Origin of the sequence: Amphibacillus marinus (genome assembly GCF_900110345.1) — a bacterium.
GTDB lineage: Bacteria > Bacillota > Bacilli > Bacillales > Amphibacillaceae > Amphibacillus_D > Amphibacillus_D marinus.
Genome location: NZ_FODJ01000005.1, coordinates 1 through 57671 on the forward strand (window position 1 = coordinate 1; position 57671 = coordinate 57671).

Here is a 57671-nt window from a genome sequence, read left to right on the forward strand (position 1 = left end):
AGTGACCGTGGATTCCAATATACCTCTAAAGGCTTCAAACGTAAGCTAGATGCGGCAAAGATGACACAAAGCATGTCACGAGTGGGTCGTTGTATTGATAATGGACCCATGGAGTCCTTTTTTGGGACACTGAAATGTGAGAAGTATTATTTACATAAATATAAGACATTTGAGGAACTTACTACCGCGATAGATGCGTACATCCATTTTTATAATCATGAAAGATACCAAAAAAGATTAAACGGCCTTAGCCCTATGGAATATAGAGCGATGGCCGCATAAATCTTTTTTATTATTTCCACTGTCTACTTGACAGGGGGCAGTTCACTACTTTTAAGTGAGGTTCTTAATATGTTAGAATGCACTTACACGCAACTCCTTTTGTTTTAGTGGTTTAAAACAAGTCTAACAAATTTAGGAGTTTGCGTGTCTTCTTTTTGTTTGATTTTTTTCTCTACCCCAACCTATATTTTAGAGCCAAAAAACCAAGCCCAGCCAATTTGGATCAGCTGTGCTTGGTTTTTGGTTCGAATTTATTGTACAGTTGCTTCTTTAACCTCTTGCTGCATCGCTTGTAAAGCGACTTCATTCAAATAGTTTACTGGCTTATTAAAGTGCGGTTGGAAGAAGAAATCGGTTAATGCTAATTGCTCGATCGTCATATCGTTAGCAATTGCGACACTGACTGTATTGACAACCTGGGTTAAATCGGTATCAGAGATAACTTGAGCGCCAACAACTCGATGGCTTTCTACTTCATAAACAAGCTTTAATTTAATCACATTGTTTTCTGGCATAAAGTCAGGACGGTATGTTTCTTCTAAATATGCAGAGCGTACAGTAATGCCATTAATTTCGGCTGCTGATTCGGTTAACCCAGTTGAACCAATGTAATGATTATAGATTTTTAAACCAGATGTTCCTTGTGTACCTGGATGTGGAATCTTAGCTTCAACAAGGTTTTGAGCAACGAGTGTGCCCATTCTAACTGCGTTTGTCGCTAATGGAATGTAAGCTGCTTGCTTCGTCGGGTTATAAGGAACGGCACAGCAATCGCCAGCTGCATAAACATCAGTAGCACTAGTGCGCATATACTCATCAACGACAATTGCGCCATTAGGAAGCATGTCAACCTGACCTTTAATTAACTCAGTGTTAGGACGGAAGCCAATACACATTACGACTAAATCTGCTTTAACTTCGCTTTTGTTGGTAATGACCTTTTCGACCTTGCCGTTACCCTCAAAGCCAGATACCATTTCGTTTAATAACAGGCTAACGCCTTTTTCCCGGAATGACGCTTCGACAGGATCAGTAAAGGTTTTATCTAAATAGCGGTTAAGAATTCGTGATTCAGCATCGATTAACGTAACATTCTTACCGTTTTCCTCAAATGCCTCAACAAGCTCAACACCAATATAGCCACCACCAACAACGGCAACATTATTAACATGTTCTGAGCGACGAATGATGTCTTTGGCATGGTCATAGTTTTTACATAATACGACATTTTCTAGATTCGAGCCAGGAATTGGTGGTGTAATTGGCCAAGAGCCAGTCGTGATAATTAGTTTATCATAAGCGTGTTCTGAAATTTCATCACTATTTAAGTCTTTGGCAGATAATTGTTTCTTGTTAATATCAACATTTAATACTTCATGCTGCATGTGCATTTTAATGCCTTGCTCTTGAAAACCTTCTACTGAAGCATAAAAAAGTGATTCAGCTTCTTCGACAACCCCACCAACATAAAGGGCAATTCCACAAGATAGGAACGAAACCGTATCATTACGTTCAAACACCTCAATTTGTGCATCGGGATAAAGAGCGAGCGTATTTTTAATTGCTGAAGTACCTGCGTGTGTACATCCAATAACAGCGACTTTCATAATTAAATCATCCTCCGTTTTTTAGGTTCATTATTTCACATTTCTCTCTAAACATACATCAATCATCTTGCAAAACTTATTATACTCTTAAGTTTTTAAAGTAGCAACGACTTTGTACTATATTTCACAAACTTTTTTATTCATTGCTATGATGTCGGGATTTGTCGACAGCCACGTTAAAAAATTCACAAAGTTGTCACATGTTAATGGCCATGAATTATTTATAAATTTGTATTAATTAAATTTTTTCTTGAATTTTTATCCCATTTTACTAGTCTGTTGGATAAAAAAAAAGCCCCAATTGGGGCTTTTCGCGTTTTCATATTACGCATACCGACTTGCAATATCTGCTTGTAAAGCTTTGTCACTGACATATTCATCGTAGCTCATTTCTTTATCAATCAATCCGTTTGGTGTAATTTCAATTAAACGGTTAGCGACACTGTTAATAAACTGATGGTCGTGAGAGGTGAACAGGAGTGACCCTTTAAAGTTAATTAGACCATTGTTGACAGATGTAATGGATTCAAGGTCTAAGTGGTTAGTCGGTTCATCCATTACCAATACATTAGCGCTTGAGAGCATCATTTTTGATAGCATACATCGCACTTTTTCACCACCGGACAACACCTTAGCTTTTTTCAATGCTTCCTCACCAGAGAAGAGCATTCTTCCTAAGAATCCGCGTAGAAAGGTTTCCGTTTGATCCTCTAGCGGAGCATACTGACGGAGCCATTCAACAAGCGTTAACTCATTGTTCTCAAAAAATTCGCTATTGTCTTTAGGGAAATACGATTGAGACGTGGTAACGCCCCACGAGAATTCACCCTCATCCGGTTTCATCTCGCCCATTAAAATATCAAATAGAACGGTCTTCGCTTGCTCATCACGACCGACAAAGGCTACCTTATCAGCACGGTTAAGCGTAAAGCTAACCTTGTCTAATACCTTTACACCATCAATTGTTTTGCTAATACCGTCAACACGTAGTAAATCATTTCCAATTTCACGTCCAGCTTTGAACGCCACATAAGGATAACGGCGAGAAGATGGCTTAATATCATCTAGCGTAATATTATCAAGCATTTTTTTACGAGATGTTGCCTGTCTTGACTTTGATGCATTTGCACTAAAGCGAGCAATAAAGTTTTGTAGCTCTTTCATTTTCTCTTCTTTCTTCTTGTTCTGATCTTGAGCCATCTGTAAAGCAAGCTGGCTTGATTCATACCAGAAATCGTAGTTCCCAACATACAATTCGATCTTGCCATAATCAACATCAGCAATATGGGTACATACTTTGTTTAGAAAATGTCTATCGTGTGAGACAACAATAACGGTGTTGTCGAAATTAATTAAGAATTCCTCTAGCCATTGAATTGCCTGAATATCCAAGTGGTTGGTTGGCTCATCAAGTAAGAGAATATCAGGAGAACCAAATAATGCTTGGGCAAGTAATACCTTTACTTTTTCAGAACCACTAAGCTCAGCCATTTTCTTGTCATGCAAAGTTTCTTCAATCCCTAACCCTTTTAGCAAGATAGCGGCATCAGATTCTGCTTCCCAGCCATTTAATTCAGCGAATTCACCCTCTAGCTCAGCGGCACGCATGCCATCTTCTTCAGTAAATTCAGCTTTGGCATAAACCTCATCTTTTTCCTTCATGACTTGATGAAGGCGTTCATGGCCAAGAATAACGGTTTCAAGAACGTGAAAGTCCTCGTAAGCAAAGTGATCCTGTTTTAAGACAGCTAATCGCTCATCCTTTCCTAGTGAAACATGCCCTGATTGTGCATCAATCTCACCAGACAATACTTTGAGAAACGTTGACTTTCCAGCCCCATTTGCTCCGATAAGGCCGTAGCAATTCCCAGGTGTGAATTTTATATTAACATCTTCAAATAACTTCTTATCTCCAAATCGTAAACTTACATTTGTTGCTTGTAGCATCGTTATCGCAATCCTCCATAAAAAAAGACATAATTAAAGCTTAGCTTAAGCTAAAAATAAGGATAAGTCAATGCTACATGCGCTTATTTAATCATTAGTTGATAAATTAAGTTTGAAATATTTTTTTTCGGGTAAAGTATCCATTAGACGTAAATATCATTTCAAAGTCGAGATGAAACACTTGAATAAACTAGGAGGCGTTAACGTGGCTAAGGATTTTTTAAAAGCAGTAGAGGATCGTCGGTCTATTTATGTGATTAGTAATGAAAAGGTTGTTCCAGAGGAGCGAATTGAAGAGGTAGTAAAATTTGCAGTTAAGCATACACCGTATTCGTTTAACGCAACAAGCGGACGAGTGGTTGTGCTATTTGGTGAAGAACACAACAAGCTGTGGGAGCTCGCTAAGGATGAGCTACGGAAAATTGTTCCTGTCGAAAACTTTGCAGACACTGAAGGCAGAATAGATGGCTTCAAGGCGGGCTATGGAACAGTCCTGTTTTTTGAAGACCAAGAAGTCGTAAAAGGTCTTCAGGAACAAATGGCACTATACAAAGATAATTTCCCAATTTGGTCAGAGCAGGCATCAGGAATGCTTCAATTTGTTGTGTGGACAGCTCTTGAAAATGAGGGATTAGGTGCTACCTTGCAGCACTATAATCCATTAATTGATGAAGGTGTTAAACAACATTGGCACACACCAGACAGCTGGGTGTTACGTGCACAAATGCCGTTTGGTAAGCCGGAAATTAAAGCTGGTGAAAAAGAATTCCAACCGCTTGAAGAACGTGTGAAGGTTTTTAAATAAGTGCCCCAACCAGAGTCCGCCTTAACATAGGGCGGACTCTCACAAATTAACCCAATCAGGTATTTCCATCGTGCAGAGCATCGCGAGTTCTTTTTCACGGTCATGTGTATAAGAGCTAATGTCGATTAATGCTTGATCGACGATGCCAGGGTGAACCATAACCTCAACAGATTCAGCCTTAATCCTCTTTAATTGTGAAAAAAGATCTAACTCAAGCTCATCTTTATAAAATTTCAGCCAAATATTGTCTGTAAATAGAATATCGGTCTGGTCTTTTAATGAAGGGACATAACGAACAGGAACTTGATAGTCTTTTGCTAACTTAATCATCAGTGTTTTAAGTTGTGGCCAGCCATGTACATGGTGATGACTATCAATATGATCTAGCTTTAAGCCAGTTGCTAGAAACTGCTCAATTTGAGCGCGGAACTCTGTTTCAATATCACTAAGCTCATACTCATTAATTGAGATAGCTGATTTAGCAAATTTAAAGTGACCACTTTGATTAACTAAGTTTGGAACATCTTGAGCTATTGGTTTACCATGTGTTAAAACCAGGTGAATGCCAACCGCTAATGTCGGATTCTCCTTAGCTAAAGCGATTGCATAATTAACTGCCTGACCATTCATCATCAATGTGGTTGATCTAACTACACCTTCTTTATGGCTCTTAATAATCCCATCTGTTATCCCTTTTGTTAGCCCGTAATCGTCAGCATTAAAAATAATTTTCATTTTTTAAACTCCTTTATTCATTTGATAAGGGTTACTGTTCAATCTTCTTTTTCATTATATGAAGACAAACGTATTCAATGCGACATGACGTAAGTTTGGGTTATGATTTGGACGATCCTTTGACCTCGTTAGTTATTAATAGCAAGTTGCTCAAGCAGTTGCTCGATGAATGGTTCAACGGCTTTAGGTGACTGCAATCTGACTAGCATGACGTGGCGGTCTCGTTTTGCTAAATGTGCTTCTGTTTGCCCTAGCTGTTGACGCCTAAATAGTAGGACATATTTGAAAAAATCCCAATTTAACCGTTCGTTACAGCCCTCCGCCATATCTGGGCGTGTTTTGTTACGGTAGGTAAAATAACGTTTTATAACACCCCATAAACAACGCCAGGTTGGATAATCTAACAGTACAACTAGCTCAGCATGTGCCAACCTGAGCGGTAGCGTTCGGTTGTAATTACCATCAATGATCCATTCTTCTGTCTGTAAAATGTGAACAAGCTGTTGCTCAAACTCTTCTCTAGGCGTTTCTTGCCAAGCTGCACGCCAAAATAGCTTGTCTAGGTGATGGAGAGTGATGGAAAGCTTTGTTGAAATTTTATTAGCTAGCGTTGATTTACCAGATCCAGGACTTCCGAGTATAATAATACGTTTCACTGTTATCCTCCTAACCTATAGACCAGCATCCAGGTCATACAAATGCTGAAGCCTTCTTGTCACTAGCCCCGGTACACCACTTCCAATTTGGTCACCATCGATTTGAACGACTGGCAATACCTCTATCCCGCTACTCGTTAGAAAGACCTCATCAGCAGTTAGCATTTCCTCAAGGGTAAAAGCGCGTTCTTCAATAACCAGACCATCTGTTCTTGCTAAATTCAACAATTGTGTCCTGACACAGCCATGTAAAATCCGTTCTGTGGCAGGGTGTGTATAAATAACATGATCCTTAATTATATAGACATTAGCCGCTGTTGATTCAGTTACAGTGCCATCACGGTGGAAAATGGCATCGAAGGCTCCCTGCTCCGCTGCCGCTTGCTTAGCAAGCACATTGGGCAAGAGATTTAAGCTTTTAATATAACAATAGTGCCACCGAATATCCTTGTGTGTGATCGCTTTAACACCATTTTTCAAGTTAGCTAATGGACGAGGTAAGGCATCAGTATATGCATAAAAATTAGGCTCACAGTCTGGAAAAAGATGAAGGCGCTTAGCTGACCCACGGGTTACTTGTAAGTAAATTGAGCCGTCGTGATCGACCTCGTTCTGTTCTAGCAACACTAACAATTGTTTATGTAACTGTTCTCTTTCTATAGGCATCCGGAGCTTAATGGCTTCTGCTGATCGATACAGCCGATCTAGGTGTAGTGATATTAAATAGGGCTCTCCTTGATAAACACGAATAACTTCATAAATACCATCGCCAAATTGTAGCCCACGTTCCTGATAAGGATAAAGTACAGTATCCTCTGCAACAATTCCTTGATTTGTTAATAAATAAGCGCCCATGCTAACACTCCATTCCAGTTAAGTAACCCTATTATAACAGGTTTACAACCGTTTATTTAGATGATATGATAAAAATAAATAGAAAAAAATAGAAATAAATTAGTGAATACCCTTGACCTAATTATAAGATTAATCTAAATGTTTAAGACAGCGAATAAGGGAGGGATTATATTGTGTTAGCGGATCAAGTCATTCTTGCAATGGTGCTTGTTTTATTTATTACCAATCGGATAATTGATCGTTACTTCACCAGACGCTATAACTTAATGAGTAAAAAAAGTAATTATATTAACAAACGCCATAGGACGGTTGAGCAAGCTTTACGTTTTACGGCATTGCTTATCTGTGGTGTTTTATACTATATGAGGGAAGAAACGGAGATTACAATTACAATAAGCTACTTGGGGCTCATTGTTTTATTGATGATGTTCTTATTATTAAGCGTACGGGCTTGGTTTTACTGGACGCATTCCGTAGGACCGAAGCGGACCCGTGTTGCTCTAATTAGAATGGTAAATGCTTTTGTTATGCTTATTGTTGCTATTCTTGTTTTTGCTTTTTAAATTTTTCCTGAAGTAAAATGAATATAATATAGAAAGCGAGAGATTATTATAAAATTTTTATTATTAATTCTCATCACTTTGGTTCCTTTTCTGATCATTGAAGTTAAAGTAACAAAACGCATGCATGCTAAGTTCCAGTTAGAACAACAGACTAAGGAAGAGGCCTTGGTTGTTAATCTGTATCACTTTCTAACTAATTGCTTTATTGCCCTAATTTCCCTTGCTGTTTTTTACTTCCTACCGGAGCGTTATGGTTTTTATTTAATACCTTCTTTATTGCTCGTCTTTTACTTAACCCGTGCAGGCTTCGAGTACTTTCGGTCTGATGAACCAAAGCGGGCTTATGTGACGTTGTTCAGTTTTGCTGTTTATCTCAGCGTTATTGCGACAGTAGCGCTTGAGTACATGTTCTTTTACGCAACTTTTGCACACTAAGAATAGTCATGAAGCCTTGCTCGTGTTTGGGAGCGTCGGTCTGCAATACCCACGTTGTGAAGAAATGCGCGCCAAAAGTGTGTGTTCAGCTCATCTTATTTCCGCAGGAGTCTTATGGTGGGAGTGGCTACGCTTCAGCAGGGTAAATACCTAGAGATGCCTTTGGGTTATTAACAATAGCATAATCAGAAGGGGAGACGATCTACTGGTCCTGCCATTGCGAAGACTTAACCCTTCAGCTAGCTTAGCTGACCGTTAATATGATGATGCGAAAGTTGAGTTAGGAAAGGGGCGGCGCATCTAGTTGGCCGCTGGTATTATAATTCTCGTTGTTGCTGTTATCTTTATTTCTATTCATGTTCTATACAAAATATTTAGCAAGCGCTTCAATTCGGTTTTTCTTTACTGCCCTTGTTAGTAGCATCTAGTAAACTACCAGATTCTTCTTTTGAACGCACTTATTACGTTAGTTTTTTTGTACTAGAGGTTATCTTGTTATTAGAATTAGTTAGCGCTTGTTGCCTTGGGAAGTCTGCTAATTATTTTTAGCAATAGTAGTAATAGGAACGCATTTTTATGTGGCAAATTAGTTTCATTGACTAACACGGAGGTAGGTTTTATGGTCTATTTACTCGTTATTAGCTATGCTGTTTTATTTGGTAGCGTTGGCTTTAGGATAAGAAAACATTTGCTTAATAAGTATCTACTAAGTAGTCGTAAAGGTAATGGGGAACACTATCTTCATGAGCATGATCGGCGAAGGATGAGCATCTACCACGTGCTCCTGATAACATTGTATATTATTGCCGTGATGGCCGTTATCGAGCAACAAGCGGTTAGAATACTATTGGGCAGTGTTCCGATTCTAGGCAGTGGCCTCATTCAAATGGGGTTTGAATGGTTTACATCCTCAGAGCGGAAGCAAGCCTATGTGACAGGGGTGGTTACGACCAGCATCCTAGCCTGGTACTTGCTAAGCAGCTTTACAATCATTCAACTCATGCTTTAATATGTAAAATAGTTTTCGGAGGTAAAGCTAAACCCTAGCGAAAAGAAAAGAGACACTCTATGATAAATGTATGCTTAGCGGCAAATACACTTAGAAAGAGGTCCCTTATGGAATCTATTATAACAAATCTATTCAAATTAATAAAGAAATCTGTTAATCTTATTGCGTTTGAAGAAAGCGTCCGCACACCAGTTAGGTCAAGTGTTTACCTTGATGAATCGTGCCATTGTGAAACAAAACAAGCAGAAGGGTGGACAGTCGAGCGTAGTGATGACAGGGCCATGCAATATTTGCGTTTGGCGTCGTTCAGTGTACTCACACCCTTATGCATGATGAGAAAGGTCAATCAAGGTATCCGCTTGATGAATGGGCTGGCTTTAAGAAATATTAGCGAAGAAGCCCCTATGTGGAATTGAAAGTAGCCGAAATGGCAGCAGAAAGTACGTATCAAGAAACGGCACGTGTCTTAAAAGAATGGACGGCAGTGGACATAAGTCATACGATGGTTGGGGCGATCGTGCGGAAAGTGGGCGCTGCGCAAGCTAAAGTAGATGAAGAGCTGATTTTAGAATTAGATGAATTAACTGATCTACCTGAAAGAAAAGCCATTAATTTTCTTTATGCTGAAACTAATGGTGTGTTTGTGCGTGGAACGGAGGAAAAGAAAAGTCACGAAGTCAGTCATGCGATCTTGTATGAGGGCTGGGAGAAAAACGGGAAACGCGTGTCGTTGAGCCAACCGATGGTTAAAGTGAAGCAAGGGAAACTGAATGATACCCCCAGAGAATCCTATCTTAAAGGGCAAAAACGAAGCGTTAGAGAGCAACGCACACAACACGTATGTCTATGTACCTTCGTCAACCAACACGCCCGTCTATTGGGACTAAATCAGGGGCAATTGCGCTGCATGTCCCGCATACATCACCCATTGGAAGATTAGCAAGAAGTTTTAGATAATCATCCTGGCTGTTAGGGGTAGTGTCTTGGGCTTGAAGACCGTATGACCAACGGCTAAGTCACCAAACGATGGCAATCGTGCGGTAGCCAAAACGTGTACAATAATAGAGTGCAAAACCTTTGGGTTAAAAAGGTACCGAGAAAAGTTTGACACAAACGTTAAATATATTAACGCATCTAATATAGACCTATTATGGTAAAATCAAATTAAAAGGTCTTTGTATATTTTAAAGAGACTTATCACTGCTACTGGAAAAGAGTTGTTGATGATGACCACACTAAATGATGTAGCTAAAAAGGCAAACGTTTCAAAAATGACAGTATCACGAGTGATCAACCACCCAGAACAGGTAACAGAAGAATTAAGAGCGTTAGTTCATGCAGCTATGAAAGAATTAAATTATAAGCCTAATGTTATGGCGAAGGCACTAGCTAATAATCGCACGCAGATTATTAAACTATTAATATTAGAGGAGATGGACTATGTTGAACCATACTATATGCAGCTTCTAGTTGGGATTGCAAATGAACTTGATAAGCATGCATATGGTTTACAACTGGTTACGAAACGGAATACACAGATTGGCGATTCCGATGGTTATATTGTATGTGGTATGCGCGAGGCTGATTATGAATGGCTTAATACTTTGGAAAAACCAATCGTATTATTTGGTGAAAATACGCATGGATACAACTTTGTCGACAGTGATAATCAAAAAAGCATTGAAAGAGCAGTTGATTATGCGATTTCACTCGATTATGAAAGGATCATTTTTGTCGGTGTTGATGTTAATGAACCTTTTGCAATCTCAAGAGAGAAAGGCTATTTATCAGCGATGGAAAGGCATAATAAGTATGTATCCATGTTTAGATTGGAGAATCGGTCAAAATATTCTGCGGCATTTGTTCGTGAAAATTGGGAGACCTTTGTTCCGAATACGGCATTCATATGTGCATCAGATCGATTGGCATTAGGGATTATTAGGGAAGTAAAAGAACAAGGAGGATCTATACCAGAAGATTTTGGCGTCATTGGCCATGATGGTGTATTTCTTGACCGAATCGCATATCCCTATTTAACAACACTCAAGCAGTCGGTTGATAAAATGGGAGCGGCGACTGCTCAACTTGTCTTACAAAAGATTAACGCATCTGGATCTGATCAAGGAAATATCCTGTTTGATACTGAATTAAAGTTGGGTGGAACGACTAGATTGAAGAAGAATCAAATACATACTTAAGCAGAGCTGATCATGTATCATGCTCTGCTTTTTTTTGTGGAAAGTATAAATCTCTATTCATACTTTTTCATCTGAATTGATTGCATATTCGTCAACGAAATGTGGAAAAATATAGAATCTGTTGACGAAAGCGTTAGATGTCCACCTTTTTCGTTCAAAGCACTTTTCTGTTATCGGTAACACGAAATATTAGCTTGTTTCTGATGTAGGAGATGCTAGAATAATTTTGAAAGCGTTTTATCGTCTTGGCTTTCATTCACTTTCCAAAAAAAGAACTAAAGATTGCAAGTTGGAAGTGAAAGAGCCCCTAGTTGAAGTTACCCACTACAAGGAGGTGAAAAAAATGTCTAGTCCTGAAAAAAGTGAAATAATCTATCAAATATATCCAAAGAGTTTTCAAGATACAAATGGTGATGGATTGGGTGATCTCCAAGGGATAATTGACCGTCTGGATTATATTAAGTCGCTTGGTGTGACCATGATCTGGTTAAACCCCATTTTTGAATCGCCACATGTAGACAATGGCTATGATGTATCTGATTACTACACGATCGATTCGAAGTATGGAGATGAATTAATCGTAGATAGGTTGATAGAAGCTGCACATGCAAACGGATTAAAAGTCATGTTTGATTTAGTATTAAATCATACTTCCACTAAGCATTGGTGGTTTCAAGAAGCCCTAGAAGGGCCGAATAATCGATATCGTGATTATTACATATGGAAAAAATCCGCCAGGAAAGATCATCCTCCGAATAATTGGGCATCTTTCTTTGGAGGATCTGTTTGGGAACTAATTGATGAAGATAGTATGTATTACTTTCATTTATTTGATAAGGAGATGCCCGATTTGAATTGGCGTAATCCTAATGTTCGGGAAGAGATGATACGTATTGCTCTATATTGGCTTGATAAAGGAGTGGATGGATTTCGGCTTGATGCCTTTATCCATTTGGAGAAAGAACATGGATACCCAGATGTCCCATACGCCGACCCAGGGCAGTGCAGTATTGCGGAAGAATATTATGCAAATCTCCCAAAAGTGGATGACTATATTAAAGAATTTGTCTTAAAAATAAAAAAGCATTATCCCAACGTTTACATACTTGGGGAAGCTGCCTCTGCTGACCCGGACAGAGGTGTTCAATATACGTTGCCAAGAGGGGAAGCATGTAATTCTATCGTCTCATTTAGGTATTTTCCAATGAAAGACCGTTTGAACGATGAACAGTTTTTAATCGATGGTAAACCAGAAATGCTTGATGTTAAGCAATTTAAACAGGTTATGGCTGAATGGCAAAGTAAATTAGGTGAAATAAGTGAACCGACTTTGTATTTAAATAATCATGATATGCCAAGAGCGGTGTCTCGATTGGGTGATGCCAAGAAATTCAGAGAAGATAGTGCCAAGACACTTGCAACGGTGATGTACCTACAAAAAGGTGTGCCAGTCATTTTGAATGGTGAAGAGATTGGAATGAAGAACTTAGAGGTTAAAAGCTGGGAAAATAGCAGATTGAAGAATGGCCAAGAGACCGTTAATTGGCTTATCGAAAAGGGTGTTTCTGAAAAAGTACTTAAGGAATATCTAAGTTCAATCAGTATAAATGCAAGTAGGGGTGCCATGCAATGGACGGATGGAGAATTTGCTGGCTTTTCAACTGAAGAACCGTGGAGTGGTGTAAACCGAGAAAGTCATTACAATGTGGCAGCGCAAGCATCAAACACAACGAGTATATTGTCACATTATAGAATATTACTCAACCTTAAAAAGAGGGCGCTTTTTTCAATCGGTAACTATGAGATGTATGTGGTCAAAAGTCCGATTTTAGCCTATGGACGTCAGTATAAAAGTGAAAAAGCGATTATAATAGCCAACCTGAGTGATGAAACGCAAACAAGCGAAATAAAGCGCTTGAAAAGTTTAAAATATGAGATTCTATTGCAAACAGGAACAGTTCGAGTTTGTGGGGATACCTTGATCGAGTTAGCGCCTTTTGCTTCAATTGTTTTAATCATTAAGGAAAAAAAGGAGAAGAGATAATGAATACAGCAGCTTTATATCATAGACCGGAAAGTGAGTATGCCTATCTATACGAAAAAGGTCATTTCCATATTAGGATGAGAACACAACTTGGTGATGTGACACGAGTAGAATTGCTTAGTGGCGATCCTTATACGCTTCATTCGGATGAATGGTTTAGAGATGGCGTAGCAATGGAGAAAGTATATAGTACCAATCTACACGATTATTGGCTGATCGATACCAATGAACCGACCAATCGCATATCTTATGGTTTTCGTGTCGTTGGTGAAGACGGTGTAGAAGTGTTTTTTTCTGATCAGGGCGTACAACCTTTTGAAGCATCATTACTTCGGGAAGCTAATGCCTATTTCAGAATGCCCTATGTACATGAGATTGATGCTTTTAAAGCACCTACGTGGGTAAGAGACACAATATGGTATCAAATATTTCCTGAACGCTTCTCAAATGGAGATGCTACTTTAAATCCTGAAAATACACTAGCTTGGGAGGAGAAAGCGAATCCTGGGAGAGATGATTTTTATGGTGGTGACTTACAAGGGATCATTAATAATCTTGACTATCTAAAAGAACTAGGAATAAATGGGCTTTACCTATGTCCGATCTTCAAGGCTGCCTCAAATCATAAATATGACACAATTGACTATTATGAAATTGACCCTGCTTTTGGTAATAAAGCTACATTTAAAAAACTCGTTAAAGAAGCGCATGACAGAGGGATTAAAATAATGCTTGATGCTGTTTTTAATCACCTAGGCTGGCATTCTCCACAATGGCAAGATGTTTTGGCTCATCAAGAGCGTTCAGAATATAAGGATTGGTTTCATATTCATGAATTTCCGGTCAAAAATTTAGGCGATCTTACCACTGATGAGATGGAGAATGTCGGCGTAGTCAATTATGAAACATTTGCATTTACAGGACATATGCCGAAGTTAAATACCGCAAATCCAAAGGTGCAGGCTTATCTACTAGACATTGCAACATATTGGATCAAAGAATTTGATATTGATGCATGGCGCTTAGATGTGGCCAACGAGGTCGACCATACATTTTGGAAACAATTTTATAAAGAAACAACGTCAATTAAATCCGACCTTTATATATTAGGTGAGATTTGGCACTCGTCACAAAGCTGGCTAAATGGAGACGAGTTCCACGCTGTGATGAATTATGCTTACACGAATAACATTGAAAATTACTTTTTCAATAACACCCTCACGCCAATGCAAATGGTAGCTGGATTAAATACGCAGCTAATGTTGTATCGCCAACAAACAACAGAAGTGATGTTTAACTTACTAGACTCTCACGATACCGCGAGAATTTTAACAAAGGCTAACGGAAATAAAGCTCGGGTGAAAGCTGCCTTATTCTTTATGTTTACACAAACTGGCACGCCATGCATTTATTATGGAACAGAGATCGGACTTGATGGAGGAAACGATCCTGATTGCAGAAAGTGCATGGTCTGGGACACGGAACGACAGGATCTTGATATGCTCAATTTTACCAAAGATATGATTCGCTTTAGAAAAAGGTATGCAGAAATTCTGACTTACGGAAAAGTCGAATGGCATGATCTAAGAGATGATGAACAGGTAATTGGTTATAAAAGAACTTTGGGAAATGAAACGCTTATTTTCTATTTCAATCAAAGTAAAGAAAAGGTGAAACTTGATCGACTTCTAGAGAATGCAGATATACAGCTATCAATAAACCTCGCTCAAGATGAAGAAGGTCTGACACTGCAAGAGGATGGTTTTGTTGCTTGTTATCATGTTAAGGGAGATAAGAGTGAATAGCTAGCTTGATCAAAAATATTTACTTTGAGAAGCATTAAAATATTGAGTGAAATGAGATTTACAGCGCTACAAATATCAGTATGACCTTGCTTCAAGCAATCAAACAAACTTCGGTTCAACTGATCGTAACGAAGAGGTGCTAAGTTTACTATTCTACTATTTTATTAACATTTTTTCCATAAAAACCCAACTTGAATATTGATACCGGTAACATTGAGAAACCAATTGCAAAACGTTTTGATTAAAATATAATTGATTTTGTAAACGATTACAAGATGCTAAAGGAGGAAGGGTTAAATGAAATTTTATAAATTAATAGGATTAAGTGCAATGGCTTTTGTCATGGTTGCCTGTGGTAACGGTTCAGAAACAGAAACAGGAAACAACACCGAAAATACCGAAAATGGATCAAATGGAGAAGTGAGTGGCTCAATTGAGGTTGGGGTAGGTGAGGATTATGTTGAATTCGTTGAAGCAATCATTCCAGCCTTTGAAGATGAATACGGTGTGGAAGTAACCGTTTCAGAACGGGATATGTTCGATACCCTTGAAGCTGTGCCGTTAGATGGTCCAGCAGGTCTGTCTCCAGATGTTTTACTCTCACCTTATGATCGAATCGGTGGAATGGGCCAGCAAGGACATTTAAGTGAGCTTACTTTACCTGATGATGGGCGTTACGATGAGACGGATGAGCAACAAGTAACGGTAAATGATCAAGTATATGGGGTGCCTTTTGTGATTGAATCATTAGTATTGTTTTATAACAAAGATTTGATTGAAGCACCGCCTATGACCTTTGAAGAATTGGAAGAGCTAGCAGATGAGGAACAATACGCCTTTACTGGTCAGTCTGGTACCAGCACAGCATTCTTGGCTAATTGGGTAGATTTCTATAATTCCTATGGCCTGATCTCCGGATTTGGTGGATACGTTTTTGGGGGTGATGGGGAGGATACTGCAGATATTGGTCTAAATACAGCTGAAGCAATAGAAGGAATAGAATACGCGCAAAAGTGGTTCAATGACATTTGGCCAGAAGGCATGTTAGATGTAACGAGTGCAGGTGACTTCATTGACGACCAATTTATTCAAGGGAATGCGGTAGCGGTCATTAACGGTCCGTGGGGTGCGGCCAACTATCGGGATAGTGGTGTTAATCTAGGTGTTGCGCCAATTCCTACCCTTCCGAACGGTAATCCTTATGAACCTTTCGCTGGTGGAAAAGGGTGGGTTATCCCTTCTTATTCCGAGAATTTCGAAGCGGCAGCTGCATTTGTTGCCTTTGTTACAAATGAAGAAAATATGATGTTACTTTACGAGGACTATACCAATGAGATTCCAGCCAATCAACAGGCAAAAAGTACAATTAGTGATGCAGCAGATGACGAATTAGCTATAGCCGTAATTGATCAATATAACAACGCTGTGCCGATGCCGAACATTCCAGAAATGGCTGAAGTATGGACAGGTGCAGAATCAATGATGTTTGATGCAGGTTATGGAAATAAAACGGCTGAGGAGTCGGCTAATGATGCTGTCCAAACGATATCAGAAAATATTGAGCAAAAATACTAATAACACATATTGAAGATGACGGGGTGATGCGGCAGGGGGATGACTACAGTCCCTGCCGTCTTATTCTTATCTGAATCAGGAGGGTGTGAGAAGCTTGGAAAATGGAGATGTAAACGAGAAAATATTGTCAAGAGAAGAAAGAAAACAGATAAATAAAGTAGCATGTCTTTCAATTATTCCTGGTTTAGGACAATTCTATAATAAACAGATTATTAAAGGTGTTATTTTTATAGCTATTTTCTTTTTATTAGTTTGTGAGATGATCTTCTATGGTTTCGAGGCACTACAAGGATTGGTCTCTTTGGGAAATATACCGCGAGAAGATCATTCCCTTTTTCTTTTAATTGAAGGAACGATTCAAGTTCTTATCATCGTTATATACCTTATTTTTATGGTGGCTGTCATGGTGGATGCTAGGAAGATAGCGAAGAAGAGGATTATTAGCCCGAGTACAGTAACCTATTCAATAAAAGCGACTGCAGTCAGTTTATATGAGAATGGTTTCCCATATTTATTAACGATTCCTGCTTATCTCGTTATGATACTTGCCATTGTCTTCCCAGTACTCGTGACAATTTTTATCGCTTTCACGAACTACAATTTTCATAATATACCGCCTGCTAACTTGGTTGACTGGGTTGGTTTTGAGACGTTTAGTAGTATTTTCACGTTGACCACCTATCGAGATACATTTTTTTCAGTTTTCTCATGGACCATTATTTGGACGGTTGCGGCTACCACCCTTCAATTGATTATTGGTGTATTTACAGCCCTAGTTCTTAATCAACCACATATCAGATTTAATCGTTTTTTCGGTGTAATCATGCTATTACCATGGGCAGTACCGGCATTTATTACGATCTTAACGTTTTCAAATATCTTTAATCCAAGTGTGGGAGCAATAAATACACAGGTCATTCCGTTTTTTAATCAGTTGATTCCTTTTATTGATATCCCGTCTATTTCGTGGAAGGTGGATCCTTTCTGGACGAAGATAGCGATTATTATGATTCAAGGATGGGTTGGCTATCCTTATATTTACGTATTAACATCTGGGATACTGCAGTCTATTCCAAAGGACTGGTATGAAGCTTCAGTTATTGATGGAGCATCGGCCATCCAAAAATTTAGACACATTACAATGCCACACATTTTTGCGGTGGCAGCACCGATCTTTATTACGCAATATACAGGAAATTTCAATAATTTTAATCTTATCTATTTGTTTAATGAAGGGGGTCCTGGAAGTATCGGTAGTGGCGCAGGATCGACTGATATTCTAATTTCTTGGATTTACAAACTAACGACAGGCACGTCACCACAATACAATATTTCAGCGGCGGTCACGTTGATTATCTCAGCAATTGTCATCACGATATCAATGGTTATATTCAGTAAAACGCGCGCTTTTGAGATGGAGGATTGAAAATGAGAAAAAGTAAAAAGATTAGGACACAGAAGCTTGGTCGTTTCTGGAATAAGTTTTTCTCTTATGCGTATTTAATGTTGATGTCCGTTGTAATTATCTATCCGTTGTTGATAACGGTCACTTCTGCGTTCAGAACAGGAAATATTATGGCATTTGATTTAAACCTCAGTGGCCCATGGTCTTTGAATAATTTTACTAGACTGTTTAATGACACCCTTTATGGAACATGGTACTTAAACACGTTAAAAGTTGCAGGCATTACGATGGTTATTCAGGTTGCTGCGATCACTTTAGCTGGTTACGCGTATAGCCGCTATCGGTTCACAGGAAGAAAGCAGAGCATTAAATTCTTCTTAATTATTCAAATGGTTCCAACGACTGCTGCGTTAACTGCTTTTTATGTTATGGGGTTATTAGTAGGCGGATTAAATTCGCATTGGTTTTTAACCTTAATTTATATCGGTGGTGGCATTCCAATGAACACATGGTTAATGAAAGGTTATTTTGATACGGTTCCTCTTGAATTAGATGAATCAGCTAAGCTTGATGGAGCAGGTCACCTTAGAACATTTTGGCAGATTATTCTGCCGCTTGTTAAGCCAATGCTCGCTGTGCAGGCATTATGGGCATTTATGGGGCCATTTGGTGAATACATGTTAGCCAGATTCTTGTTGCGTACACCTGAACTGTATACATTGGCGACAGGCTTACAAACATTTATTAATAATCCTAGAGATCAGCGCGTCACTTTATTTGCTGCCGGTGCTATTCTGATTGCCATTCCCATTTGTTCATTATTTTTCTATCTACAAAAACATTTCGTTTCTGGTTTAACAGCAGGTGGAACGAAGGGGTAAGTATATTTTGAACCTGATATAGGAAGTAGGGATAAATATGACAATAGCTCGCTTTCCGTTTAATTATTTTATAAATATTGTGACACCAACTAGAGCTTTTTTGAACAGGAGAGCAATTGGTTGGCCGACAATCGTGATTTTACTCGTGTTCTTAAATGCGTTGATCACAATACCAGTATCCCTGCATTTTGCCAAAAGTGATGAAATCGGTATTGAACAGTTCTACCCAAAATCTTTTAAAATGATTGATGCGGAAACACACGCGTATTTATCTGATATAGCAAATGAAGATGGCGTCATTCAGACCGAATCCGCCGTTTTACTTAAGAAGGAAGAGGGTGTGGTGTCGATTGGTGAACCAAATGAGGAAGTGGTTGAAGATCATCGTGTGACCGTCATATTTAAAGCAGATGAATTTATTATAAAAGAAGACTCACTACCAGAGTTATCTGTTTTTTATACGACTGATTTCTCACCAGATCAAACTACTCCTGCTGAGCTTAGAAGTGAACTAAATCGACAGTGGCGGATTAACAATCAAGTATACATCGTTGCGATAATGACCTTTTTGATTTCGTCTATGACGTTTATTATGCTCGTTTTTCTGGTAATGGGTTCGGCACTATTTCTTTATGTAACGAAAAAAAGTCAGCTTACTTCTATTACTTCTTATAAGGAATCAGTAGCAATCATCCTATATGGATTAGGTATTCCAACGTTTGTTGCTTTTATTTTCGGTCTAGTCCAATTCGACATTATCTGGATGATGACCATTCAAACGATAGGGTTAGCGATCATGATCGTCATGATGTATTTTAAAACAAAGTTTAGCGATCGAGAACAAATCAGCATATAGGAGTGAATGTATTTATGGAACGATTATTTGAGATTAATCCGTGGAAATTAACATCAAATAAATTAGAGAAGAATAAAAGACTACAAGAAAGCCTCACGTCGATAGGAAATGGATACATGGGGTTAAGAGGCAACTTTGAAGAGGGTTACTCGAAGGATACACATATCGGTACATATATAGCAGGTGTATGGTTTCCGGATAAAACGAAAGTAGGTTGGTGGAAAATTGGCTATCCCGACTACTTCGGGAAGGTAATCAATGCGACCAATTTCATCCCAGTTGATGTCTATATCAATGATCATAAATTAGATTTATCTAAAGATCAAATTGATCAATTTGTATTAGAATTAGATATGAAACAAGGTATTTTAACCCGATCATTTATATGGGAAAAAAATGATCTGAGAGTGGCTTTCCGTTTCACTCGATTTGTAAGTGCGTCTGTCAAAGAATTAGCGGTTGTGAACATTAAAGTGCAAGTTATTAAGGGAAATGCGCAGCTATCACTCATTCCATTTATGGATGGGAACGTGGTGAATGAAGATAGTAATTATCAAGAAAGCTTCTGGGATGAAATAAATAAAGGATCTAGCCCATATCCATTTCTAACGACGAGAACAAAGGAAAATCCTTTCGGCACTGAGCAATTTACCGTAACAACGATGATGGGTAATCAAATAAAAGGTATTCGAAAACAAAGAGAGCAAATCAAGTCCATGTATGTAGATGAACAATTTCACGGGAGTCTCTCAGTAGGGGAAGAAGTGGAGCTGACAAAATTTATCTCCGTCATTACAAGTAGAGATGTGTCTGATCAAGATCATATAGAAAAGGCTAGTCAAGTGATCGAATTAGCAATAGCGAACGGGTGGGAAGGAGTTCTGCATGATCATAAGGAAGAATGGGATGATAGGTGGAATAATGCGGACGTCATTATTACGGGAGATGATGCCAGTCAACAAGGTATTCGGTTTAACATCTTTCAACTGTTCTCGACTTACTATGGGGAGGACCCTAGACTAAATGTAGGACCTAAAGGATTTACTGGTGAGAAATACGGTGGAGCGACATATTGGGATACAGAAGCTTGTATTTTACCCATGTATTTGTCCGTGACGAACGAGGAAACATTCAAGCAACTACTCGTTTATCGTCATAATCAATTGGATGAGGCTTATGTTAATGCCAAAAAACAAGGCTTAGAAGGTGCGCTTTACCCAATGGTTACGTTTACTGGAATTGAATGCCATAATGAATGGGAAATTACGTTCGAAGAAATTCATCGTAATGCTGCGATAGCACATGGGATATTTAATTATACGACATATACAGGAAATGAATCGTATCTATTAAAACAGGGAATTGATATTTTAGTAGGTATTTCGCGTTTCTGGGCTAATCGCGTCCATTATTCTGAAAGCAATAAACAATATATGATTCATGGTGTTACCGGTCCCAATGAATATGAAAATAATGTGAGTAATAATTGGTATACCAATACAATGGCGGCATGGTGTCTGGATTATACACGTGAAACAGTAGATAAGATCGGAGAAGATAAATGGGTTGAATTAGGTCTTTCTAATCCAGAAATCGAGAATTGGCGTGAGATTTCGCAAAACATGTACCGCCCAATTAGTGAGGAATTAGATGTGTTTATCCAGCATGATACTTTTCTCGATAAAGAGTTAAGAACGGTTGATACGTTAGAACCGACAGAAAGACCAATTAATCAGAATTGGTCTTGGGACAAAATATTAAGATCACCATTTATCAAGCAGGCTGATGTTCTACAAGGTCTATATTTTTTAAATCACATGTTTACGAGAGAAGAAAAGGAACGGAATTTTAACTTCTATGAACCGATGACTGTGCATGAATCATCATTATCGCCATTGGTTCATTCCATTTTAGCATCTGAGCTAGGGAAAACAGACAAAGCATTTGAAATGTATGAGAGAACCGCGCGATTGGATTTGGATAATTATAACAATGATACAGAAGATGGTCTTCACATTACATCTATGAGTGGCGGATGGTTATCGATTGTTCATGGGTTTGCAGGAATGCGTACGTATACAAAAGAGCTCACATTCACCCCGTATTGTCCAGATCATTGGCAAGGTTATGAGTTTAAACTGAACTATCGCGGAAGGTTACTTAAAGTAAAGGTCAATCACCAATTAGTAGAGTTCTATTTAGAAAAAGGAGACCCGCTTAATATGGTCGTTTTCAACAGAACGGTGACCTTGAAGGAATACCATTCTGTACCTATAAATAAAAGGAATGCTGAGGACCTTCTATGATAAAGGGATTGGTATTAGATTTGGACGGTGTCATCGCAGATACGGCGGAATATCATTATTTAGCATGGAAGTGGTTAGGCGAACAGCTTGGCATACAAATTGATCGTGAATTTAATGAGCAACTTAAAGGGATAAGTCGGTTAGAATCATTAGAGTTAATTCTGACTCATGGTCAATTAAATGATGCTTTTTCTGAAGTAGAAAAAAATAATTTAGCTGCTAAAAAGAATGACGTATATAAAAAATATATTAGCGAAATAGTCCCGACAGACATCTTGCCTGGAATAAACGATTTATTGTCGGAGGCCAAGGTTAGAGGATTGAAGCTATCGATAGCATCTGCAAGTATGAATGCACCAGATATTCTCAAAAACTTAAAAGTCGACATGTATTTCGATGCGATTGTCAATCCAGCTTCACTTAAGCATGGGAAACCAGATCCGGAAATTTTCATAAAAGCTGCTCAACTGCTAGGTTTATCACCTGAACAATGTATTGGCATTGAGGATGCAGAGGCCGGTATTGAAGCAATAAATGGAGCGGGCATGTTTTCGGTAGGTGTTGGGGCAGAGATTTTAATGAAAAATGCCGATTTCTTTGTTGCTGAGACCAATTATTTAAACCTAGGAGATCTGCTATCTCAAGTAGGGAAATGCTAATAAACAAGGAGTGACAATAAATGTGGTGGAAAGAAGCGGTTGTCTATCAAATTTATCCTCGAAGTTTTCAAGATTCAAATGGAGACGGAGTAGGGGATATTCCTGGCATCATTCAACGATTGGACTATCTTGACCAATTGGGAATAGATGCAATTTGGCTCAGTCCGGTCTATAAATCTCCTAATGATGATAATGGGTATGATATTAGTGATTACCAAGCAATAAATCCTGAATACGGGACGATGAGGGATATGGAAATGCTAATTGAACAGGCAAAAAAAAGAAATATAAAGATTGTCATGGATTTGGTTGTCAATCATACGAGTGACGAACATGAGTGGTTTATTGAAGCGAAAAAAGGACAAGGTAACCCGTATCGTGATTATTACATTTGGAGAGATCCAGTCAATGGTGGAGAACCGAATGATCTTGGATCAGCATTTAGTGGTTCTGCATGGGCATATGATGAAACAAGTGACCAATATTATTTGCACCTCTTTAGCCGAAAGCAACCTGATTTGAACTGGGAGAACCCTAAAGTAAGAAGTAACATATATAATATGATGAACTTTTGGTTAGAAAAGGGGATTGGTGGATTAAGAATGGACGTGATTGATCTGATTGGTAAAGAACCAGACAGAGGTATAACGGCTAACGGTCCTAACTTGCACACCTATCTTCAAGAGATGCACAAAGAAAGCTTCGGTAAATATGATGTCATGACTGTAGGTGAAACGTGGAGTGCGACACCTGAGATTGCAAAGTTGTACTCTGGTCAAGATCGTGATGAGCTGTCGATGATCTTTCAGTTTGAACATATGATGCTTGATCAAGAAGAAGGGAACAAGTGGGAGCAAAAGCCTTTAGATTTAGTCAAGTTGAAACGTGTACTTGCTAAATGGCAAGTCGAACTAGGCGATGACGGCTGGAATAGCCTCTTTTGGAATAATCATGATACACCAAGAATAGTTTCACGTTGGGGAAACGACCGAAAATATCGAGAAGAAAGCGCTAAATGTTTTGCGGTACTTTTACACTTGATGAAAGGTACACCATATATTTATCAGGGTGAAGAAATTGGCATGACCAATAATTTGATAAATGAGATCGAAGAAGTGGATGATATAGAAAGTCGAAACATGTATAAAGAGGGGATACAGAAAGGAATAAAATCAGACCATTTAATTTCCAGCATTAACCGAATAGGTAGAGATAATGCAAGAACACCGATGCAATGGAATAGTAAGAAATTTTCTGGATTTACAGAAGGAAAACCATGGTTGAAGCTAAATCCTAATTACGAGGAGATAAATATTGAGTGTGTATTGAATCAGCCTGATTCCATTTTCTATACCTATCAGGAATTAATAGCGTATAGAAAAAGTCATCCAATTGTCGTCCATGGCGATTTTAACTTATTGTTAGAGAACCACCGTACAATCTTTGCCTACCAGAGAACTTATCAAGGCAATAAGTTGATTGTCATCGCAAACTTATCTGAGCACCAATCAGATGACGTGCAACTGTCTGAATCGCTTGGTTTAACCGCTGTTCTTTTTAGCAACTATGCACGTATAAAAGTTGATCTGAAAAAAATTAGTCTTGCACCTTATGAATGTATAGTTGTTGAAGGATAGAGATGAATGCGCCCTTTAAAGGGCGTATTTTTTATATTATGGAATAGGAAAGTATAGAAATTCCGCTGATATTTTTTATCTAGATTGATGTTTATTCGTCAACAAAATGGAGAGAAACTCAGGATTTATTGATGAAAGTATTATTGTTTAAATTCTACATTTGTTCATTAAAACAAACAATTTTAGGTGTGATAGATTTTCAGGTTGTTATTAAATGTTATTTTTCATTTCATAATTTTGGGATAGTTTGCTTGTTCTGCTTTCTGTCAATTTTCAGGAATAATAGCATCCTTTTTACACTTTTTTCGCTGAATATGATAAGCTAGAGCCATTGCAAGCATGTGAAAGGGAGCGTTAATGAATGAGTAAAACAGTTGTACTCGCGGAAAAACCATCTGTTGGACGCGATCTAGCTCGTGTACTTAATTGCACGAAAAAACAAAATGGTTTCTTTGAAGGGAATCAATATATTGTTACATGGGCATTAGGGCATCTTGTGACTCTAGCAGACCCAGAAGTCTATGACAACAAATATAAAACATGGCGAATCGAGGACTTACCGATGTTACCGGATCGGCTTAAGCTTGTCGTCATGCGTCAAACGAATAAACAGTTTCAAACGGTAAAAACACAACTTAACCGTAAAGACGTTAAGGAGATCGTTATTGCTACTGATGCTGGTCGAGAAGGTGAGCTTGTTGCCCGGTGGATTATTGACAAGGTTCGTGTGAATAAACCGATTAAACGGTTATGGATTTCATCTGTTACCGATAAAGCAATCCGAGATGGCTTTAAGGCATTAAAACCAGGCAAAGCCTATGAAAACCTCTTTTACGCAGCAGTAGCTAGGTCAGAGGCGGACTGGTATGTTGGTTTAAACGCAACGCGTGCGTTAACAACAAAGCATAATGCTCAGCTCGCCAGTGGCCGGGTGCAAACACCAACGCTCGCCATGGTTGCAAAGCGAGAAGCGGAAATTAACCAATTTAAGCCAAAGCCCTTTTATACCATTAAAGCTCAGATGGATAATGGTTTAGCACTACAATGGCTCGATCAGAAGCAAAACAACCGTTTATTTGATCAGCAAAAAGCCAATCAGCTTGTTAGTAAGCTAGCAGGGCAGAAGCTAAAGGTAACTGCGGTTAAGCGAACCGAGAAGAAGAGCTATGCTCCACCATTATATGACCTTTCTGCCCTACAGCAGGAGGCTAACAAAGCATTTGGCTTTTCAGGTAAGCAAACCCTATCAATTATGCAGAAGCTCTATGAACAGCACAAAGTGTTAACTTATCCTAGAACAGATTCGCGCTTTCTTTCTGATGACCTTGTTGCAACACTTAAGGATCGTGTTGATGCCTGTGGGGTTGATCAGTATACTAACCCTGCTCGTGCAATTCTCAAGCAAGGAATTAAAGCGAATAAATCATTTGTTGATAATAATAAAGTGTCTGATCACCATGCGATTATTCCAACAGAGGAGCCCGTTAACTTGGCCGATCTGGACGATAAAGAACGCAAAATTTATGATCTTGTGGTTAAACGTTTCTTAGCCGTGCTGTCAAAGCCGTATTTATTTGAACAAACAATGATTGAAGCAGAACTTGCTGGTGAGTCATTTAAAGCAAGTGGCAATCATGTAAAGGAGCTAGGCTGGAAGACGTTATATCAGGACAAAGGTGACCAAGAGTCGTTACCTAACGTCAAAGCAGGTCAAGGCTATCAAGTGAACGTTAAGATTGTCGAAGGGAAAACCACACCACCTGAACGCTTTACAGAGGGTACGTTGTTACAAGCGATGGAGAATCCGGTTAAGTATATCGAATCAGATGATAAGCAATTAGCTAAAACCTTACATCAGACGGGTGGATTAGGGACTGTCGCAACCCGAGCGGATATTATTGATAAGCTCTTTAATACACACTTAATTGAAAGCAGAGGTAAGTATTTGTATACTACCTCAAAGGGACGCCAGCTACTAGAGCTTGTCCCAGCTGATTTACGCTCACCAGTGTTAACGGCGGAGTGGGAACAGAAGTTAACTGCGATTGCCAATGGCAAGTTAACTAAAGCGTCATTCATTAAAGAAATGAAACAGTATGCAACCGATGTTGTTCGTCAGATCAAAAACAGCGAATCCACGTTTAAGCACGATAACGTGACCGGAACGAAATGTCCGAATTGTGGTAAGCTGATGCTCGAAGTTAACGGCAAAAATGGCCGAATGCTTGTCTGTCAGGATCGTGAATGTGGGGAGAAAAAGCATATTGCCAGAAAGACCAATGCACGTTGTCCAAAATGCCATAAAAAAATGGAGATGCGCGGTAAAGGTGAGGCACAAACCTTCTCATGTAAATGTGGCTATCGCGAGAAACTGGCGGCTTTTCAAAAGCGTAAAGAGCAGAACAATACCCAACGTGCCTCAAAGCGTGATGTTAATAAATATTTAAAGAAAAATGATGATGACGGCTTTACTAACTCAGCATTAGCAGATGCGTTAGCGAAACTAAAGAAATAAACGACACCGATCTACGCTTGTATGATGTGGATCGGTTTATTTTTTTACATTAAGCCTACAGACCTAGAAAAAGATAATTCGTGGGTCGGTTCAACCGGAATAACGAATCATTTAAACTAGCTGTATGGCGTAACATATATAGACGAGCTAACTAGGCTAGCTGCAAGCACAAAATTAAAGTTCACATAATATTAAGTTTTTTGCTATAATATGTTTATTTACATGTAACTTTTTAATTGCTTTTTCAGTCTATGTTGGTAAGGGAGGGGAAAAATGAAAAAGAAAACAGTGTATTTATTATTTCTCAGTACGGGTACCATACTTGCGCGTACAATAGATTTTTATACGAAGACATCTTTAAACCATGTTTCTATTGCCCTTGATCAAGAGCTGGATTTTGTTTATAGCTTTGGGAGAAAGCGGCCAAACAACCCGTTTATTGGGGGTTTTATTAAAGAAAATTTAAATTTACCATTTTTTAATCGGTCTTCTTGTGCGGTTTATCAATTAAAGGTAACCGAGGAAGAGTACGATCAATTAGTCGAACAAATTATGATTATGGAAAGCCACAAGCACTTATACCGTTATAATTTTTTAGGATTATTGGGCGTAATGATGAATAAGGAATTGCAAAGAGACAATGCTTATTTTTGCTCACAGTTTGTTGCAACCATGCTGCAGGAGTGTGGCGTCTATGATGGCGATAAACCGCCAGGTTTAATCAGGCCTCAAGATCTACGGGACTGGCGTGAATTAAGGCTCGTTTATCAAGGGCAGCTCAAAAATTATCCGAATTTTATTTATCAACCAGAGCAAGCGGAAGCCAGAAGCTTGCGACGTTCTTTTTTAAGTTTATTTCATTTATAAATTAACCAAAGACTGTGAACAATAACGATAACTTATCGTATTGTCGTAGTCTTTTTTTCTTGTGTTAAGTTGTATCCCTTATTGTGGATGTCTTATTTGAAAGCTAGTTAAAACAGTGATATTGCGCTCGTTAGCTCAGAAATAGCTTGATTTTCTCTGTTTTAATGGAATGCAGTAGTAAAGTAATTTAGTTAAACTAGACGTAGGAAACCCAATGTTTACTTGGTCTCAGGCTCTTGAATCTAATCGGTGTGTCTAGTTGGTCTAGTAAATGATACGCAAAAAGAATTGTCTTTGAAAGCGCATGCATTGATAATGAAAGTAGGTGATCAACATGTTGAAAAAAAACTTAGCTACTTTTCTAGATGTTATTTTACAGTCAAAGGAAACGCAGGTAGAAAAGCTAGTGCTTCTTCTCGAGAAGAGTAGGAAACAGTTCTGGTACGAGTTATCGCTTCTGAATCAAGAATTAGAGGCAAAAGGCTATCGGCCAATAAAAGAAGGCAATGGCAAGCTTATTATTTCACCAGAAGATTTTAAAAACATGGCAGCATTGGTTGAGGTTGATATTATCGATCTTTATCAATTACAGGAGGAGCGAATATATTTCCTTTATCTCTTTATTGCCTGTCAGAAAGACTTTATCGCTAACATTCATCTTCAGCAATTCTTGCAGCTTAGTCGTAATGCAGTCATGCTGGATTTGAAGAAGATGCGCAAGTGGCTGGCTAAATCCGCTGTGACCTTAGAATACGATCGTACCGATGGTTATCTACTGCTAGGTAATGAGCGGAGTGTTCGAGAACTAATGGAGGTGGCGCTTTCAAAGCTTAGAGAGCGTTTACCGCTCGATAAAGTACTTACCGTATTTGAGCAAGAATGGGGTCAGAAACAAGATTTAGATCAAGTAAGTCAGTTGATTACTATGCAAATGAAACAGGCGCAATTATTAGTTGTGCAGGATCGCTTGGAAGCATTTATTTATTTAATTATTTTCATTAAGCAGCGTGCTCATCGTGTCCGACTTCAATTCTCTGATGATGAGTGTGCACTATTAAAAGAGCAACTACTTTTCCCAATCTCACAGAACATTGTCCAAGCTATTTTTCAAACAGACAGTGAAGCAGAAGTTTTTTTCTGGGAGAGCAGACTTTTAGGGATTACGCAAGGTATTGAGCAATCCACTAACCAAGCTTACTTTAATAAGCTGACTGACGTGGTATTAATGAATGTCTCAGTTATGATCGGTGTTAATTATCATCAACTACGGACTTTAAAGCAGACCTTGTATCAGCATATTGTACCAGCATATTTCCGCATTAAATTTAATGTCTATTATGAAAATGCTTTGCTTACGAAGATAAAGAAGGAATACGCTGAGTTATTTCAGATAACGAAGCGAGCGCTGCAGCCGTTGGAAAAAGCAACAGGTCAATCGATCTCAGAAAGTGAAATTGCATATTTTACCATTCATTTCGGTGGATATTTAAGGAACAATAATAAAAGCGAGTCCCTTAAGGCATTAGTAGTTTGTCCCAATGGCATCAGTTCTTCATTAATAATGGTTTCGACAGTTCGTGAAATCTTTCCGGAAATCGATATTGTCCGGACCCACAGCTTAGAAGGTATTGAAGCTGTACAGCAAGAAGAAATTGATCTTATCTTCTCAACAACCTATTTTTGGACAGATAAGAAAATTTACGTGATTAATCCGATTTTAAATCCTGTTGAGCGAGAGGTTTTGCGCGAGCAGGTTGGGCAGGACTTTCCAAGCTTACCTAGACTGCAACCGATTCAGACGCATGAACTTGTTAAGATCATAGAGCGCCATGGACAAATAAGAGATAAGCATAGTTTGATTAATGATCTACAGCAGTATTTGTACAAAAGAAGAGAAGGAACCAAAAGGGGGATGATGAATTTGACTGATATTTTAAACCCTTCTTTAATTAACGTTTTACCAGAAGTAAGTGACTGGAGAGCTGCTATTAAAGAGGCTGCAAGCCCATTACTAGCACAAGCCTATATTAAAGATGAGTATGTAACCGCCATGATTGAGACGGTAGAAAATCTGGGGCCGTACATTGTGCTGGCGCCTAAAGTAGCAGTGGCCCATGCCAGACCAGAACGTGGTGTTAATAAGTTAGGAATTAGTCTATTAAAGCTTAATAATTCGGTTAATTTCAATTTGCCAGATGAAGACGATCCTGAGCGACATGTCCAGCTTGTATTTGTCCTGGCGGCAGTTGATGGAAATGCACATTTGAAAGCATTGATGCAGCTTTCCAAGATCATTGAAGAGGAAGAAAACATTGAAGCGTTAATTACAATGGATAAACCTGAGCAGCTATACAACAGTATGCAGGCATTAATTAGATACGGAGAGGAGCAAGAATAATGATTAAGGTTATTACAGTATGCGGAAATGGGATTGGCAGTAGCTTGTTGCTCAAGCTTAAAATTGAGGAGCTAGCCAGAGAAGAAGGGATTGAGGTTGATGCGGAGTCAATTGATTCAGGTAATGCAGCGGGAAAGTCTGCTGATCTTTTCGTTACTGTTAAAGAGCTAGCTAGTATCTTTCCAAAAGAACAACGTGTTGCGGTCATCACGTCCTATACAAACAAGAAGAAAATAAGAAATGAAGTTTTACCCGTTTTGCAAGAATTGTCGAATAATAAATAGTTTAGGGAGGAAAACCAAATGGCAGTATTACAATTTCTACAGGATATTTTGTCTGAACCAGCATTTCTAATTGGGTTAATTTCTTTTGTCGGCCTTGTTGCATTACGCTCTAAAGGACATAAGGTACTAACCGGAACTCTGGGTCCAATTCTGGGTTACTTGATGCTAGATGCTGGTGCTGGTGTTGTTGTCACTAATTTAACACCATTAGCAGAAATGATTGAAGCAGGCTTCAACATAACTGGTGTTGTACCGAATAATGAAGCCGTCGTATCTGTTGCCCAGGAATTACTGGGTGTTGAAACCATGACCATTTTGTTAGTTGGTATGGTTGCAAACCTTCTTATTGCAAGGTTTACGCATTATAAATATGTCTTCCTAACAGGACATCACAGCTTTTTCATGGCTTGTTTGTTATCTGCAGTATTAGGATCGCTAGGTATGGCTGGCTGGGAGCTCATCTTAATCGGAGGATTTTTCTTAGGTAGCTGGAGTGCAATCTCACCAGCGATTGGTCAGCGCATGACGCTTAAAGTGACTGACGGTGATGATATTGCAATGGGGCATTTTAGTTCAATTGGTTATTATGTATCGGCGCTAATTGGAAAAGTATTTGGTGGTAAGAGTAAATCGACCGAAGATATTCAAGTTCCTGAAAAGTGGTCATTCTTGCGTAATACAACAATATCTACTGCAATTACAATGGTTGTTTTCTATGTTGTAGCAGCCTTTGTAGCAGGTCCAGATTTTGTTGGTCAATTAGCAGGTGATCAAAACTTCCTTGTTTTTGCCATTTTATCTGGTCTTAAATTCGCTGTTGGGGTAGCTATTGTTTATGCAGGGGTACGAATGATTTTAGCTGATTTAATTCCTGCTTTTCAAGGGATTGCAACAAAGGTTATTCCAAATGCAGTACCAGCTGTTGACTGCGCTGTCTTCTTCACCTACGCACCAACTGCTGTAATTATTGGTTTTATTGCTTCATTTATCGGTGGTGTTGTGGGTATGCTAATCCTAGGAGCGGTAGGTGGTGTCTTAATTATTCCGGGTATGGTGCCTCACTTCTTCACTGGAGCAACTGCCGGTATTTACGGTAATGCGACAGGTGGACGAAAAGGTGCCGTGCTGGGGGCATTTGTCAATGGTCTTGCTATTTCATTTATCCCGGCATTATTGTTGCCGGTGTTGGGTGATCTAGGCTTCTCTAATACAACTTTTGGTGATACCGACTTTGGGGTAATTGGAATTGTGCTTGGACAAATTGGCAACTGGTTTAGTGGTATTGGTGTTTACGTTTTAGCAGCAGCCTTACTCGTTATTCTAGTTGTGCCAAGCTTCATTAGAAAGTCAGATCGGGCGATTAATAATCCAGAGTGGGATGAATAAGTAATCAATTTCAAGCGAAGGGAGCAAGGAAAATGACAGAACTAAAAATTGATATTTATGCTGATGGCGCGGATATTGCGGAAATGAAGAAGGCTTATCAGGGTGGCAGATTAGCTGGTTTTACGACAAATCCTTCATTAATGAAAAAAGCTGGTGTAAAGGATTACAAAGCCTTTGCCAAAGAAGTGGTGGCTGAGTTTCCTCACTTGCCAATCTCGTTTGAAGTATTTGGCGATGATTTTGCCACAATGGAGCAAGAAGCTGAGATAATTACGCAGTTTGGTCCAAATGTATTTGTCAAGATCCCAGTAATGAATTCGAAGGGCGAATCAAGTGTGCCACTGATTAAAAAGCTGTCAGAGCAAGATATTAAGCTAAACATCACAGCAATCTTTACCGTAGAACAGGTGAAAGCGGTTGTTAATGCATTAAAGCCTGGCGTGAAAAACGTTGTTTCTGTATTTGCTGGCCGAATTGCAGATACTGGTGTTGATCCGATTGATATTATGCGCCAGTCAGTCGACATTTGCCGCGCTAAGGAAGGTGCGCAGCTTCTATGGGCTAGTCCGCGAGAGGTGTTAAATATTATTCAAGCTGATCAGGTCGGAGCAGATATCATTACCTGTACACCAGATTTAATTGCTAAGCTAGATGGATTAGGTAAGGACTTAACACAATTTTCGCAAGAAACTGTGCAAATGTTCTTGCGGGATAGTACCTCTTTAGGTTTTAGCGTTCTCTAGTATTAGCTTTCCGAGCTAAGCTGGACCATAACTAAATATTAAAACGGGGATCCGAACAGTCTGACTATGCGTAGTGTTTACCGAAACGCTACCTGCTTTCAGACATAATGTTCGGATTTTTTTTGGCTAATTTACGCTGCTAGCCCAGTTTATTGCAATCTTACTAGCTAATTAAGCCTCTAGTCTTAGCTAAAGATATAGCTAGAGCCAGTTAATTAAATTAGTAATAACGACTATACTTGTGCTACAGGAAGGGGTTTAATGATGTAAATGGTATAGTTATAACGTATTTGAGAATTATCCAATAAAACAGAGCGGTAATTAGCATACTAAATAACTAAACAAGCAACACAGCTGATGGAACGGGCTACCATTTGCGGCCGAACTAATCTTCTAGTTGTCTAAAGCATTGGAACAGTTGCATACAATGGTGGTCATACAAATGCCTTTTATGAAGCTTAGGCGTCATTAATTAATTGTATAGTTTGCTGCACATGTACAGAAAAGGAAAAAAAGATTCTCTTTCCTAATAAGTTCGTGTACGCTATAGATAGGTAAGTTTTTTTAGCTTATCTTCCTATTTTCACCAAATAAAGGGGTACGCCTATGTTTAATGAAGAGAGTAAAAAGTGGATTCAATATAGTTTATTAGCTATTGTCGCCTTGTTTATTATAGAGTTTGTCTTTTTGGGAAGAAGTTTTATCTGGCTTCTTATCTGGGGTGTACTTGTCTATCTTTCCTGGCAATATTACTACCGTCCTGAAGGAAGAGTTATGTTCTGGATTAGTGTTGTGGCACTGTGTATAACCTTAATGGATACCATCTTCTTTCGTCTAGCTGTTGCTGCAGTATTTATTGGTGCAATTCTTTACGTTTATCAGCATCGGCGAACACAGCTAGCACATTCACGCTCACTACAATTTGGCGAAGAACCAATTGAACAAGAAGAGTTGTTGTTTTCAAATCAATGGTTTGGGCGTCGTACGACAGGAAAGCGACCCTATCAATGGCAAGACATTAATAGCCAGGTTCTAGTCGGCGAGACGGTAATTGATTTGAATCAAACTGTCCTACCAAAGGGTGAGCCAATAATTGTGGTTCACCATGCAGCTGGAACAATTAGAATTGTTGTTCCTTATGATGTTGAAGTGAGTATCCATCATTCGGTCTTTGCGGGGTCTGTCGATATTTTTGGTTATGGTGACGATCGTCTAACAAATCGCACTGTGCATTATCAAACAAAAAATTATCGTGAAGCAAAACAGCGCGTTAAGATTTATACCTCAATGCTTATTGGAAAGATTGAGGTGAGACGGGGATGAAGAAGCTACTAACGCCAATTCTGATTCAATCGCTTTTTCTTGTTATCATGCTCGTAAGTATCCTGTTGCTGTTAATTATTCTACAGGTTGATTATTTAAGCTGGACGCTGTTAATCGCGCCTAGCTTTGGACGGCTACCTTTAATTATCATTGTGTTTCTTATTACAATTCTGTTTGGCCTTACTCTTGCATTAATTCATTATTTTCAAGTAAAGAAAGAATTCAATATTGTAAGTGACGCACTTGATCAGGTTAGGGCAGGTCAAGTAGAGGAGAAGCTTCATTACTACGGTGAAATTATCGAAACAAACCAGCTTATTCAACTTATCAATGGTTTGCAGGGTCAGCTTATCAATGTGAAAAAAAGGATGCAAAAGGTAATGAGTGAGCGGATAGAGGATCAGGAGGAAAAGATTGAGGCTCGTTTAACGGAAGAGCGTAATCGGTTAGCAAGAGAATTACATGATTCGGTTAGCCAAGAGCTCTTTGCAGCTTCCATGCTTGTTTCAGCGATTAACGAGATGCCTGAAAAGAATGAAGCGCTATTAAGGCGTCCATTGGAACAAATTGAGCGGATGATTCAGCAAGCACAACTTGAGATGCGTGCCTTATTACTACATTTACGTCCAATTGCTTTAAAGAATCACTCGATTCAACAAGGGATCGAGCAACTCTTACAGGAGCTGGTTAACAAGGTACCCATCTCCATTGATTGGAGCACTGAGGATATCAAGCTTAACCGGGCTGTTGAGGATCATCTTTTCCGGATTTTACAGGAATGCTTATCTAATGCCTTAAGACATGCGAAAGCTAATCAAATTGATGTACTTTTTATTGAAAGAGATGGGGTTGCGGTTCTATCTGTAGTCGATGATGGGATTGGCTTCGACAGCGAGGCGGAGCAATCAGGCTCATATGGCTTAGCGAACATGCGAGAGCGAGCAGAAGAAATCGATGCCCAGTACCAATTAGTAAGTGTACTTAATCAAGGGACAAAGCTAGATGTACGTGTCCCCATTAAAAGTAGCAAAGGGTGAAGAAAATGATACGTGTGTTATTTGTCGACGATCATGAAATGGTTCGAATTGGGGTAACAACATATTTGGCTACTCAACCTGACATTGATGTGGTAGCGGAAGCTGGGGACGGTGAAGAAGGTATTAGACTTGCGTTAGAATTGAAGCCTGATATTATTTTAATGGATATTGTCATGGATAACATGGATGGAATTGAAGCAACCAGGCGTATTATTGCCGACTGGCCAGAGGCGAAAATCCTAATGGTAACAAGCTTCGTCGATGATGATAAGGTTTACCCAGCACTTGAAGCAGGGGCAACAAGCTATTTATTGAAAACGTCGAAAGCAAGTGAAATTGCTAATGCCATCCGTAAGACAGCGCAAGGAGAATCCGTTTTTGAATCTGAGGTTACCAATAAGTTAATGGCTAGAATGCGTGCACCTCAGCAACGCGTCTTACATGACGAGTTAACGACGCGCGAAAAAGAAATATTATTATTAATTGCTAAAGGCATGACTAATCAAGAAATTAGTGATCAATTGTTTATTGCTTTAAAAACAACAAAGGTCCATGTGAGTAATATCCTAAGTAAGTTGGAAGTGAAAGATCGCACCCAAGCAGCGATTTACGCACATGAACATCAGTTGATCGTGTAAAGGAGTGAAGAACTGTGAATCAGAAAAGATTCTTACAAGAACTAGCTTATTACTTACGCCAGCTTCCCAAGCCAGTAAGAGAAGATATTATGGAGACTTACCGTGATCAGTTTAAAATTGGTGAAATTGAAGGGCGAAGCGAAGAAGATATCTGCTTACTGCTTGGTCGACCTCAGGCAGTTGCCGAAAAAGAATTAGCCATCCATGCTGATCAACTTAACTATCGTCAGGAAGAGCCAGATGCTGATGATTTTTCAATGGGAGCAGAACACCCCCGACAGAAACAGACAAATGTGGGACTGCTAATTGGCGTTATTATCTTTAACCTCATCTTTGTAGTGGGGCCAGCAGTAGGGATTGGGTTTACTATTATCGGGTTCTGGATTGCCTCAATTGTTCTGATGGCGACCCCATTATTTGGCATTTGGCAAACTTACTTATACACCTTCCCACATATCTTTATCCTGATTGCAACCTTTGGTCTTGGTTTACTATGGTCGGTAGGAAATTACTATTTAACAAAACTGTCAGTCTGGTTAACAGGTAGATATATAAACTTAATGGGTCGGATTGTAAAGGGGTGAAATGATGAAGAAATTAGCACTGTTTGGCTTGGTACTTTTTATAACTGGAAGTATCGGCGTCCTTGTTTTTCGCAATGAAATTTATCAAATTGGTGTGGGTACTGAAATCGATGAGCGCATAGCATTTACTGATGCTGAGTTTGAAATGGTTATTGTCGAAGCAGATGTTGCTGATGTTCGCTTTACACCGACTGATCGTGACCATATTGAAGTTAGCTTGACGGGCAGTGTAGATGATTCAAGTGAGAATGTGTTAACGGTCGATGAGGATAGTCAAGTCCTCACAGTTAACATTAAGCAAGATCAAATGTTCTTCTTTAACTTCTTTCCCAAATCAAACAATTTAACTTTAGAGGTGAAATTACCTGAATCGTTTACAGGACAGCTTGAGGCAAATATTGGCGTTGGCGAGCTAGAGCTTGAAAATCTTATGCTAACCCAATTGTTAACTAAAGTAAATGTAGGTTCAGTAATCATTAATCAAGTAGAATTAGATTCTGCTAACGTGATAGCGAATGTTGGCGATATTGACATTGCCAATGTAACTGGAGACTGGTCAGTTGAGGCTGATGTGGGTGATGTTAATATTGATTTGCTAGCCCCAATTGACCAACTAGATGTTGAGACTAATATTGGCAATGTTAAGATCCATCTCCCGGAAACGGGTATAGAAGATTATCAGCTACAGTTACAGGCAGATCTTGGTGATATTTCCTTAAATGGTGATAAAGTAGGGACTGGTGATGTAGGTAGTTCTTATATCCAACAAAGTACTTCAGGTCAAAGATTATCAGTATATAGTGATATTGGTGATATTAAAATAGACTGGAAGCAGTAAAGTTGGCATTGTCTCAGCATTGCTGGTGTAAGCATATTTAATACGCATTCTACTAAAAGTACCCGTTCATTATAAGTAAAATGAACGGGTACTTTCATATTGGTTAGCAAATCTTAAAAAAACCTTGGCTAGCCAAACGACATGATTGCTATGTCCGGCCCAACCGCTTCTCATGCCGTCTGTAGCCTTTGGAAGTGAACGACAATTTGAGTCAGAATATTATTCAGCTGAGACGGCTCCTGCTCTGGGAATCTTGATTAGAAACGCAATGCGGTCATCAGTTAAATCTAGTTCTTGTAAACTAAAGCGGAAGTTGCTTTGAATATCTATTTGGGTAATCGCGACATATAGCTGCTCATTCTCAGAATCAAAATAAAGCCATTCGGGTGTTTCTACCTGCTGATTAATGTAGTGTAGAATACGATTGCTCGGTAAATCTAGTAAGCCAAGTGACATTTCAGTCATGGTTAACACAAGGTCTCCATTAGCCTGTACAACGGGCTCCATTCTTACATTCAATGGAATAGGTACGCCAAAGGCTCGAAATGCACCGGTCAAATGGACATCCTCATCAATCCAGATTGAAAAGTCGGCATTGTCTGCAAGTAGAACTTGATCTAAGTAATCATTAATTAACTCATTCAAATCTGCTTTAGTAGATTCGACTCTAAACTGAGCGCCTGGTTCATCAATTGATTGTGGGAACGGTAAAGTATCGGATCTTGGTGGTGTGGCCATAAGGAAAACAATTAAGGTAGTAAAGACCAATAGATTTAATCCGAAAAGGCCAAGAAAATATTGCTTCCAGTTTCGTTTTGTTTCAGTCTTCTCATTAGCCATTTCGATCGCACCTTCTTCTCTGGATAATCTTTTATTCTAATGAAGCATTATTACCTTCCACATTCTCCTCTTGCTCCATGGAAAGCTGCTCTAGCGTTGGAATAATTTCATTTAAAACACGCGCGCCCATCAGCGAGTAACCTGTTGCATTTGGATGAAAGTTGTCATCTGCAAGTAGGTTGATCTGTTCCAACTGAAAGAGGTCTCGAATACTAATATAATGCCCGTTCAGATAGCTTTCTGCAACAGCTTCACTTGTTTGATTCCAAGAAATTAGAATATCTTCAAGTGCAGCGACCTCATTGAAATAGCCTTCAAAAGGGTTGAAAAATCCAATTAGGAATATCTCTGCATCAGGATTAAATTCATTAAGCTTTTCAAAAATATCGGTCAGACGTTCTTCATAACTCGTGCGTTCAAGATCAAAAGCATCCTCATTTAAATCAAGGAAATTCTCACGAACAATTCGCATAATATCATTTGCACCGATTGTAATTAGCACAATATCTGCCCGTTCTACAGAGCGTTTTATACTATTTTCCTCGTCTAAACGAGTAAGTAATTGGTCAGTCCGATTACCACGCCTCCCAAAATTATCAAATCTCACACGATAATCGTGGTCACTGAGTCGGCGCTCAAGAACACCAATATAACCATTACCGTTACTCTCATCACCGACACCTTGTGTTAATGAATCCCCTAACGCAGTAATACGATAGTCAGTTCGAGTAAAAATGGTCAGCGTTTGTTCAACAGCATCTTTAAGATTTTGTGATAAATCATTTGTTGCTGTTTGTACTTCTTCATCCATGTTTTCAACCTGCTCAATTAAGTCATCAATTCTGTCGCCATCAGGTTCAATCGTGGTTGTCTGATGAAGTGGATTTGGTCTGAAAATGAAAATAACTAGCCCAATTAATCCGGCTATGATGAGAATTATCGTAATAAACAGCTTGCGCTTCTGTCGAGTCATTGTAAACACCCATTCAAAATTAGTTTGTGTGCTCATATATATTCCCTAAACACGAAAAATAAAACAAGGTTGTGCTCCTCATTATAAGATATTTAAAAGAAGATTGCCAATAGTATAGGTATTAGAAAGAAGCAAATTATTTTGATGTCAGTGTGATTAATTGTGAGCGTTAATTGAAGTGAATTATTCATAATAATCATGATAATCGAAAAAAAATAAAACGCAGAAGTTTGGCTAGGTAAATGAACATTTTCACTTGGGAATGCATAAATTAAGTTAGAATGGGAGGGATGAGCAATGTCAGAACAGGATCGTGATCTATTAGCGATGGCTCGTCAATGGGTGAAGAAGATGGATGAAATGTTTCAGGGCTATCCCGAAGATAGCATACTCGCTTCAATTGATCAATTTTTTCAAAACAACCATATTCCAACTTATGTAAACCAAAATGAGCAAGATTGGGAAGTAACATTTCAACTTCCAGGGGTGGGGAAGGACCGCGTTAAATTAATGATAGAGCAGGATCGCATTATGATTAAAGTAAAGGAAGAAGAAATAGCAGAACGAAAAGATGATCAGACGCAATCCTATCATTACCAGCAATATCAACGTGAGCTAGAGCGGGTAGTAGCTTTGCCAACAACGGTAAATCCAGCAACGCTAACAGCATCATTCCAAAACGGTTTGTTAAGAATAAAAGGGGAGAAGCGGGCAGCTAAAAGACGTGATTTATTAATAGATTAATAAATCACGTCATCATCATAATTACTTTCACCCTTAATTTCAATAATTAACCGGTGAGGTAGGCAAATACTTGTTTGTCCAGGCCGTTCAATCCAACTTGTTTGGACAGCTATTTGGTCTGGACTATTGTCCTCTTTTACGCGGATACGCGTACCATCTATTTCAATAATATTATATTGTCCTTCATTAGGGTAGTATGTAATTTCTTGATGTGGTGTATCCTCAGCTAGTATGAATTCATCAACAACTTGACCATTTATCGACAAAACGGCGATTGTGTTGGCATCTGAATTAAAGGCACTAGCATGAAAAACGGTAAACCACAAAACTGGGATAAAAGACAGGACAACCAAAAAAATGATAAGAACAAAATCCATTGGATGCATTTGTTTTTTTAAAAGCGACCACATGAAAAGAGTTTCCTTTCTGACCTTTATGGGAAAGCTATGCTTATAGCGTAAAAGACTTTCACGTCGCTGTCAATGAAATGATCAGTAGTTTGAAAATTATGAGAGTGAAGGTAGCTATTAGGTGCTTTTTATAGGGGAATTATGCTATATTGAGGATAAGGTGGACAAGGAGGAGAACGACTTGGATTTAGTTACAATTATTCTTGGACTATTTGTATTTATGCATATAGCATTAGCTTTTACAATTGTTTTTTTAGAAAGAAAAAACCCAATGTCGACATGGGCTTGGCTTCTTGTGTTTACATTTGTACCGGTCGGCGGGATCTTTCTCTATTTTATTTTCGGTCGCAAGTTAACTGGAAAAAAGCTATTCATTTGGGATAATAAGAGTAAACTTGGCGTAAGAAAGGCGGTTGAGAATCAGTTACAGTTATTAGATGAAGATAGTTTCCCAATCCCAGACCATTATCAGCAACATAAGGATTTATTCTACTTACATCTACGTAATAATGATGCTATTCTAACTCAAGAAAATGAGGTTGAGATATTTAATGATGGTGAAGCTAAATTTGATGCATTAATAGCAGATATTGAGCGAGCGCAACATCATATCCATATTATCTATTACATTGTTCGTAGTGATAATTTAGGCTGGCGAATTGGACGGGCCTTAATGAAAAAAGCACAAGAAGGTGTTACCGTTCGCTTTTTGTATGATGATATGGGCTCAAGGCGATTAAGTCGTAAATTTATTAGTGCGTTAAAACAATCCGGTGTTTTGGTTGAATCATTCTTCCCGTCATTAATTCCGAAGATTAACTTTAAAATAAACTATCGTAATCACCGTAAATTAGCAATTATTGACGGACAAATTGGTTACATAGGTGGTTTTAATATCGGCGATGAGTATTTGGGTGAGAATCGTAAATTTGGTTATTGGCGTGACACACATCTTCGGATTGTAGGTGAATCAGTAACGAACATGCAAACGCGCTTTATTCTTGATTGGAACCAAGCCTCAAAGAACCAAATTCTTCAATATGAACCTTCCTACTATGAAGCAATTCCACGTGGGGATGTCGGTGTGCAGATCGTTTCAAGTGGTCCTGATTCTGAATGGGAGCAAGTTAAATATGGTTACATAAAAATGATTATGGAGGCAGAGGAATATGTCTATATTCAAACGCCTTACTTTATTCCTGATGAAAGCTTAGCTGATGTTGTTAAAATCGCAGCCTTGTCAGGTATTGATGTCCGAATTATGATTCCTAATAAACCAGACCACCCATTTGTTTATTGGGCAACATACTCCTATATTGGCAATATGCTTGAAGCAGGAGCAAAGGTCTATATTTATCAGAATGGCTTTCTTCACGCCAAAACAATTGTCGTTGATGGTAAGCTTGCTTCAGTTGGAACGGCTAACATTGATGTCAGAAGCTTTCAGCTCAATTTTGAGGTAAATGCATTCTTGTATAGTGAAAAGGTAGCTGCCGAGTTAATTGAGCATTTCCAAAAAGACATGGATAACTCATATTTACTCACATTCGAAGCCTATCAACAACGGTCACTACGCATTCGTTTTAAAGAATCGGTTGCCCGGTTAATCTCACCAATTCTATAGCATTATACGGGTTCTTCATCAAATAGTATTGGGTAAGCAAATGTTTGTATTTATTATTCCTAATTTTAGGTAATTATCTTGCCAACACTGTTTGAAATAAAAGCTTTATACGCAAAAGCGCCTTGTGCTCTTAAAGTGAGCAAAGACGCTTTTTTGTATCGCTACCCGATAGTTGTTAGTTTCTTGGTCAATTAATCGATTTCAACATTGTGATAAACCTGTTGAACATCATCTAGATCTTCCAAAGCATCAATCATTTTTTCGAATTGGACCAAATCATCGCCTGCTAGTGATAGCTCATTTTGTGGTAGCATGGTTAATTCTGCCACAGTAAACTCTTCAATTCCTTGTTCTTTTAAGGTAGATTGAACAACATGGAATTGGTCGGGCTCCGCATAAATAATAACAGCATCGTCTTCCTCAATTAAATCACGGACATCAACATCGGCTTCCATTAATAGCTCTAAAACCTGATCCACTGACTGACCCTCAATACCGAGGACAGCTGTTGCATCAAACATATAGGCAGCGGAGCCACTGGTACCCATATTGCCACCATTTTTATTAAAAGCTGTTCGCACTTCGGCCGCAGTCCGATTGACATTATTAGTTAACGTATCGACAATTACCATTGATCCGCTTGGTCCAAAGCCTTCATAGCGTAATTCGTCATAACTTTCATCGCCGCCGCCACTCGCTTTTTCAATAGCTCGATCAATTATATGCTTAGGAACACTGTATGTTTTAGCACGTTCTAATACAAATTTTAATGCTTGATTTGAATCAGGGTTAGGTTCTCCTTGTTTAGCGGCTACGTATATCTCTCGACCAAACTTTGCATAAATACGACTAGTGTTTTTGTCCTTATTGGCTTTCTTTTCTTTAATGTTATTCCATTTTCGTCCCATGCTTCAAGCTCACTTTCCATTAATTATTTGCTAGCTGAAACTGCTCTTCTATTATACATCATATTAACTAAGCTGACAGGAAAATAGATCAAACTTTAATGATAAGAGTAGGCGTTTGTTCACAAAATAATCGAAACCGATCATTTAATTTATGAGAAATTAACAGTCAGTAAACTACGCATCTAATTGAAGATTTTCATTATATTTGTTAGAAAGGTTTTTGTATACTATACTCAACTAAGAGAAGAAATGAGGTCGATCAGTTTGGAAATTTTATCAGTTGAACAATTATCAAAATCATATGGAGATAAGATCCTATTTAATCAGCTTTCCTTTTCAATTGGAGTAGGCGAGAGAATTGGTCTAGTTGGTGTAAATGGGACAGGGAAAACTACTTTTCTAAATGTACTAGCAGGAAAAGACGTGAAGGATGCAGGTACTATTAAGCATGCGAAGGATTTTACCGTTGCTTATTTAGCCCAGGAGCCTGAGCTCAATTTTGCTAAGTCCGTACTTGACGAGGTTTTTTCAGGAGAAGCAGCCGTGATGGTTGCCTTACGTGAGTATGAGCAAGCATTATTTAAGTTAACAACAACCCCTGACGATAAGCAAAGTCAGACGCAATTTAGTCGAGCACAGCAACGAATGGATGAGATAGCTGCCTGGGACGCAAATACATTGGCAAAAACAATTCTCACTAAGTTAGGTGTTACACAGTTTCACCAACCAATTGACCAGCTTTCAGGAGGACAGAAGAAACGTGTCGCACTTGCCAAAGCGCTTATTCAACCAGCTAACTTGCTGATTTTAGATGAACCGACGAACCACCTTGACCATAAAAGTATTGAGTGGCTCGAGCAATTTTTGCCAAGCTATAAAGGCGCGATTTTACTTGTTACCCATGATCGTTATTTTTTAAATCGTGTCACTAATCGTATATATGAACTTGATTTAGGCAATCTCTATCAATACATAGGCAATTATGAAACGTACCTAGAGAAGAAGCAGGAACGTCTTCAATTAGCAGCACAAGATGAGCAAAAGCATGCAAATACCCTAAAAAGGGAAGTCGCTTGGTTAAAAAGAGGTGCTAAGGCAAGAACAACCAAGCAAAAAGCCCGTATTGACCGTGTTGAGGCAATGAAAAAAGAAAGCTTTGATACCAAACAGAATCAGCTTGAAGTTGGAGTCGGAACAACTCGACTTGGCAAGAAGGTTATTGAACTAGTCGATGTTGAGAAGAGCTATAACAGTGTCCAGGTAGTCAAGCCGTTTAGTTTTTTAATTAAGCCGGGCGATCGAATTGGTATTGTTGGAGAGAACGGAAGTGGAAAAACGACCTTACTTAACATGATTGCTGGGCTTATTCAGCCAGATCAAGGAATGATTGAGATTGGCTCTACCGTTAAGTTTGGCTATTACACACAAGACTATCGTGAAATGGATGAGGATTTGAAACTAATTGAGTACATTCGGGAAACGGCTGATATCATTCAAACCGCAGATGAAACGACAATAACGGCCGAGCAAATGCTGGAGCGCTTTTTGTTCCCACGTAGTCAGCAATGGACGCTAATTCGTCGATTGTCAGGTGGGGAAAAGAGAAGACTTTATCTGCTTAAGATATTAATGGAAGAGCCCAATGTGTTATTGCTTGATGAACCGACCAATGACCTAGATACACAAACCTTAGCTATTCTTGAGGATTATCTCGACCTTTTTCCTGGCGTTGTTATTACAGTCTCGCATGATCGTTACTTTTTAGATCGAGTCGTTGAGCAACTGTTTTACTTTGAACAACAGGCAACCATCCATTCGTTTTATGGAAACTATTCGGAATGTTTACAATTGATTGAGCAGGAAAGCCAAGCGCAGGAGCCACATCAGACCAAAGCGCCAATTAAAAAAGCGAGAAGGCGAAAGTTATCCTATAATGAGCAAAAGGAATGGGACACAATTGAAGATGAGATTACCGCACTAGAGGAAAAGATAGAAACAGAAAAACAGGCTGTCATAACTGCAGGTGCAGATGCCGAAGGGGTTCGAACGCATTACGATTGTCAGCTTGAACTCGAAGCTGAACTAACTACTAAGCTGGAACGCTGGGAAGAGCTCTCAATGTTGGTTGAAGAGCTTGAGCAACAATAATGATGTAATAGAATATTTCATAATCCGAAACAGTTCATGTATAATAAAAGAATCTGAATAGTTGATGAATTTATCATTGGTTAATTGTCTACAAACCTCCCCTCCATAAGAATATAAGTATGCATAGTGGGGAGGGGATCAACGTTTAGTAACAGTCCGATTCCTTAAGAGTCCGCGCCTTGGTCATACTTTGGGTGTATGCCAATCAGTAGGGAAGATAGGAAATATTCCCTACTGAATGAAGGTTAACTATGTTAGATAAGTTATTCGTTAGCAACTGTTTCGTAATTACAAATTAGTGGAGGTATTTAAATGGCAGAAACAAAATTTCTCGAAAAATATGCAGAGTTAGCACTTAGAATGGGTGTAAATATTAAGCAAGATCAAGCACTGATGATTAATTCATCAATCGAAGGTGTTGCGTTCACTCGGATTTTAGTGAAGAAAGCCTATGAGCTGGGTGCTAAAGATGTCATGATTAATTGGCAGGATGATGAGCTTACCTTACTACGGTATCAGCACGCATCAGAAGAAGTACTGACGACAGTACCACAATGGCATGTCGATAAATTCTTAAGCTATGCTGAGGATGGAGCCGCTCTATTATCAGTCCGTTCGACCAACCCTGACTTACTTAAGGATGTTGATCCGGCTAAAATAGCAAAGGCAACCAAAGCTAATGCAATAGCAATGAAGGAATTTTCAAAATACACAATGAATGATCGGATTCCTTGGTCAATTGTCTCTGTCCCAACAGGGGATTGGTCACAAAAGATCTTCCCTGGTGAGGATAAAGAAACTGCTAAAGAAAAGCTATGGGAGCAGATTTTTAAAATCGTTCGTGTTGATCATGATGATCCAATTGCTGCTTGGGAAGCGCACAATGCAGGCTTAAAGGAAGCGCGTGAGGTGCTCAATAACAAAGCCTATACGAAGCTAATCTTTACAGCGCCAGGTACTGAGATAACATTTGATTTACCAGAAGGACATATTTGGAAAGGTGGCGGAGCGAAGACGCCAGATGGCCGCCATTTTAATCCAAACATGCCAACGGAAGAGGTTTTCACCTTACCACATAAGTATGGCGTAAATGGTACGGTTTCAAGTACAAAACCATTAATTTATGGTGGCAACATGATTGACAACTTTAGCTTAACCTTTGAAAAGGGCAAGGTAGTTGATTTCAGTGCCGAACAGGGCTATGAAACCTTGAAGCATTTATTAGATACTGATGATGGTGCAAGACGTCTAGGGGAATTAGCACTAGTACCAGATGCATCGCCAATTTCGCAATCTGGGTTAATTTTTTACAATACACTGTATGACGAAAATGCATCTTGTCATATTGCCCTCGGTAAGGCTTATCCAACAAGTCTTCAAGGCGGTTCTGCGATGAATGATGAAGAATTAGACAAGCATGGTGTTAACGATAGTCTGGTTCATGTTGATTTTATGATTGGCTCAGCTGAGCTTGACATTGATGGCGTAACCCCTGATGGCAAGACAGAGCCTGTCTTCAGAAAAGGCGCTTGGGCATTAACAGAATAAGTGAATAGGGCTAAGCCACAGTTCGACTGTGACTTAGCTCTTTTTTGAACTTTTTTCGATAACTTATTCAATTAATAATAGGATTTTATTAAATTTCAGAAGGGGTAAATGTTTGAGTAGTTGCTAATGATGAGTGCATAAACGAGCGGTTAGAAAAGTAGCTTCAGGTTAACGCAAACGTGATTTAGGTTTTGTTAATTAAGCTCTATTACATAATAAACCACCAGTTCTAATTAGCTAAACTGGTGGTAATATATTAATGTTTAATTTGGAGCAGGTCATGCTTTGCTAAAATAGCTTTAATAGCTGTATAGCTAATCTGATCATGCACCATGTCCTTAATCGGCTTCAGCTTTGGTTCATCTAGTTGTTTATAGACATCAAGGACAGCATCCTCTGTTTCTTGATCAAAAAAATCTGACCAGGTAAGTTCGTGGCCTGATTGGAAGGCTTGGAACAGGTGACTGGCAACCGTTTGCTCTTGAATGGAGCGTTTGGCAGCAATAGTATCTAGATCTAACCCCTGCTGATAGAGCTGGTAGCTAATCAAATAGCTTGGTGTCTCCTGACTGTTTAATGCAATTCTTTCTAGAAAGGGCTCGCCATATTGATCAAACTTCTTAAGTCCTACCCCTTTAATTAAAAGCATCGCTTCTTTCGATTGTGGGAGTCGTCGACACATTTCCTTTAACGTAGCATCTGAGAACAGGATGTAAGGTGGTACGCCCTCTTGCTCGGCCATTTCTTTTCTAAGAGCGCGGAGTTGTTCAAACAGATCATCGTTATAATCTGATTCATCATGTTGGCTAATGTGTGTTTCCCTTACATGGAGCTTCACCTCATTCTTAAGGATTCGCGTTGCTTCTTTTGTTAGCTGGAGAATAGGAAAACGTTGATCACCTGTCGATAAGTAACCTTCTGCCACTAAAAAGTGAATAAACTGGGTAATTTCTTTTTCCGTTCGATTACGCATTAAACCATAGGTTGACAGCTGATCAAAATGAAACTGTTTTACCTTTTGATTTTTTGACCCCTTTAACACTTGCGCAGTAAGTCCCGCACCAAACTTCTGATTCATCCGCATGACACACGATAATACCATTTGAGCATCACGTGTACGATCAATCTTCGTACCTGTGTGGGTACAATTAGAGCAATTGTTACAAGCGACAACACGCTGATCCGCATTGAAATAGTTTAATATATATTCTTGCAGGCAATTTTCGGTATGGCAATAATTAATCATTGCTTGAAGCTTCTTGTACTCCAAGGACTTCTTCTCCTCATCTAAAAGCGATTGTTCAATGAGGAATTTTTGCAGGTGCGAATCTTGACCAGAATAAAGCAGGATACAGTCACTTGGTTCACCATCTCGCCCGGCGCGGCCAGCTTCCTGATAATAAGCTTCAATGTTCATAGGCAGGCTGTAATGAATCACATAGCGGACATTTGATTTATCAATGCCCATCCCAAAAGCATTAGTAGCTACCATTACTTGAACCTCATCGTTTATAAACTTATTTTGTTCATTCTTTCGTAGCTCTTCTGAGAGACCCGCGTGGTAATAGGCAACCTGATAGCCCTTTTTTACAAGAAAGGAGTACGTAGATTCAACTAGTTTCCGTGTCGGTGCGTAAACGATGCCGACCTCCTGTGCGTGTTCCTTTAAATAGTTAAGCATAAATTGCTGCTTGTCCTGCCCTTTGATAAGGTGGAAATATAGGTTTGGACGGGCAAATCCGGTATTAATGACATTGCTGTCAGCAATGTTAAGCAATACTTGAATATCCTGAATAACTTCGGGAGTCGCTGTTGCAGTTAACGCCATTAGGAACGGGATATGGTGTAATTTTGTTAATGTTTCGATAATGGATCGATAGCTCGGTCGAAAGTCGTGCCCCCATTGAGAAATACAATGGGCTTCATCAAAGGCAATAAAACTAATTGGAATCTGGTTAATAATTGTGAAGAAGTGTTCAGAATCAAACCGCTCGGGTGCGACATAGACAAAGTCATAGTCGCCTTGTTGTAACTGTCGCATTCTGACCTCGTAAGTCTCTTTTGACAAAGTACTATTTATGTAAGTGGCATGAATGCCAATTGTTTCAAGACTATCAACCTGATCCTTCATCAGTGAAATTAAGGGTGAAATAATAATGGCTGTACCATCAAGTAGAATACCGGGAATCTGATAACAAATCGATTTTCCACCACCAGTAGGCATGATGCCTAATGCGTTCTCGTTATTTAAAGCTGCTTGAATTAATGGTTCTTGACCTTTGCGAAAAGCATCATAGCCAAAGTAATTTCTAAGTAATGTTCTTGCAGATTGTAAGTCCATAATATACACCTTTCTAATCATGGTTTCTTCCATAAGTTCAACATCCAGTTTAACATAAAAAAACTTGAGCTCGACTATTAGAACTCAAGTTTTTATTCTTAGCTAGTGAAAATCGACAGCTAAATGGACCAGAATCTTTTAAAACTTATTGATAACAGACAAAAATGGTGTGTTAAGTGTTAAAATAAATTTTTCTTTCCGAACGGGCGCTTATTGGTGTAAATGAGATAGAAATGATTAACAATTGTACGCGCTACTGCATAAGCTGGTACGGCAAAAAGAAGACCGATGAAGCCCGCAATTGAACCCGCAGTTAGGATTAGCGTTAAAACCGTAAGTGGATGAATCTTTAGCACCTTGCCCATAATATTTGGTGAGATAATACTTTCAAGTTGTTGTGCTACAATCATAATAACTGCTGTCCAGACACCAATCATTGGGTCTTGAAAGAAGCCAATGATAATAGCGGGTACTGCTGCAATCCACGGACCGACAAATGGAATCATATTCATAAAGAGCCCGAATATCGCGAGCATGAGCGCATAATTTAAGCCGACAATCAGGTAGCCAATATATAAAAGAATACCTAGGCAAAAGCTAATAAAGAATTGCCCTTGGATAAAAGAGGCTAAGGTAATATTAATGTTTTTTAATAGCACAGCCAAGCTATCTGCCTTCGATTTACTTAGAAAGCTTGAGATAAAGGGAATAAACTTTTGTCCATCTTTAAGCATGAAAAAGAGGAAGAACGGAATTAACACAAACGAAAAGACGAAACTAAAGAATGAACCAATAAAACTAAAGAGCGAGCTCATGATCGCTTCAGCATACGAATCAAAGTTATCTAATACATTCTGAATTGAATCCTCAATGCTTGCAGGTATGAACTCTTGGCGGTTTTGCCAAAGCTCGAATAAGTCTTCAAAATAGGTGGCCATCTGTGGAGCATTATCTACTAAACGACTAAACTGTTCCTGCAAAGGCGGGACAATAAAGTAAATACTGAAAAACACAATTAAAATTAAGACAAGAAAAACAATTAGCACAGCAAAGATCCGCTTAACTTTATACTTCTCAAGTAGATTAACAAAGGGATTGGTTATGTAAAACAAAAATCCAGCGCCGATAATAGGTACTGCAATTGCTGCAATTAAACGCCCCACTGGATAGAAAACAAATCCAGTTAAGTTAATTAAAAAGATTAAGGTGAAAATAAGGATTGTATAGACTAAAAATTTAAACGGTTTTTGCTCAAGCAATTAAAGTCACTTCCTTCGATATGTACTATGTCAGCTAAACATAATCATAGCATAAAACGAATTAAAAGCGTACTACGATAATGAAGAGGGAACTTTAACAGTTTAAACATTTGGTGCAATTAAAATACAGTGAATTTATCAAAGAGGATATTTGTGCGTTACGCTTTAGCTAAATGTCGGTAGAGCTCAGGACTTTAATTTAAAAAAACGCGCCCTAAAGGCGCCATACAAAGAGTCCGTTTTCAACCAATTGTCTTTTATTAAATGCTGCTTTTAAATCAAAGATAGTATGACGTCCGGTACATAGTGCTTGCTTAAAGTCGCTTGGAGAGAACATTTCTGTAAACGTTTTGTGACAAACAGCAACGATACAAGCATCTAAATTAACAAGGGCATGTTGAGTGGAAAGTTTAATGTCGTATTGTTCTTCAACCTCAGCAAGGTCAGCGATTGGATCATGGACGATCACTTCAATCTGATACTCCTCCAATCCCCGAATAATGTCAACAACCCGAGAATTGCGAATGTCAGGACAATTTTCCTTAAAAGTAATGCCGAGAACGCCAATGCGTTTAATTGGTAACTGATTATTTTCTGTGATTAACCGCTTAATAACTTGTTGCACAATAAACTGCCCCATCCCTTCATTAATTTTTCGCCCCGCAGAAAGTAAAGGGGAGGGGTAACCGAGCTGACCAGCCTTGTAGATGAAGTAATAAGGATCAACCCCAATACAATGACCACCAACTAGACCAGGGGAAAACGGTATGAAATTCCACTTAGTTGCTGCCGCAGCTAACACTTCTGTTGTGTCGATGTTCATATGGTGAAAGGCAACCGACAACTCATTCATAAAGGCGATGTTTATATCACGTTGTGCATTTTCAATAACTTTTGCTGCTTCAGCAACCTTAATTGAAGAAACGGGATGGACATCTGCTAGCAGAATTGATTGATAGAGCTGTTCAACACGTTGTAAAGCAATGGCATCTGTTCCAGAAACGATTTTTGGTATAGTTGTCAAGGTATGTGTGTCATCAGCTGGGTTTATTCGCTCAGGGGAGTAACCCACTTTGAAGTCTTGACCAACGCGTAACCCTGATTGCTGTTCTAACAAAGGTATACAAATTTCTTCGGTCGTTCCGGGATAAACAGTCGATTCATAAATAACTAAATCTCCTTGCTTCAGTACAGCAGCAATTAATTCTGTAGCTGAGATGAGCGGTCTTAAGTCGGGACGATTATCAATATAGATGGGGGTAGGCACGGTAACAATGTAGACGGTTGCGTTAACTAGACTACTTACCTGTGTTGATAAACGGAGCCTTACACTTTGGTGTGTTAGCCGAAGCTGTTCAACCTTTTGATTATCAATATCAAATCCAATGACTGGGTAATGGTCGGCGAAAGCAATGGCTAAGGGAAGTCCAACATAGCCGAGCCCGAGTATAGCTATTTTTTCATTATTCACGTGGGTAGCTCCGATCGATTAGAATTAAGAACGGTTTTCCTGAAAAAGTAGTTTTGCTAGGAAACTTGTAAAACTATGCAGAAAAGGTTGTTGCTCAGTGCGGTAGGGATAGATAAATTGATTATCGCTCTTAATATTTAATGAAGAAATGACCATTTCTGAAATTGGCGCATGCTGTACAAGTGCTTGTCCTGAAAAGGTTAATTGATATTGATTAGCTGTGAATGGTAGAGCAACGGTCGTTGACCAGTCATTGACTGAGATCGTTAACATATCATCTGATAAATTAATGCTCATACTAAGGGTCGACAACTCTTGTGGTGATTGATACTTTACCTGGATAGCGGTGAAGTATGGTGATAGGTTTGCAAGCGTGTCTGGCTCACCATTTGTTAAATATGTTATGCGTCTACTGACTAACGAATGTAAGATGTTGTGGGCATCAGTCGTATAAACTTTAATCTGTTCATTATCGATAGCTACATGGATACCCTCGGTTCTTTCTAGATTCCAAAGCGATGCAATTTGCTCATTGATAGGATCTTGTTTAAGTTGATAGCTTATTGTAAAGGTGTTCGGAAGATTTTCTGCAAAAGATACTTCGACTAGTTGATCTGGAAAGGATGTGAGTTCAATGAGCTCTTGGTCAAATTGAATAACACCGGCTTGTACATCCCAATGACGAGAATTGTCCGACTTAATTGTGAATTGCCAACCAGTCTCTGCTTGAATGCGCATGAGTAAGTTAGCAACAGACCAATCACTGCTAACTTGTAAACGTGATAGATCAAATGGATTGTCATTCAGTTGATTATAGCCTGACCGATTACGGTTAAAGTTTATATGGTAATATTGCCTAATCATCAATTCATTGATTGCTGCTACATCCTCTTCCATCGTGGTAAATAAAACATTAGGTCGTGAAAGGGCATAGACACTGGGAGGATCAGCAAAGATTTTACTGTAAGTTGCAAAAGCTTGATCATATTCGGTCTTAATCCTGTCTTCCATCTCGCTCCGCGACTCTCTCGGGATGAAAAATGGATCGCGCAAGTAATCAGTTAAGCTATGATTAAAATAGCTTAATGGCTCCTGATTGACAGTCCCATCACTTCGTTCACCCAAATACATACCACTCTCATTAAAACCGTTAATATAAGTTAATTGAAAGCCATTTGAACCAAGCTCCCAATAGCCGCTTGCAAGTAGCCTTTCTAATTGGCGGGCTGTCAGTTCAGATCGTGATTTGCTCTCGAATTGATTGGCATATGTGAATAGAGTAGCCTGATAATTTAACTCCTCTAGCAATCCGTGAATAAATGCACTAGATTCAACTTGCAGGTGATCAAATGATAAAAAAAGTGCGCGTTCTGGCAGCCTAGTATTTTCATTATAAAACGATAAGATATCTTGCTGCGAGATGGTTTCAAATCCAAGGGCTTTAAATGCTGTTAATTGGTCAGCGAGTTTAGCATGACTGATTGAACCACCAGCGCCATCTTGACTAACATCTGAGTATGCAAGGGCAATAAATCCCAATGTGTTGGTTAGCCTCTCGTTAGCAACGGGTTGATAGTGGCTCGTAAAAAAAAGGTTGTCATATAAGAAAAAGGTAATGATTGCTATCACAATCAGCTGAAAGCACGTTTTGCTTATTTTGCTCTTTTTTTTCTTTCTAGCCAATGAAAGCTGCTCTAGTGAGGTGGTCATTGACTAACCTCCTCTACTAGCTGCTCATTTATCCTGTTTTTGCGAAAGCGATACATAAACCTGCGTTCGATCGCCAGGACATCTTCTGGCGTCGCACGAGTTCCCCAAGTAGATTTCCAGAATGTTAGCCAAGCATAGGGCATTTGCCAAAGTAAAACAAATTCATAAATAATAACAAATACTATACCGAATAACCAAAGCTTACTTCTTTTAAACAACAAGTGGGTGAAGCTTATTAATAATGCCATTAATGCGATGCCGAGGACAAAGGTTTTTGGAAAGATCAAATAACTAATTGGAATGTAAATTAAATTATAAAAAACAATAATGGGTGAGATAATTGGTACAATGAGCCCAAATAGAAACAAGACTTGCATAAACGGCTCTTTTTTCCAAATGAATTTAAGTGCGCGTAAAGATTCTCTAAGCCAAGAACGTTTCCAGCGCATCTGTTGCTTTAAAAAACTCATGTATTTTGATGGCACAATGGTAGAGCAAATAGCACGATCCTGATAACAGGTGCGATGATCTTGTAAAATGAAATTTGTCATACTACGATCATCGCCAAAAGTTGCCTTCTGACCAAAAAAACGTTGATTGAGCCAAGCGTCAGCATACTTCAAGATGAGTGACTTGCGGTAGCAGGATATCGGACCGGATAAACAAGTAACGGCGTCAAAAATCGACTCGGCCGCTTTCATAATTCGAAATGCAATGTAATAACGAACAGCTTGAAGCTTTGTCAACATGTTAGTATGTTTATTCTCGACTTCGGTTCTCCCTGTAACACCACCCATTTTAGGATCTTGAAAAGGCTGAACGAGATGCAGGATGGCATCAGGTTCGAGAAAACTATCCGAGTCGACAAAAGTGACTAATTCATGCTGCGCTTGCTTAACACCTGCAAGCAGTGCACCACGTTTACCTATGTTTTGCTGTAAAGGGAGAAAGGAAAGGCGCGTTTCCGTTTGGAATGCTTGCCCAACTTTGTTAATTCGACGAATTGCTGCTTGAATGTTAAGAGCTGTTCGATCTGTAGAGCAATCATCAACCACGATGACTTCTAATTTTTCAATTGGATAGTCTTGATTCATACAGCTAAGAATGGTTCGTTCTATCCACAGTTCTTCATTGAAAGCGGGAATAATAATTGAGACACTTGGCAAATAGTTTGGCGTTATTGGGTTATTTCGATAGCATAGACCTAGCAGATACCTGCTAAGCAAAAAGGTAGCAGCCATTAGGCTATATAATGAACCGAGTCGATAAAAACGCAAATAAACAAAACTATTAAATTTAGAAAAGATAATGACCAGTATTATAATTACTAGTGCTAAGCTGGCAAAGATAGCTAACTGAGACCAGCTCCCTTTCTGAAAATAACTATCAAGTGATTGTGCGAAGCAAACCGCAACATACCAAACAAGCTGATCTTGCTCTACTTGTTTGAATACACGGGTAACCCGTGCTTGAATAACTACCCGTCCTTCAAAGCCATCCTGAAGAGTGGCTTGCGGTATGGTAAAGGTAAGCGATAGCTTGCCGCCCTCCATTGGCATAACACATTCTGAAGACTTAAGTTTCATTAACATTCCTGATCGCGATAAGTTACAGCATTGCGCCGGTGCTTTTTTCTTCATACGTGGGCTGCGGTATGCAACGGCAAAGCTAGCGACAAAGCGGGTACCCGTTTTATTATGCTGGCCGTCAATAGCTTCGCTTAACCCTCTCCTGTCCTGCAAATTCCGACCAGGTACGAAGGAAAGTAGTCTTCTATCGTTAATGGGTTGAACAATTTTTTCTTGCATACGCAACCTCCTATTCTGCTAGCATTTCTCCAATAGTCTTAAATTGATAGCCTTCCGCCAAAAGATATTCGACTGCTCTAGGCAAGACCTCAAGGGTGTGACTATTATCTAAAATATGCATGGTAATAATGCCCCCGGGTTCAATATTGTTAACGATACGTTGAAAGACCTCGTCAGCACTAATAGTCAAATTCCAATCCCATGATGCCACATCGACTAGCACAATATAATCGACGCCAGCTGCTGAAATAACTTGTGCACTTGTTTCATCTATTTCACCTGTTGGTGGTCGAAAATAGTTGGCAGGCTTTTCCCTAAGGGCTTGGGTGAGAATCTCGTCTGTCCTAATTAGGTCATCTTGTAGTTCATTAGGCTCCATCTCCGTCACAATCTGATGATAATAGGTGTGGCTGGCTATTTCATGACCGCGTTCTCGAATAGCGCGTGCTAGCTGAGGCTGTTTCTCAACACCGCTTCCAATAAGAAAGAAGGTTGCCTTAATTGAATAGTGGTCAAGAATATCCAGCACTTGGCTAATCGTTTGATCACTGGCCCAATCATCAATTGTTAAACTAATATATTTTTCTTCAGTTTCGAAGGTGGTAATGAACTTAGGCTCAATCGCTTGAAAATTTAAATTCATTTGTAATTGATTGGTTTCGTGCTTGTTGTGGAGCGTATATTGGTTGACCATTGCTTCTTCTAAACTGACCAGACGATACTCTAGTTTTTCCACTTCATCGTTAATTAGTTTGACAGTCTTAGTAAGCTCTTCAATAAGTGCCGAGTTTAATGAAATAATTCCACCACGGCTAGCGTTATGGCTAACGTACTCGGCTATTTCAATCGCCGAATCTGTTTCCTTTTCTGGTAGGTTCATCGTTGCTTGAACGACATTCATATTCAGTTGAGCTGCCGCTAGTAGGAACGGTTCAGAGCTATTATTAGATCGACTTCTAGTGAATGCCGGGTATAAATGAAAGTGCTGCTCGAATAACCGATTTGATAACGCAAGTTCACGATAAGCCTGCTCGTAATTCAGGTCTTCAATTAACACATAGTTTAAAGTATTATTTTGGATACTATGGCCTCTCATAACTAATTCTTGGATTAGCTCGGGTTCTTGGACAATCTTTGCACCTTGAATGAAAAAAGTTGCTTTAATATTTAATTGATCAAGTAAATCTAATAGCTGCGCCATTTCAGCTACATCACCAACGCCATTAAATGTAAGTGCCAGTACACGATCTGTTGTAATAATTTGTGTAATTGGTGGAGCTGCTTCTATTTCTGGTGATGGAATTGTTAAAGTGGGTAGAATGGGCTCTTGCTGTACGTGGCTTTGTGCTGATGCGCAGCCAAGCAGAGCAACGGAACTAAGTAAGGTAATGAGTAGAATGCGTGTTTTCATATATGTCCTCCATCTTTTTATAACAGCTTTAAACTATCTTATGCAGGTAGGAACAATACTATTAAACTAGAATTTAATAAAAATGAAGCACATAGGGTGATGCTGTACCTTTACTAACTAGCTTGCAGGTTTGCATACTTAAAATATGTATATGTGTGGGAAGTGAGTTCTATACGCTGAATGATGGATAACTAGCTTGATAACGTTTAACTCAACTTGCGCAGTTTAAAAGATGACCAAATACGACACGACAACATCATGCCAAGACTAACCGATAGAACTTGACTATTGTCTATATGATTGCCCCTGACCCGTTGTATCTTCAAGGCGACCATGAATTCACTTTCACCCAGAGGTCGAAAATCGTCATTTTCTTTTCACTCCCTCTAGTGTCGCTTTAGCACTCAAGGGCCCAAGAAACACCTCCTCTTGTTCACAGGATGTGGGTCAGTTGCAAGTATGTTCTAACCTTGACAGTAGCTAAGCCTGCTTAACTTCTCGACAAAGCTCTTTGTAGTGATCACTCCCTATCGCAAGCTTCTAAGGTTGAATATATAGCGAAATTAGTACTTGGTCATGCTATTGAAGTATGTTTACAAGCAGGTAACAGCCTGATAACAATTAAATGAAGAAAGGTCTCCGTAGGTTTATCTGACAAATAAAACGGTAATAAAATGTCATTAGCTTAACTTTGGAGGTCATACACCATGCAACAGCGTGAAGCATTTTTCGATAATGGGAAATTAATACTAATCTTTCTAGTTGTGTTTGGTCATGTAATTCAGCCGTTAACAACTGAATCACTAGTGCTTTTAACTCTTTATCGTTTTATTTATTTATTTCATATGCCGGCAATTATATTATTAAGTGGTTTTTTTGCGAAAGGTATTGGAGAACCGAAATATTTATTGAGCTTAATTCGTAAACTTATTGTTCCATATCTGATTTTTCAAACCTTTTATACTGCGCTTTATTATTTTACGACAGATAGTGGCTGGGACACACCGCTCTTTGAACCACATTGGTCACTATGGTTTTTACTTAGCTTGTTTTCTTGGCATATCCTCTTAATTCTCTATAAGAGGTTGCCGGCAAAACTAGGAATAGGTTTAACAATTATAATTGGCCTTTTAATTGGTTACATGGATGGGATTGGACATGAATTTAGTTTATCAAGAACGTTTGTCTTTTTTCCTTTCTTCTTGGTTGGTTATTGGTTATCAAGTGAGCAATTGCGCAGACTAAGCTCAGCTAAAGTCAGAGCGATTGCATTATTAGTTATGGCGGGTGTAATTATCGTTCTATTTATAGGCGCGGATTTTCAAATTGGATGGCTATTCGGATCCGGGTCGTATGCCAGTCTTGACCGCCCGAATTCAGGAGCGCTTATTCGTTTATTGGTTTATTTAGTGGCATTTGTCCTGTCCTTTAGTTTTTATGCTTGGACACCTCGAAAATCATATCGTCTGACAAAGTTTGGACAGCAGACCATTTATGTTTATTTACTGCATGGCTTTTTTGTTCAAGCCTTTCGTGAATATGAGACGATTCAAATAAATGATGGCTTTGACTTTGTTGTTGCTGTTTTTATCAGTATAGCAAT

Annotated in this window: 48 protein-coding genes (1 of these 48 running past the window's edge); 33 read left to right on the top strand and 15 right to left on the bottom strand. The window is 39.0% G+C overall.

Annotation, left to right across the window (positions count from 1 at the left end; genetic code table 11):
- On the top strand, window positions 1–282 hold a 282-nt coding region (locus BM000_RS08150), incomplete at its 5' end, for an IS3 family transposase (protein WP_143063913.1).
- A gap of 251 nt (window positions 283–533) precedes the next feature.
- On the opposite strand, the gene BM000_RS08155 is transcribed toward BM000_RS08150, so the two are convergent.
- A complete protein-coding gene (locus BM000_RS08155) occupies window positions 534–1889 on the bottom strand; it encodes an FAD-dependent oxidoreductase (RefSeq protein WP_091496745.1) in 1356 nt (451 codons plus the stop codon).
- Between the two features lie 324 nt (window positions 1890–2213).
- A complete protein-coding gene (locus BM000_RS08160; protein WP_091496747.1) occupies window positions 2214–3836 on the bottom strand; it encodes an ABC-F family ATP-binding cassette domain-containing protein in 1623 nt (540 codons plus the stop codon).
- A gap of 172 nt (window positions 3837–4008) precedes the next feature.
- On the opposite strand from BM000_RS08160, the gene BM000_RS08165 reads away from it, so the two are divergent.
- Complete coding sequence (locus tag BM000_RS08165; RefSeq protein ID WP_143063918.1) at window positions 4009–4641, top strand: nitroreductase family protein; 633 nt, start codon at window positions 4009–4011, stop codon at window positions 4639–4641.
- Between the two features lie 39 nt (window positions 4642–4680).
- On the opposite strand, the gene chbG is transcribed toward BM000_RS08165, so the two are convergent.
- The 3 genes from chbG to dat all read right to left on the bottom strand — a co-directional run bounded on the left by chbG (window position 4681) and on the right by dat (window position 6887).
- Entirely contained in the window at window positions 4681–5376 is a 696-nt protein-coding gene (gene chbG, locus BM000_RS08170) for a chitin disaccharide deacetylase (protein WP_091496751.1), read from the bottom strand.
- Window positions 5377–5504: 128 nt separating this feature from the next.
- On the bottom strand, window positions 5505–6032 hold the full coding sequence (locus tag BM000_RS08175; RefSeq protein WP_091496753.1) for an NB-ARC domain-containing protein: 528 nt from the start codon (window positions 6030–6032) through the stop codon (window positions 5505–5507).
- Between the two features lie 15 nt (window positions 6033–6047).
- Window positions 6048–6887 carry a D-amino-acid transaminase gene (dat, locus tag BM000_RS08180; protein ID WP_091496755.1) on the bottom strand — a complete coding sequence of 280 codons (840 nt, stop codon included), beginning with the start codon at window positions 6885–6887 and terminating at the stop codon, window positions 6048–6050.
- A gap of 173 nt (window positions 6888–7060) precedes the next feature.
- Here dat and BM000_RS08185 point away from each other — a divergent pair, with 173 nt between their 5' ends.
- From BM000_RS08185 to BM000_RS08310, 26 genes are all read left to right on the top strand, one after another.
- Window positions 7061–7450, top strand: a complete 390-nt coding sequence (locus tag BM000_RS08185; RefSeq protein ID WP_091496757.1) for a DUF4181 domain-containing protein — start codon at window positions 7061–7063, stop codon at window positions 7448–7450.
- 120 nt (window positions 7451–7570) lie between these two features.
- Entirely contained in the window at window positions 7571–7885 is a 315-nt protein-coding gene (locus tag BM000_RS08190) for a hypothetical protein (protein WP_091496760.1), read from the top strand.
- 619 nt (window positions 7886–8504) lie between these two features.
- Window positions 8505–8894: a hypothetical protein gene (locus BM000_RS08195; RefSeq protein WP_091496762.1), complete on the top strand. Its 390-nt coding sequence runs from the start codon at window positions 8505–8507 to the stop codon at window positions 8892–8894.
- Between the two features lie 107 nt (window positions 8895–9001).
- Window positions 9002–9310: a hypothetical protein gene (locus BM000_RS08200; protein WP_091496764.1), complete on the top strand. Its 309-nt coding sequence runs from the start codon at window positions 9002–9004 to the stop codon at window positions 9308–9310.
- A gap of 11 nt (window positions 9311–9321) precedes the next feature.
- Window positions 9322–9834, top strand: coding sequence for a UPF0236 family transposase-like protein (locus BM000_RS08205; protein WP_143063914.1), 513 nt, complete (start codon window positions 9322–9324; stop codon window positions 9832–9834).
- Between the two features lie 286 nt (window positions 9835–10120).
- Complete coding sequence (locus BM000_RS08210) at window positions 10121–11092, top strand: LacI family DNA-binding transcriptional regulator (RefSeq protein WP_091496768.1); 972 nt, start codon at window positions 10121–10123, stop codon at window positions 11090–11092.
- 343 nt (window positions 11093–11435) lie between these two features.
- Window positions 11436–13136, top strand: coding sequence for an alpha-glucosidase (locus BM000_RS08215; protein WP_091496770.1), 1701 nt, complete (start codon window positions 11436–11438; stop codon window positions 13134–13136).
- Window positions 13136–14941 carry a glycoside hydrolase family 13 protein gene (locus BM000_RS08220; RefSeq protein WP_091496773.1) on the top strand — a complete coding sequence of 602 codons (1806 nt, stop codon included), beginning with the start codon at window positions 13136–13138 and terminating at the stop codon, window positions 14939–14941. The genes BM000_RS08215 and BM000_RS08220 overlap by 1 nt, the downstream gene beginning before the upstream one ends.
- A 297-nt stretch (window positions 14942–15238) precedes the next feature.
- Window positions 15239–16516 (top strand): extracellular solute-binding protein, encoded by a 1278-nt coding sequence (locus BM000_RS08225; protein ID WP_091496775.1) that lies wholly within the window; start codon window positions 15239–15241, stop codon window positions 16514–16516.
- A 94-nt stretch (window positions 16517–16610) separates the two neighbouring features.
- Window positions 16611–17942: a carbohydrate ABC transporter permease gene (locus BM000_RS08230; protein WP_218144090.1), complete on the top strand. Its 1332-nt coding sequence runs from the start codon at window positions 16611–16613 to the stop codon at window positions 17940–17942.
- A gap of 2 nt (window positions 17943–17944) precedes the next feature.
- On the top strand, window positions 17945–18802 hold the full coding sequence (locus tag BM000_RS08235; protein ID WP_091496777.1) for a sugar ABC transporter permease: 858 nt from the start codon (window positions 17945–17947) through the stop codon (window positions 18800–18802).
- Window positions 18803–18839: 37 nt separating this feature from the next.
- Window positions 18840–19658 carry a DUF1189 family protein gene (locus tag BM000_RS08240; RefSeq protein ID WP_091496780.1) on the top strand — a complete coding sequence of 273 codons (819 nt, stop codon included), beginning with the start codon at window positions 18840–18842 and terminating at the stop codon, window positions 19656–19658.
- A gap of 14 nt (window positions 19659–19672) precedes the next feature.
- Window positions 19673–21964, top strand: coding sequence for a glycoside hydrolase family 65 protein (locus BM000_RS08245; RefSeq protein WP_091496782.1), 2292 nt, complete (start codon window positions 19673–19675; stop codon window positions 21962–21964).
- Window positions 21964–22623, top strand: a complete 660-nt coding sequence (pgmB, locus tag BM000_RS08250) for a beta-phosphoglucomutase (protein WP_218144092.1) — start codon at window positions 21964–21966, stop codon at window positions 22621–22623. Before BM000_RS08245 ends, pgmB begins: the two co-directional genes overlap by 1 nt.
- 20 nt (window positions 22624–22643) lie before the next feature.
- Window positions 22644–24260 carry a glycoside hydrolase family 13 protein gene (locus BM000_RS08255; RefSeq protein ID WP_091496786.1) on the top strand — a complete coding sequence of 539 codons (1617 nt, stop codon included), beginning with the start codon at window positions 22644–22646 and terminating at the stop codon, window positions 24258–24260.
- A 361-nt stretch (window positions 24261–24621) separates the two neighbouring features.
- Window positions 24622–26775 carry a DNA topoisomerase III gene (locus BM000_RS08260; protein WP_091496788.1) on the top strand — a complete coding sequence of 718 codons (2154 nt, stop codon included), beginning with the start codon at window positions 24622–24624 and terminating at the stop codon, window positions 26773–26775.
- Between the two features lie 273 nt (window positions 26776–27048).
- Window positions 27049–27642 (top strand): hypothetical protein, encoded by a 594-nt coding sequence (locus tag BM000_RS08265; RefSeq protein ID WP_091496790.1) that lies wholly within the window; start codon window positions 27049–27051, stop codon window positions 27640–27642.
- A gap of 334 nt (window positions 27643–27976) precedes the next feature.
- Complete coding sequence (locus tag BM000_RS08270) at window positions 27977–30040, top strand: BglG family transcription antiterminator (protein ID WP_091496792.1); 2064 nt, start codon at window positions 27977–27979, stop codon at window positions 30038–30040.
- Entirely contained in the window at window positions 30040–30324 is a 285-nt protein-coding gene (locus BM000_RS08275; RefSeq protein WP_091496793.1) for a PTS sugar transporter subunit IIB, read from the top strand. The genes BM000_RS08270 and BM000_RS08275 overlap by 1 nt, the downstream gene beginning before the upstream one ends.
- Window positions 30325–30342: 18 nt before the next feature.
- Window positions 30343–31710 (top strand): PTS ascorbate transporter subunit IIC, encoded by a 1368-nt coding sequence (locus BM000_RS08280; protein WP_091496794.1) that lies wholly within the window; start codon window positions 30343–30345, stop codon window positions 31708–31710.
- 32 nt (window positions 31711–31742) lie between these two features.
- On the top strand, window positions 31743–32453 hold the full coding sequence (locus BM000_RS08285) for a transaldolase (protein ID WP_091496796.1): 711 nt from the start codon (window positions 31743–31745) through the stop codon (window positions 32451–32453).
- A 606-nt stretch (window positions 32454–33059) separates the two neighbouring features.
- Complete coding sequence (gene liaF / locus BM000_RS08290) at window positions 33060–33776, top strand: cell wall-active antibiotics response protein LiaF (RefSeq protein WP_091496798.1); 717 nt, start codon at window positions 33060–33062, stop codon at window positions 33774–33776.
- Window positions 33773–34813, top strand: a complete 1041-nt coding sequence (locus tag BM000_RS08295) for a sensor histidine kinase (protein ID WP_091496800.1) — start codon at window positions 33773–33775, stop codon at window positions 34811–34813. The genes liaF and BM000_RS08295 overlap by 4 nt, the downstream gene beginning before the upstream one ends.
- A 5-nt stretch (window positions 34814–34818) precedes the next feature.
- The gene (locus BM000_RS08300) at window positions 34819–35451 is read left to right on the top strand and encodes a response regulator (protein WP_091496802.1); all 633 of its coding nucleotides are present in this window, start codon (window positions 34819–34821) and stop codon (window positions 35449–35451) included.
- 14 nt (window positions 35452–35465) lie between these two features.
- The gene (locus BM000_RS08305) at window positions 35466–36035 is read left to right on the top strand and encodes a DUF1700 domain-containing protein (RefSeq protein ID WP_091496804.1); all 570 of its coding nucleotides are present in this window, start codon (window positions 35466–35468) and stop codon (window positions 36033–36035) included.
- Between the two features lie 4 nt (window positions 36036–36039).
- Entirely contained in the window at window positions 36040–36873 is an 834-nt protein-coding gene (locus BM000_RS08310) for a DUF4097 family beta strand repeat-containing protein (RefSeq protein ID WP_177178256.1), read from the top strand.
- Window positions 36874–37092: 219 nt separating this feature from the next.
- Here BM000_RS08310 and BM000_RS08315 read toward each other — a convergent pair whose 3' ends face one another.
- Window positions 37093–37713, bottom strand: coding sequence for a YpmS family protein (locus tag BM000_RS08315; RefSeq protein ID WP_091496808.1), 621 nt, complete (start codon window positions 37711–37713; stop codon window positions 37093–37095).
- A gap of 31 nt (window positions 37714–37744) precedes the next feature.
- The gene (locus BM000_RS08320) at window positions 37745–38686 is read right to left on the bottom strand and encodes an SGNH/GDSL hydrolase family protein (RefSeq protein ID WP_091497146.1); all 942 of its coding nucleotides are present in this window, start codon (window positions 38684–38686) and stop codon (window positions 37745–37747) included.
- A gap of 297 nt (window positions 38687–38983) precedes the next feature.
- On the opposite strand from BM000_RS08320, the gene BM000_RS08325 reads away from it, so the two are divergent.
- Window positions 38984–39430: an Hsp20/alpha crystallin family protein gene (locus BM000_RS08325; protein WP_091496810.1), complete on the top strand. Its 447-nt coding sequence runs from the start codon at window positions 38984–38986 to the stop codon at window positions 39428–39430.
- Here the strand turns inward: BM000_RS08325 and BM000_RS08330 are convergent.
- Window positions 39427–39840, bottom strand: a complete 414-nt coding sequence (locus tag BM000_RS08330) for a NusG domain II-containing protein (protein ID WP_091496812.1) — start codon at window positions 39838–39840, stop codon at window positions 39427–39429. The two genes, BM000_RS08325 and BM000_RS08330, sit on opposite strands and share 4 nt — an antisense overlap.
- Window positions 39841–40021: 181 nt before the next feature.
- On the opposite strand from BM000_RS08330, the gene cls reads away from it, so the two are divergent.
- Window positions 40022–41464 (top strand): cardiolipin synthase, encoded by a 1443-nt coding sequence (gene cls / locus BM000_RS08335; RefSeq protein WP_091496814.1) that lies wholly within the window; start codon window positions 40022–40024, stop codon window positions 41462–41464.
- A 191-nt stretch (window positions 41465–41655) separates the two neighbouring features.
- Here the strand turns inward: cls and BM000_RS08340 are convergent, their stop codons facing one another.
- Window positions 41656–42372, bottom strand: coding sequence for a YebC/PmpR family DNA-binding transcriptional regulator (locus tag BM000_RS08340; protein WP_091496816.1), 717 nt, complete (start codon window positions 42370–42372; stop codon window positions 41656–41658).
- Between the two features lie 270 nt (window positions 42373–42642).
- Between BM000_RS08340 and BM000_RS08345 the strand changes: the two genes are divergently transcribed.
- Both BM000_RS08345 and BM000_RS08350 read left to right on the top strand, forming a co-directional pair.
- Window positions 42643–44520, top strand: a complete 1878-nt coding sequence (locus tag BM000_RS08345) for an ABC-F family ATP-binding cassette domain-containing protein (protein ID WP_177178261.1) — start codon at window positions 42643–42645, stop codon at window positions 44518–44520.
- 312 nt (window positions 44521–44832) lie between these two features.
- A complete protein-coding gene (locus BM000_RS08350) occupies window positions 44833–46068 on the top strand; it encodes an aminopeptidase (protein ID WP_091496820.1) in 1236 nt (411 codons plus the stop codon).
- Between the two features lie 256 nt (window positions 46069–46324).
- Here the strand turns inward: BM000_RS08350 and recQ are convergent, their stop codons facing one another.
- The 6 genes from recQ to BM000_RS08380 form a co-directional block, all read right to left on the bottom strand.
- Complete coding sequence (recQ, locus tag BM000_RS08355; protein ID WP_245751613.1) at window positions 46325–48442, bottom strand: DNA helicase RecQ; 2118 nt, start codon at window positions 48440–48442, stop codon at window positions 46325–46327.
- Window positions 48443–48588: 146 nt separating this feature from the next.
- Complete coding sequence (locus tag BM000_RS08360; protein ID WP_091496822.1) at window positions 48589–49668, bottom strand: AI-2E family transporter; 1080 nt, start codon at window positions 49666–49668, stop codon at window positions 48589–48591.
- A 214-nt stretch (window positions 49669–49882) separates the two neighbouring features.
- Window positions 49883–51139, bottom strand: coding sequence for a nucleotide sugar dehydrogenase (locus BM000_RS08365; protein ID WP_091496824.1), 1257 nt, complete (start codon window positions 51137–51139; stop codon window positions 49883–49885).
- Between the two features lie 24 nt (window positions 51140–51163).
- The gene (locus BM000_RS08370; RefSeq protein ID WP_091496827.1) at window positions 51164–52849 is read right to left on the bottom strand and encodes a hypothetical protein; all 1686 of its coding nucleotides are present in this window, start codon (window positions 52847–52849) and stop codon (window positions 51164–51166) included.
- Window positions 52846–54657, bottom strand: a complete 1812-nt coding sequence (locus tag BM000_RS08375) for a glycosyltransferase family 2 protein (RefSeq protein WP_091496829.1) — start codon at window positions 54655–54657, stop codon at window positions 52846–52848. Before BM000_RS08375 ends, BM000_RS08370 begins: the two co-directional genes overlap by 4 nt.
- 10 nt (window positions 54658–54667) lie before the next feature.
- Window positions 54668–56068: a polysaccharide deacetylase family protein gene (locus BM000_RS08380; protein WP_091496831.1), complete on the bottom strand. Its 1401-nt coding sequence runs from the start codon at window positions 56066–56068 to the stop codon at window positions 54668–54670.
- 707 nt (window positions 56069–56775) lie between these two features.
- On the opposite strand from BM000_RS08380, the gene BM000_RS08385 reads away from it, so the two are divergent.
- Window positions 56776–57671: the 5' portion of an acyltransferase family protein gene (locus BM000_RS08385; RefSeq protein ID WP_091496833.1), read on the top strand. Its footprint extends 100 nt past the window's final position; only the first 896 of its 996 coding nucleotides appear in the window; the start codon lies at window positions 56776–56778; the stop codon falls past the right edge of the window.

Excerpts from the sequence above, each read along its gene's own strand:
- BM000_RS08235 (WP_091496777.1), top strand. The coding sequence starts at position 17,945 with ATGAGAAAAAGTAAAAAGATTAGGACACAGAAGCTTGGTCGTTTCTGG.
- recQ (WP_245751613.1), bottom strand. The coding sequence starts at position 48,442 with ATGGAAGAAACCATGATTAGAAAGGTGTATATTATGGACTTACAATCT.
- BM000_RS08350 (WP_091496820.1), top strand. The coding sequence starts at position 44,833 with ATGGCAGAAACAAAATTTCTCGAAAAATATGCAGAGTTAGCACTTAGA.
- BM000_RS08210 (WP_091496768.1), top strand. The coding sequence starts at position 10,121 with ATGACCACACTAAATGATGTAGCTAAAAAGGCAAACGTTTCAAAAATG.
- BM000_RS08315 (WP_091496808.1), bottom strand. The coding sequence starts at position 37,713 with ATGGCTAATGAGAAGACTGAAACAAAACGAAACTGGAAGCAATATTTT.
- BM000_RS08190 (WP_091496760.1), top strand. The coding sequence starts at position 7,571 with ATGCATGCTAAGTTCCAGTTAGAACAACAGACTAAGGAAGAGGCCTTG.
- BM000_RS08205 (WP_143063914.1), top strand. The coding sequence starts at position 9,322 with ATGGCAGCAGAAAGTACGTATCAAGAAACGGCACGTGTCTTAAAAGAA.
- BM000_RS08340 (WP_091496816.1), bottom strand. The coding sequence starts at position 42,372 with ATGGGACGAAAATGGAATAACATTAAAGAAAAGAAAGCCAATAAGGAC.
- BM000_RS08295 (WP_091496800.1), top strand. The coding sequence starts at position 33,773 with ATGAAGAAGCTACTAACGCCAATTCTGATTCAATCGCTTTTTCTTGTT.
- dat (WP_091496755.1), bottom strand. The coding sequence starts at position 6,887 with ATGGGCGCTTATTTATTAACAAATCAAGGAATTGTTGCAGAGGATACT.
- BM000_RS08275 (WP_091496793.1), top strand. The coding sequence starts at position 30,040 with ATGATTAAGGTTATTACAGTATGCGGAAATGGGATTGGCAGTAGCTTG.
- BM000_RS08325 (WP_091496810.1), top strand. The coding sequence starts at position 38,984 with ATGTCAGAACAGGATCGTGATCTATTAGCGATGGCTCGTCAATGGGTG.
- BM000_RS08310 (WP_177178256.1), top strand. The coding sequence starts at position 36,040 with ATGAAGAAATTAGCACTGTTTGGCTTGGTACTTTTTATAACTGGAAGT.
- BM000_RS08380 (WP_091496831.1), bottom strand. The coding sequence starts at position 56,068 with ATGAAAACACGCATTCTACTCATTACCTTACTTAGTTCCGTTGCTCTG.
- BM000_RS08160 (WP_091496747.1), bottom strand. The coding sequence starts at position 3,836 with ATGCTACAAGCAACAAATGTAAGTTTACGATTTGGAGATAAGAAGTTA.
- BM000_RS08260 (WP_091496788.1), top strand. The coding sequence starts at position 24,622 with ATGAGTAAAACAGTTGTACTCGCGGAAAAACCATCTGTTGGACGCGAT.
- chbG (WP_091496751.1), bottom strand. The coding sequence starts at position 5,376 with ATGAAAATTATTTTTAATGCTGACGATTACGGGCTAACAAAAGGGATA.
- BM000_RS08215 (WP_091496770.1), top strand. The coding sequence starts at position 11,436 with ATGTCTAGTCCTGAAAAAAGTGAAATAATCTATCAAATATATCCAAAG.
- BM000_RS08270 (WP_091496792.1), top strand. The coding sequence starts at position 27,977 with ATGTTGAAAAAAAACTTAGCTACTTTTCTAGATGTTATTTTACAGTCA.
- liaF (WP_091496798.1), top strand. The coding sequence starts at position 33,060 with ATGTTTAATGAAGAGAGTAAAAAGTGGATTCAATATAGTTTATTAGCT.
- BM000_RS08320 (WP_091497146.1), bottom strand. The coding sequence starts at position 38,686 with ATGACTCGACAGAAGCGCAAGCTGTTTATTACGATAATTCTCATCATA.
- BM000_RS08220 (WP_091496773.1), top strand. The coding sequence starts at position 13,136 with ATGAATACAGCAGCTTTATATCATAGACCGGAAAGTGAGTATGCCTAT.
- BM000_RS08280 (WP_091496794.1), top strand. The coding sequence starts at position 30,343 with ATGGCAGTATTACAATTTCTACAGGATATTTTGTCTGAACCAGCATTT.
- BM000_RS08195 (WP_091496762.1), top strand. The coding sequence starts at position 8,505 with ATGGTCTATTTACTCGTTATTAGCTATGCTGTTTTATTTGGTAGCGTT.
- BM000_RS08375 (WP_091496829.1), bottom strand. The coding sequence starts at position 54,657 with ATGCAAGAAAAAATTGTTCAACCCATTAACGATAGAAGACTACTTTCC.
- BM000_RS08245 (WP_091496782.1), top strand. The coding sequence starts at position 19,673 with ATGGAACGATTATTTGAGATTAATCCGTGGAAATTAACATCAAATAAA.
- BM000_RS08330 (WP_091496812.1), bottom strand. The coding sequence starts at position 39,840 with ATGTGGTCGCTTTTAAAAAAACAAATGCATCCAATGGATTTTGTTCTT.
- BM000_RS08370 (WP_091496827.1), bottom strand. The coding sequence starts at position 52,849 with ATGACCACCTCACTAGAGCAGCTTTCATTGGCTAGAAAGAAAAAAAAG.
- BM000_RS08240 (WP_091496780.1), top strand. The coding sequence starts at position 18,840 with ATGACAATAGCTCGCTTTCCGTTTAATTATTTTATAAATATTGTGACA.
- BM000_RS08155 (WP_091496745.1), bottom strand. The coding sequence starts at position 1,889 with ATGAAAGTCGCTGTTATTGGATGTACACACGCAGGTACTTCAGCAATT.
- BM000_RS08300 (WP_091496802.1), top strand. The coding sequence starts at position 34,819 with ATGATACGTGTGTTATTTGTCGACGATCATGAAATGGTTCGAATTGGG.
- BM000_RS08200 (WP_091496764.1), top strand. The coding sequence starts at position 9,002 with ATGGAATCTATTATAACAAATCTATTCAAATTAATAAAGAAATCTGTT.
- BM000_RS08285 (WP_091496796.1), top strand. The coding sequence starts at position 31,743 with ATGACAGAACTAAAAATTGATATTTATGCTGATGGCGCGGATATTGCG.
- BM000_RS08265 (WP_091496790.1), top strand. The coding sequence starts at position 27,049 with ATGAAAAAGAAAACAGTGTATTTATTATTTCTCAGTACGGGTACCATA.
- BM000_RS08225 (WP_091496775.1), top strand. The coding sequence starts at position 15,239 with ATGAAATTTTATAAATTAATAGGATTAAGTGCAATGGCTTTTGTCATG.
- BM000_RS08165 (WP_143063918.1), top strand. The coding sequence starts at position 4,009 with ATGAAACACTTGAATAAACTAGGAGGCGTTAACGTGGCTAAGGATTTT.
- BM000_RS08255 (WP_091496786.1), top strand. The coding sequence starts at position 22,644 with ATGTGGTGGAAAGAAGCGGTTGTCTATCAAATTTATCCTCGAAGTTTT.